Origin of the sequence: Polynucleobacter finlandensis (assembly GCF_018881755.1) — a bacterium.
GTDB classification, from domain to species: Bacteria; Pseudomonadota; Gammaproteobacteria; order Burkholderiales; family Burkholderiaceae; genus Polynucleobacter; species Polynucleobacter finlandensis.
The window spans coordinates 1-57,267 of record NZ_JACVPS010000013.1 but is presented as its reverse complement, the minus strand read 5'-3'; the positions used below and the strand labels follow the sequence as shown (position 1 = coordinate 57,267).

The 57,267-nt window shown below is 44.0% G+C and carries 62 protein-coding genes and 1 tRNA gene (1 of these 63 only partly in view); 20 read left to right on the top strand and 43 right to left on the bottom strand.

The window, feature by feature from the left end; all coding sequences use genetic code 11:
* From ICN49_RS09435 to ICN49_RS09390, 10 genes are all read left to right on the top strand, one after another.
* A protein-coding gene (locus tag ICN49_RS09435) for a protein-glutamate methylesterase/protein-glutamine glutaminase (RefSeq protein WP_216167819.1) crosses the window boundary here: on the top strand, positions 1 to 931 show its 3' portion. 140 nt of this gene lie to the left of the window's left edge; only the last 931 of its 1,071 coding nucleotides appear in the window; its start codon lies off the left edge, out of view; it ends in the stop codon at positions 929 to 931.
* Between the two features lie 176 nt (positions 932 to 1,107).
* On the top strand, positions 1,108 to 1,527 hold the full coding sequence (gene cheY, locus ICN49_RS09430) for a chemotaxis response regulator CheY (protein ID WP_088527289.1): 420 nt from the start codon (positions 1,108 to 1,110) through the stop codon (positions 1,525 to 1,527).
* Positions 1,524 to 2,177 (top strand): protein phosphatase CheZ, encoded by a 654-nt coding sequence (gene cheZ, locus ICN49_RS09425; protein ID WP_369411527.1) that lies wholly within the window; start codon positions 1,524 to 1,526, stop codon positions 2,175 to 2,177. The genes cheY and cheZ overlap by 4 nt, the downstream gene beginning before the upstream one ends.
* A gap of 437 nt (positions 2,178 to 2,614) precedes the next feature.
* A complete protein-coding gene (gene flhB / locus ICN49_RS09420; protein WP_088527287.1) occupies positions 2,615 to 3,775 on the top strand; it encodes a flagellar biosynthesis protein FlhB in 1,161 nt (386 codons plus the stop codon).
* Entirely contained in the window at positions 3,772 to 5,850 is a 2,079-nt protein-coding gene (gene flhA, locus ICN49_RS09415) for a flagellar biosynthesis protein FlhA (RefSeq protein WP_216167818.1), read from the top strand. The genes flhB and flhA overlap by 4 nt, the downstream gene beginning before the upstream one ends.
* On the top strand, positions 5,847 to 7,184 hold the full coding sequence (gene flhF, locus ICN49_RS09410) for a flagellar biosynthesis GTPase FlhF (protein ID WP_216167817.1): 1,338 nt from the start codon (positions 5,847 to 5,849) through the stop codon (positions 7,182 to 7,184). Before flhA ends, flhF begins: the two co-directional genes overlap by 4 nt.
* Positions 7,177 to 7,995 (top strand): MinD/ParA family ATP-binding protein, encoded by an 819-nt coding sequence (locus ICN49_RS09405; protein WP_216167816.1) that lies wholly within the window; start codon positions 7,177 to 7,179, stop codon positions 7,993 to 7,995. Before flhF ends, ICN49_RS09405 begins: the two co-directional genes overlap by 8 nt.
* 8 nt (positions 7,996 to 8,003) lie before the next feature.
* Positions 8,004 to 8,738, top strand: a complete 735-nt coding sequence (locus ICN49_RS09400) for an RNA polymerase sigma factor FliA (protein ID WP_088527283.1) — start codon at positions 8,004 to 8,006, stop codon at positions 8,736 to 8,738.
* Complete coding sequence (locus ICN49_RS09395) at positions 8,720 to 9,460, top strand: flagellar motor protein (RefSeq protein ID WP_088527282.1); 741 nt, start codon at positions 8,720 to 8,722, stop codon at positions 9,458 to 9,460. The genes ICN49_RS09400 and ICN49_RS09395 overlap by 19 nt, the downstream gene beginning before the upstream one ends.
* Before the next feature lie 7 nt (positions 9,461 to 9,467).
* Positions 9,468 to 10,268, top strand: coding sequence for a flagellar motor protein MotB (locus ICN49_RS09390; RefSeq protein WP_088527281.1), 801 nt, complete (start codon positions 9,468 to 9,470; stop codon positions 10,266 to 10,268).
* 94 nt (positions 10,269 to 10,362) lie between these two features.
* Here the strand turns inward: ICN49_RS09390 and ICN49_RS09385 are convergent, their stop codons facing one another.
* The 20 genes from ICN49_RS09385 to flgB all read right to left on the bottom strand — a co-directional run bounded on the left by ICN49_RS09385 (position 10,363) and on the right by flgB (position 29,707).
* A complete protein-coding gene (locus tag ICN49_RS09385) occupies positions 10,363 to 11,151 on the bottom strand; it encodes a ParA family protein (RefSeq protein WP_088527280.1) in 789 nt (262 codons plus the stop codon).
* 9 nt (positions 11,152 to 11,160) lie between these two features.
* Entirely contained in the window at positions 11,161 to 11,943 is a 783-nt protein-coding gene (locus ICN49_RS09380; protein ID WP_216167815.1) for a hypothetical protein, read from the bottom strand.
* A gap of 4 nt (positions 11,944 to 11,947) precedes the next feature.
* A complete protein-coding gene (locus tag ICN49_RS09375) occupies positions 11,948 to 12,325 on the bottom strand; it encodes a response regulator (protein WP_088527278.1) in 378 nt (125 codons plus the stop codon).
* Positions 12,326 to 12,337: 12 nt separating this feature from the next.
* Positions 12,338 to 12,577: a hypothetical protein gene (locus tag ICN49_RS09370; protein ID WP_088527277.1), complete on the bottom strand. Its 240-nt coding sequence runs from the start codon at positions 12,575 to 12,577 to the stop codon at positions 12,338 to 12,340.
* A complete protein-coding gene (locus ICN49_RS09365) occupies positions 12,577 to 15,321 on the bottom strand; it encodes a chemotaxis protein CheA (RefSeq protein ID WP_216167814.1) in 2,745 nt (914 codons plus the stop codon). Before ICN49_RS09365 ends, ICN49_RS09370 begins: the two co-directional genes overlap by 1 nt.
* On the bottom strand, positions 15,321 to 15,689 hold the full coding sequence (locus tag ICN49_RS09360) for a response regulator (protein WP_088527275.1): 369 nt from the start codon (positions 15,687 to 15,689) through the stop codon (positions 15,321 to 15,323). Before ICN49_RS09360 ends, ICN49_RS09365 begins: the two co-directional genes overlap by 1 nt.
* Positions 15,686 to 16,558 (bottom strand): CheR family methyltransferase, encoded by an 873-nt coding sequence (locus tag ICN49_RS09355; protein WP_088527316.1) that lies wholly within the window; start codon positions 16,556 to 16,558, stop codon positions 15,686 to 15,688. The genes ICN49_RS09360 and ICN49_RS09355 overlap by 4 nt, the downstream gene beginning before the upstream one ends.
* Positions 16,559 to 16,566: 8 nt before the next feature.
* Positions 16,567 to 17,190 carry a HEAT repeat domain-containing protein gene (locus ICN49_RS09350; RefSeq protein ID WP_088527274.1) on the bottom strand — a complete coding sequence of 208 codons (624 nt, stop codon included), beginning with the start codon at positions 17,188 to 17,190 and terminating at the stop codon, positions 16,567 to 16,569.
* A gap of 12 nt (positions 17,191 to 17,202) precedes the next feature.
* On the bottom strand, positions 17,203 to 18,273 hold the full coding sequence (gene cheB, locus ICN49_RS09345) for a chemotaxis-specific protein-glutamate methyltransferase CheB (RefSeq protein ID WP_088527273.1): 1,071 nt from the start codon (positions 18,271 to 18,273) through the stop codon (positions 17,203 to 17,205).
* A gap of 5 nt (positions 18,274 to 18,278) precedes the next feature.
* Positions 18,279 to 19,862, bottom strand: coding sequence for a chemotaxis protein CheW (locus tag ICN49_RS09340; RefSeq protein WP_088527272.1), 1,584 nt, complete (start codon positions 19,860 to 19,862; stop codon positions 18,279 to 18,281).
* 21 nt (positions 19,863 to 19,883) lie between these two features.
* Positions 19,884 to 21,800 carry a methyl-accepting chemotaxis protein gene (locus tag ICN49_RS09335; protein ID WP_088527271.1) on the bottom strand — a complete coding sequence of 639 codons (1,917 nt, stop codon included), beginning with the start codon at positions 21,798 to 21,800 and terminating at the stop codon, positions 19,884 to 19,886.
* 503 nt (positions 21,801 to 22,303) lie between these two features.
* Positions 22,304 to 23,545 carry a flagellar assembly peptidoglycan hydrolase FlgJ gene (flgJ, locus tag ICN49_RS09330; RefSeq protein WP_216167813.1) on the bottom strand — a complete coding sequence of 414 codons (1,242 nt, stop codon included), beginning with the start codon at positions 23,543 to 23,545 and terminating at the stop codon, positions 22,304 to 22,306.
* A gap of 13 nt (positions 23,546 to 23,558) precedes the next feature.
* Positions 23,559 to 24,632 (bottom strand): flagellar basal body P-ring protein FlgI, encoded by a 1,074-nt coding sequence (locus tag ICN49_RS09325; protein WP_255535490.1) that lies wholly within the window; start codon positions 24,630 to 24,632, stop codon positions 23,559 to 23,561.
* An 87-nt stretch (positions 24,633 to 24,719) separates the two neighbouring features.
* Positions 24,720 to 25,415 (bottom strand): flagellar basal body L-ring protein FlgH, encoded by a 696-nt coding sequence (locus ICN49_RS09320; protein ID WP_216167811.1) that lies wholly within the window; start codon positions 25,413 to 25,415, stop codon positions 24,720 to 24,722.
* A 31-nt stretch (positions 25,416 to 25,446) separates the two neighbouring features.
* Positions 25,447 to 26,235, bottom strand: coding sequence for a flagellar basal-body rod protein FlgG (gene flgG, locus ICN49_RS09315; protein ID WP_216167810.1), 789 nt, complete (start codon positions 26,233 to 26,235; stop codon positions 25,447 to 25,449).
* A 75-nt stretch (positions 26,236 to 26,310) separates the two neighbouring features.
* A complete protein-coding gene (locus tag ICN49_RS09310; protein WP_216167808.1) occupies positions 26,311 to 27,051 on the bottom strand; it encodes a flagellar basal body rod protein FlgF in 741 nt (246 codons plus the stop codon).
* A gap of 53 nt (positions 27,052 to 27,104) precedes the next feature.
* Positions 27,105 to 28,076 carry a flagellar hook-basal body complex protein gene (locus ICN49_RS09305; protein WP_216167806.1) on the bottom strand — a complete coding sequence of 324 codons (972 nt, stop codon included), beginning with the start codon at positions 28,074 to 28,076 and terminating at the stop codon, positions 27,105 to 27,107.
* 29 nt (positions 28,077 to 28,105) lie between these two features.
* Complete coding sequence (locus ICN49_RS09300; protein ID WP_216167804.1) at positions 28,106 to 28,816, bottom strand: flagellar hook assembly protein FlgD; 711 nt, start codon at positions 28,814 to 28,816, stop codon at positions 28,106 to 28,108.
* Between the two features lie 31 nt (positions 28,817 to 28,847).
* Positions 28,848 to 29,258: a flagellar basal body rod protein FlgC gene (gene flgC, locus ICN49_RS09295; protein ID WP_216167802.1), complete on the bottom strand. Its 411-nt coding sequence runs from the start codon at positions 29,256 to 29,258 to the stop codon at positions 28,848 to 28,850.
* 17 nt (positions 29,259 to 29,275) lie between these two features.
* Positions 29,276 to 29,707, bottom strand: coding sequence for a flagellar basal body rod protein FlgB (gene flgB / locus ICN49_RS09290; RefSeq protein ID WP_216167800.1), 432 nt, complete (start codon positions 29,705 to 29,707; stop codon positions 29,276 to 29,278).
* Positions 29,708 to 29,886: 179 nt separating this feature from the next.
* Between flgB and flgA the strand changes: the two genes are divergently transcribed.
* The 6 genes from flgA (at position 29,887) to ICN49_RS09260 (ending at position 34,404) form a co-directional block, all read left to right on the top strand.
* Positions 29,887 to 30,633: a flagellar basal body P-ring formation chaperone FlgA gene (flgA, locus tag ICN49_RS09285; RefSeq protein WP_216167798.1), complete on the top strand. Its 747-nt coding sequence runs from the start codon at positions 29,887 to 29,889 to the stop codon at positions 30,631 to 30,633.
* A gap of 149 nt (positions 30,634 to 30,782) precedes the next feature.
* Positions 30,783 to 31,088 (top strand): flagellar biosynthesis anti-sigma factor FlgM, encoded by a 306-nt coding sequence (gene flgM, locus ICN49_RS09280; protein WP_216167796.1) that lies wholly within the window; start codon positions 30,783 to 30,785, stop codon positions 31,086 to 31,088.
* A gap of 25 nt (positions 31,089 to 31,113) precedes the next feature.
* The gene (locus ICN49_RS09275; protein ID WP_216167794.1) at positions 31,114 to 31,887 is read left to right on the top strand and encodes a flagellin; all 774 of its coding nucleotides are present in this window, start codon (positions 31,114 to 31,116) and stop codon (positions 31,885 to 31,887) included.
* A gap of 311 nt (positions 31,888 to 32,198) precedes the next feature.
* On the top strand, positions 32,199 to 32,978 hold the full coding sequence (locus tag ICN49_RS09270; protein WP_216167793.1) for a flagellin: 780 nt from the start codon (positions 32,199 to 32,201) through the stop codon (positions 32,976 to 32,978).
* 142 nt (positions 32,979 to 33,120) lie between these two features.
* On the top strand, positions 33,121 to 33,894 hold the full coding sequence (locus ICN49_RS09265; protein ID WP_216167791.1) for a flagellin: 774 nt from the start codon (positions 33,121 to 33,123) through the stop codon (positions 33,892 to 33,894).
* A gap of 138 nt (positions 33,895 to 34,032) precedes the next feature.
* Positions 34,033 to 34,404, top strand: coding sequence for a hypothetical protein (locus ICN49_RS09260; protein ID WP_216167789.1), 372 nt, complete (start codon positions 34,033 to 34,035; stop codon positions 34,402 to 34,404).
* 171 nt (positions 34,405 to 34,575) lie between these two features.
* On the opposite strand, the gene fliR is transcribed toward ICN49_RS09260, so the two are convergent.
* The 14 genes from fliR to fliF form a co-directional block, all read right to left on the bottom strand.
* Positions 34,576 to 35,352, bottom strand: a complete 777-nt coding sequence (fliR, locus tag ICN49_RS09255) for a flagellar biosynthetic protein FliR (protein ID WP_088527255.1) — start codon at positions 35,350 to 35,352, stop codon at positions 34,576 to 34,578.
* Positions 35,353 to 35,376: 24 nt separating this feature from the next.
* A complete protein-coding gene (fliQ, locus tag ICN49_RS09250; protein ID WP_088527254.1) occupies positions 35,377 to 35,646 on the bottom strand; it encodes a flagellar biosynthesis protein FliQ in 270 nt (89 codons plus the stop codon).
* A 12-nt stretch (positions 35,647 to 35,658) separates the two neighbouring features.
* Positions 35,659 to 36,423 carry a flagellar type III secretion system pore protein FliP gene (gene fliP / locus ICN49_RS09245; protein WP_216167788.1) on the bottom strand — a complete coding sequence of 255 codons (765 nt, stop codon included), beginning with the start codon at positions 36,421 to 36,423 and terminating at the stop codon, positions 35,659 to 35,661.
* 41 nt (positions 36,424 to 36,464) lie between these two features.
* Positions 36,465 to 36,971 carry a flagellar biosynthetic protein FliO gene (gene fliO / locus ICN49_RS09240; protein ID WP_216167786.1) on the bottom strand — a complete coding sequence of 169 codons (507 nt, stop codon included), beginning with the start codon at positions 36,969 to 36,971 and terminating at the stop codon, positions 36,465 to 36,467.
* 8 nt (positions 36,972 to 36,979) lie between these two features.
* Positions 36,980 to 37,414 carry a flagellar motor switch protein FliN gene (gene fliN, locus ICN49_RS09235; RefSeq protein WP_088527251.1) on the bottom strand — a complete coding sequence of 145 codons (435 nt, stop codon included), beginning with the start codon at positions 37,412 to 37,414 and terminating at the stop codon, positions 36,980 to 36,982.
* Positions 37,404 to 38,411, bottom strand: a complete 1,008-nt coding sequence (gene fliM, locus ICN49_RS09230) for a flagellar motor switch protein FliM (RefSeq protein ID WP_216167784.1) — start codon at positions 38,409 to 38,411, stop codon at positions 37,404 to 37,406. Before fliM ends, fliN begins: the two co-directional genes overlap by 11 nt.
* A gap of 17 nt (positions 38,412 to 38,428) precedes the next feature.
* Complete coding sequence (fliL, locus tag ICN49_RS09225; RefSeq protein ID WP_088527249.1) at positions 38,429 to 38,938, bottom strand: flagellar basal body-associated protein FliL; 510 nt, start codon at positions 38,936 to 38,938, stop codon at positions 38,429 to 38,431.
* 141 nt (positions 38,939 to 39,079) lie between these two features.
* Positions 39,080 to 39,415 (bottom strand): BLUF domain-containing protein, encoded by a 336-nt coding sequence (locus ICN49_RS09220; RefSeq protein WP_216167782.1) that lies wholly within the window; start codon positions 39,413 to 39,415, stop codon positions 39,080 to 39,082.
* 14 nt (positions 39,416 to 39,429) lie between these two features.
* Entirely contained in the window at positions 39,430 to 40,530 is a 1,101-nt protein-coding gene (locus ICN49_RS09215; protein ID WP_216167780.1) for a flagellar hook-length control protein FliK, read from the bottom strand.
* 143 nt (positions 40,531 to 40,673) lie between these two features.
* A complete protein-coding gene (gene fliJ / locus ICN49_RS09210; RefSeq protein ID WP_088527246.1) occupies positions 40,674 to 41,120 on the bottom strand; it encodes a flagellar export protein FliJ in 447 nt (148 codons plus the stop codon).
* Complete coding sequence (gene fliI / locus ICN49_RS09205) at positions 41,117 to 42,541, bottom strand: flagellar protein export ATPase FliI (protein ID WP_216167831.1); 1,425 nt, start codon at positions 42,539 to 42,541, stop codon at positions 41,117 to 41,119. Before fliI ends, fliJ begins: the two co-directional genes overlap by 4 nt.
* Before the next feature lie 44 nt (positions 42,542 to 42,585).
* On the bottom strand, positions 42,586 to 43,260 hold the full coding sequence (locus ICN49_RS09200) for a FliH/SctL family protein (RefSeq protein WP_216167778.1): 675 nt from the start codon (positions 43,258 to 43,260) through the stop codon (positions 42,586 to 42,588).
* Positions 43,244 to 44,242 (bottom strand): flagellar motor switch protein FliG, encoded by a 999-nt coding sequence (gene fliG, locus ICN49_RS09195; RefSeq protein ID WP_088527244.1) that lies wholly within the window; start codon positions 44,240 to 44,242, stop codon positions 43,244 to 43,246. Before fliG ends, ICN49_RS09200 begins: the two co-directional genes overlap by 17 nt.
* On the bottom strand, positions 44,235 to 45,848 hold the full coding sequence (gene fliF, locus ICN49_RS09190; RefSeq protein ID WP_216167770.1) for a flagellar basal-body MS-ring/collar protein FliF: 1,614 nt from the start codon (positions 45,846 to 45,848) through the stop codon (positions 44,235 to 44,237). Before fliF ends, fliG begins: the two co-directional genes overlap by 8 nt.
* Positions 45,849 to 46,079: 231 nt before the next feature.
* On the opposite strand from fliF, the gene fliE reads away from it, so the two are divergent.
* The 3 genes from fliE to ICN49_RS09180 all read left to right on the top strand — a co-directional run bounded on the left by fliE (position 46,080) and on the right by ICN49_RS09180 (position 47,649).
* Entirely contained in the window at positions 46,080 to 46,460 is a 381-nt protein-coding gene (gene fliE, locus ICN49_RS09185) for a flagellar hook-basal body complex protein FliE (protein WP_088527242.1), read from the top strand.
* Positions 46,461 to 46,566: 106 nt separating this feature from the next.
* On the top strand, positions 46,567 to 46,836 hold the full coding sequence (locus tag ICN49_RS11670) for a hypothetical protein (RefSeq protein ID WP_255535487.1): 270 nt from the start codon (positions 46,567 to 46,569) through the stop codon (positions 46,834 to 46,836).
* Positions 46,837 to 46,845: 9 nt separating this feature from the next.
* Positions 46,846 to 47,649 (top strand): RNA-guided endonuclease InsQ/TnpB family protein, encoded by an 804-nt coding sequence (locus tag ICN49_RS09180; protein WP_369411528.1) that lies wholly within the window; start codon positions 46,846 to 46,848, stop codon positions 47,647 to 47,649.
* A 36-nt stretch (positions 47,650 to 47,685) separates the two neighbouring features.
* Here the strand turns inward: ICN49_RS09180 and ICN49_RS09175 are convergent, their stop codons facing one another.
* The 6 genes from ICN49_RS09175 to ICN49_RS09150 all read right to left on the bottom strand — a co-directional run bounded on the left by ICN49_RS09175 (position 47,686) and on the right by ICN49_RS09150 (position 52,458).
* Positions 47,686 to 47,979 carry an EscU/YscU/HrcU family type III secretion system export apparatus switch protein gene (locus ICN49_RS09175; protein ID WP_088527240.1) on the bottom strand — a complete coding sequence of 98 codons (294 nt, stop codon included), beginning with the start codon at positions 47,977 to 47,979 and terminating at the stop codon, positions 47,686 to 47,688.
* Positions 47,972 to 48,916: a flagellar hook-length control protein FliK gene (fliK, locus tag ICN49_RS09170; protein WP_216167768.1), complete on the bottom strand. Its 945-nt coding sequence runs from the start codon at positions 48,914 to 48,916 to the stop codon at positions 47,972 to 47,974. Before fliK ends, ICN49_RS09175 begins: the two co-directional genes overlap by 8 nt.
* Positions 48,917 to 48,938: 22 nt before the next feature.
* Positions 48,939 to 49,262, bottom strand: a complete 324-nt coding sequence (locus tag ICN49_RS09165) for a flagellar protein FliT (RefSeq protein WP_161492274.1) — start codon at positions 49,260 to 49,262, stop codon at positions 48,939 to 48,941.
* Between the two features lie 176 nt (positions 49,263 to 49,438).
* Entirely contained in the window at positions 49,439 to 50,086 is a 648-nt protein-coding gene (locus tag ICN49_RS09160; RefSeq protein WP_216167766.1) for a response regulator, read from the bottom strand.
* A gap of 469 nt (positions 50,087 to 50,555) precedes the next feature.
* Positions 50,556 to 51,848, bottom strand: a complete 1,293-nt coding sequence (locus tag ICN49_RS09155) for an EAL and HDOD domain-containing protein (protein ID WP_216167764.1) — start codon at positions 51,846 to 51,848, stop codon at positions 50,556 to 50,558.
* A gap of 250 nt (positions 51,849 to 52,098) precedes the next feature.
* Entirely contained in the window at positions 52,099 to 52,458 is a 360-nt protein-coding gene (locus ICN49_RS09150; protein WP_216167762.1) for a hypothetical protein, read from the bottom strand.
* Between the two features lie 362 nt (positions 52,459 to 52,820).
* On the opposite strand from ICN49_RS09150, the gene ICN49_RS09145 reads away from it, so the two are divergent.
* Positions 52,821 to 55,202 (top strand): PAS domain-containing protein, encoded by a 2,382-nt coding sequence (locus ICN49_RS09145; RefSeq protein ID WP_216167760.1) that lies wholly within the window; start codon positions 52,821 to 52,823, stop codon positions 55,200 to 55,202.
* 158 nt (positions 55,203 to 55,360) lie between these two features.
* Here the strand turns inward: ICN49_RS09145 and ICN49_RS09140 are convergent, their stop codons facing one another.
* The 3 genes from ICN49_RS09140 to ICN49_RS09130 all read right to left on the bottom strand — a co-directional run bounded on the left by ICN49_RS09140 (position 55,361) and on the right by ICN49_RS09130 (position 57,070).
* Positions 55,361 to 56,119, bottom strand: a complete 759-nt coding sequence (locus ICN49_RS09140; RefSeq protein WP_216167758.1) for a sensor histidine kinase — start codon at positions 56,117 to 56,119, stop codon at positions 55,361 to 55,363.
* Between the two features lie 367 nt (positions 56,120 to 56,486).
* Positions 56,487 to 56,786, bottom strand: coding sequence for a hypothetical protein (locus ICN49_RS09135; protein WP_088527233.1), 300 nt, complete (start codon positions 56,784 to 56,786; stop codon positions 56,487 to 56,489).
* Between the two features lie 207 nt (positions 56,787 to 56,993).
* Positions 56,994 to 57,070 (bottom strand) — tRNA-Gln (locus ICN49_RS09130).
* Between the last annotated feature and the right edge of the window lie 197 nt (positions 57,071 to 57,267).

The following is a 57,267-nucleotide window of genomic DNA, read 5'->3' as shown; positions in this document are numbered from 1 at the left end:
TAATCCCGATGTACTCACACTGGATATTGTAATGCCAAAGATGGATGGCTTGGATTTTCTTGAGCGATTGATGCGACTTCGCCCTATGCCAGTAGTGATGGTTTCCACCCTAACGGAGCGTGGCTCTGAAATAACTATGCGCGCTCTAGAGCTTGGCGCCGTTGACTTTGTTACCAAACCAAAACTAGCGATTGTTGATGGGATCCGAGAGTACTCGGATCTCATTGCAGATAAAATTCGCGCCGCCTCAAAAGCGAAGATAAAAGCTACTGCAGCACCATCTATAGAGCTGGGGAAATCAAATACTCCAAATACCGCTTTAAAGAATCAAAATTTAAGCAATGAGAAGCTCATTATTATTGGCGCCTCAACAGGAGGCACCGTTGCCATTAAGTCCTTCCTTACTGAAATGCCATCAGATTGCCCTGGTATATTAATCACCCAGCATATGCCAGCAGGCTTTACCAAATCCTTTGCAAATAGATTGGATTCAATATGCGAAATCCACGTTAAAGAGGCGGAGGATGGTGATGTCATCAAGCCTGGTCATGCCTATATCGCCCCAGGCGGAATGCATATGAGCGTTACGAGAGTTGGTGATAATTTTTGTACGAAAATCGATAACAATAGCCCCGTAAATCGTCATAAACCTTCGGTTGATGTGCTATTTAGCTCTGCTGCTGCAGTGGTTGGAAAAAATGCCATCGGCATCATTCTTACGGGTATGGGCAAGGATGGCGCAGTAGGAATGATGCATATGAAAGAAGCAGGCGCATTTAATCTTGCGCAGAATGAAGAAACTTGTGTTGTGTATGGCATGCCAAAAGAAGCTATTGCCGCTGGTGGTGTACATCAAATTGCTGGTATTGGCGATATACCCAACTTAGTCATAAGCCACTTAAATCGGTCTGGACGAGCATCAACAAATTAGATATTTAGACCTACAACCGACGCTAATTCATATCCTAAATTAAGCCAATTTTACTGCTTAGATTTCAGTTTTAAAACGATATACCTTGGTTAATAATTTCCAATTTGCGTAACTGCCACTAACTCGAATAAGGGCAATTACACCCCACTTATTTAATTCCTTCGAAAGACTTTTCCATGGAGCAGGCAACGGTCGCAGATCCAAACACCAGATTCCTGATAGTGGATGATTTCTCCACCATGCGCAGAATCATTCGCAATATACTTAAAGAGCTGGGATTTACTAATGTAGATGAAGCTGAAGATGGAGTTATTGCTTTAAATAAACTCAAAAACAGCACTTTTGAGTTTATTCTTTGTGACTGGAATATGCCCAATATGGATGGCCTCACCTTGCTTAAGAAAGTGAGAGCTGATTCAGATTTATCCACCGTTCCATTTCTCATGGTTACAGCAGAAGCCAAAAAAGAAAATATCATCTCAGCAGCACAGGCTGGTGCCAACGGTTACATTGTCAAGCCCTTCACCGCAGCAACCCTGGATGAAAAGCTTGTGAAAATCTTTGAAAAAATGAGTAAAGTAAAGGCTTCAGTGTGAGTGATTCCATTGAAGTTAGCCCTGATGCATCAGCCGTAGCTACAGATCATGAAATAATTCTTAATCGTGTCGGTCATGTTACGCGGATGCTCCATGACAATCTTAGTGATTTAGGGTTCGATAAAATACTCGAGCAAGTGGCCACTAAAATACCTGATGCCCGAGATAGACTTAATTACGTTGCGCGTATGACTGAGCAAGCCGCAGTTAGGGTTCTTAATGCCACTGACCTTGCTAACCCCTTGCAAGATAGGTTAGCAAGACAAGCTCGGGAACTGAAGCAATGTTGGGAGGAAACCCTTTTAGTACCATCAGTTCAGAGCGAGTACAGCGCAGCAGCTGAAAAAACAGTTTTTTTTCTTCAAAAAACAGAAGAGAGTACAACCCGAACCAAAGAGCTCCTCATGGAGATCATGATGGCTCAGGACTTCCAAGATTTAACAGGTCAAGTTATTAAGCGGGTAACTGTATTGGCACAAGAAATTGAGCAGCAACTTGTTCAAGTCCTCATTGATTTTTCTCCAAGCTCCGCTAAAGACGATACTGAACAAAGCCTCATGAACGGACCGCAGATTAACCCTGAACAGACCAAAGATATAGTGTCCTCCCAAGAACAAGTGGATGATTTATTAGATAGCCTTGGTTTTTAGTTGCACTCAGCTTAGACCCCCCCACACACACAACTGATCCGCAAGAATCGTATAACAATTCAAAATATCAACGCGTTTAATGATCCTCATAAGGATGCCATCTACAGTTATCACTTCAGTTGGGGCATTGTATTGCCTGCAATTCACAAAATAAATGCACAACTTCAAAATGGATACGGAGCTAGCACAGTCTGAGTAGTGGCAACAGCAGCTATCGCCAAATTGATAGAAGATCAAACATATGAAATCAGTATGGCGGTCGCAGCATTTACCCCCTCTATATTATTTCCATGTCAGCTACTCCGACCTATTAACGGCAAAAATTTCTCGAACTTTAATAAAAAGAGGGCTTTACCCTCTTATTCCATCAATTCAGATAGCGGCCCATCACCGACAATTTCCTTTATTAGTCATTGACGTAAGTCTAAGGAAGCGTAGTGTCGGAAGAAAGCGATTTAGAAAAGACTGAAGATGCCTCGCCCTCGCGTATTGAAAAAGCACGCGAGGAAGGTGATATTCCCCGCTCCAGGGAGCTTGCTACTTGTGCAGTCCTTTTTGCCGCAGGTCTGAGTATGTTGTCGCTCGGCGGGCAATTTAATAAAACCCTCAAGGGTGTACTGGGTAGCGGACTAACATTTGATCGTGAAATGGCGTTTAGCAATACCTTGCCCCTTACACGCATGACTGAGCTTGTGAGCGATGTTTTATTTTCTTTCGCTCCTTTAGGGCTGATCCTGATGGCAGTTGCTATTGGATCACCCATTCTGGTTGGCGGCTGGAATTTCAGTGGCAAGCTCCTGATGCCCAATTTTAATCGCCTTAACCCAATTAAGGGCATCACCAACTTAGTATCGACAAACGCCTTGGTTGAGCTCATTAAGGCAATTGTTAAAGCAAGTTTGGTTGGTATTGTTGCTTATCTGGTTATCTCTAGCTACTTTCCCTCCTTAATTCATCTTTCCCTTATTCCACTGGATGCAGGCATCGCCCAAACCGAGGATTTTTTAATTCGCGCCTTCTTGATTACTGTGGGCGCCCTAGTATTTGTTGCTGCACTAGATGTGCCCTATCAGCTTTACCACTATGCAAACAAAATGAAAATGAGCAAAGAGGAGATAAAGCAGGAATCTAAGGAAAGTAACGGTAATCCCGAAATTAAAGCTCGCTTACGCCAACAGCAACGAGAGATGGCGAGACGCCGCATGATGTCGCAAATCCCCAATGCAGATGTCATCATCACCAACCCAACTCACTACGCCGTTGCCATTCAATATGCTGAAGGTAGCATGCGAGCACCCAAAGTAATTGCCAAGGGGTCGGATGCGGTTGCACTTCGCATTCGGGAGATCGCCAAAGACAATAAGGTGCTCATATTGGAGTCGCCTAAATTGGCTCGCGCTATTTATACACATACCGAGCTTGATCAGGAGATCCCAGAGGCCTTATATCTCGCAGTCGCTGAAATTTTAGCCTTTGTATTTCAAGTACGAAATTACAACGGTCGCGATGGTACTTACCCAAATCAACCTACCAATATGGACATTCCCGATGAATTAGATCCCCATCACAATGTCAATGCCTTGGGTATAGCTGCATGAGTAATATTGCATTTAGTGCATGGACAGAAAAACTGAATACCAAGTTACTAGCTGGCCCATTAATCATCGTACTTTTGTTGTCGATGATGATTTTGCCTTTACCAGCAATCGCACTAGATATTCTATTTACATTCAATATTGCACTATCCATCATGGTGCTATTAATTGGTCTGCAAACCTCAAAACCACTCGATTTCTTAGCCTTTCCAACCGTTCTATTGGTAACCACATTGTTGCGCCTTTCGCTCAACGTGGCATCCACACGTGTGGTTCTGACAGAAGGCCACAATGGTCCCGATGCTGCCGGCAAGGTCATTGAGGCATTTGGCCATGTTTTGATTGGTGGCAACTACACCGTAGGTATCGTAGTTTTTATCATTCTGACCATTGTCAATTTTACGGTAATCACCAAGGGTGCTGGCCGCATTGCTGAAGTAGGAGCTCGATTTACCTTAGATGCAATGCCCGGTAAACAGATGGCCATTGATGCTGATTTAAATGCTGGCCTCATCGGTGAAGATGATGCACGTAAACGCCGTACCGAAGTTGGGCAGGAAGCAGAATTCTATGGCGCCATGGATGGAGCCAGTAAATACGTCCGAGGTGATGCGATTGCCGGCATTCTCGTAATCATCATCAATATTCTGGGCGGTCTGATTGTGGGTGTTGTTCAACATAATCTGAGTTTTACGGAAGCCGTAAAGAACTACACCTTGCTGGCCATCGGCGATGGTTTGGTTGCCCAAATTCCCTCACTGATTATTTCCGTTGCTGCTGGTGTGGTTGTTTCACGCGTTGGCAATAGTCAAGATCTAGGGACGCAGCTCACCAAGCAATTATTTTCAAACCCGAAGGTATTGAAGGCTACGGCCGTCATCCTTGGCGGGATGGGCCTTATACCCGGGATGCCGCATTTAGCCTTTATTTTATTGGCCGCCCTTCTCTACGGAATCTCATATTTAACTGAAAAACAAGAACGGAAGATGGCTATAGCCAGTGATATAACAATGACAGAGCCCGCCCCTGAAGGCAAAGAAGCCACCTGGAGTGATGTAGTCCCAGTAGATATTTTGGGTCTAGAGGTGGGCTTTAGATTGGTGCCCTTAGTTGATATTAATCAAGGCGGGGATTTATTTAAGCGCATTAAAGCCTTGCGCAAAAAATTTGCACAAGATGTCGGTTTTCTTACGTCAGCAGTACACATTTGCGATAACTTAGAATTAAAACCAAACGCCTACAGCATCAAGCTAAAGGGGGTCGAGCTAGCCTCCGGTGAATCATTTAACGGTCAGTTCCTAGCTATTAATCCCGGCTTTGTGCAAGGGCAACTCCCTGGCCCAGTCACAACTGATCCCGCATTTGGCTTGCCAGCCACCTGGATTGATAACAAGATGCGTGAACAAGCACAAAGTATGGGGTATACCGTGGTGGATGCCAGTACGGTGATTGCCACTCACCTCAATCACGTTATTGGCATGAATGCCTCTGAACTACTAGGACGGCAAGAAGTGCAGCAGTTGATGGATATGCTTGCCAAAGAGTCTCCCAAGCTTGCAGAAGACTTCATACCCAAAATGCTCCCCCTTGGAACTTTACAAAAAGTATTGCAAAACTTGCTGGTGGAAGGTGTACCCATTCGGGATATGCGTACCATCGTGGAAGCCTTATCAGAAAATGCACATCAAATCCAAGATGCTACCGAGCTGACTAGCAAGGTACGCATCCGCCTTGGCAGAGCTATTGTGCAGCAGCTATTTCCAAATACTAATGAAATGTCTGTTATCTCATTAGATAACGGATTAGAGCGCCTACTCATGCAAGCAATGCAAAACAATAATGAGGGAAGCTCTATTGAGCCTGGCCTTGCCCAAACATTAGCTCGACAAGCAGAGCAAGCCTCACGACTACAAGAGCAGATGGGGTTTACTCCAGTGCTATTAGTGGCAGCGCCATTGCGAACTACTTTGGCTAAATTTCTAAGACGCGTCATCCCAAACTTGCGCGTACTTTCTCATGAAGAATTACCAGATTCAAAAACAATCCGCGTTACTAATCTCATTGGAGGTGCAGCATGAATATCAAACGATTCCTGGCCAAAAGTTCACGTGAAGCAATGAACATGGTTCGAAACGAACTAGGCGAAGATGCCACCATCATCTCAAACCGCTTGGTAGCTGGCGGAAATGAAATATTAGCAATGCACAGCGAGGAAATGAATCATTTAATCAATAGTGCAAAAGTAACCCCTAATGCAAAAGCAGAGCATCAATTTGAAGTGGGTATTGTTCATACGCAGGCCAGTCCAATCAATTTCAGCAGAAAAAAAGTAGATACTCAAAAGCTCCAGGAACTAGCTACTATTTTTAATATTAAGCCGAGCTTGCGTAAAACTATTCAGGCAGACGTACCCCCTTCAAGGCCTCTGACCCAAAAAAATGAGCCATCTAAAACACCAGAAATCGCGGCTGTAGTCGATGAAATGCGTCAAATGCTCGACTTATTCTCAAGTCAGCTGACCGAAATATCTTGGGGCACTACACAACACCGTAACCCGGTAAAAAAAGAATTGTTGCGCACAATGATGTCAGCAGGATTTAGCGCTGGTTTAGCAAAACGAATTACAGATAAATGCCCAAGCGATTACTCTCAAAGTGAAGCTCTTCCCTGGGCAAAAAATTTGATCTCAAGAAATATACAAGTAATTAATGATGAAGCTGAAATTCTGGATTCTGGCGGCATATTTGCCTTGCTTGGCCCAACTGGAGTTGGCAAAACGACGACCGTAGCAAAAATGGCAGCTCGTTATGTTATGAAACATGGTCCTGAAAATTTAGCCCTTATCACCACTGATGCATATCGCATTGGTGGTCACGAGCAACTACGTATTTACGGCAAGATATTAGGAGTGATGGTTCATGCAGTCAAAGATGAGGCAGATCTCAAGTTGGCACTACGGGAATTCAAAGGAAAGCATACGGTATTAATCGATACAGTCGGACTTAGCCAAAAAGATGCCATGGTAAGTGAGCAACTCACCATGCTCTTTAATGCAGATAGTCGCATAAAAAAATTACTCTGTCTAAATGCCGGTAATGCGATTGAAACATTGAATGACGTTACTAAAGCCTACCTTGGTAGAGGTTTTGATGGATGCATTATTACCAAAATAGACGAGGCAGTAACCTTGGGTGGCGTACTCAATGTCGTGATGCAGCACAAGCTAAAGGTGCATTACCTTACAAATGGTCAACGAGTTCCTGAGGATATTGAACTAATGAATAAAGAGGATATTCTTTTTCAGGCTTTCAATACCAATAGAGGTCGCATTGACCTATCGAGTCTCAGTGATGACGATTTGCCGTACATAGTTGCCAATAGCGAACGAGAATATCGAGTTAGCCATGCTTGATTTTTCACGTGATCAAGCTGATAGCTTGCGCAAAGTGATGAATGGCCCAAAGCAGCGCGTCATCTCCTTAATTACCGCAACCGGAGAAAAAGATGAGTCCGGCGTCTTTTCAAATATAGCCACAGTATTAGCACAACAAGGTGTCAATGTCCTACTCACCTTCGCTAAAGCAAACTCAAATCAAGAAATATTGGCTTATAAGCTAGGGGCGCAATCCTCGATCGTAGAGCACCTCCTATATGGAACAGAGCCACATAATTTAGCCGCTCAAAAAGTTGGTCAGTTTGCGAGCTTGCGTCTTTTCCCAAGGCATAGTGAAGGAAATACACGAGATGTGGCCTTCATTTCAAATCTTAATGATTATTTCTCAAAATTAGCCGCACTCTACGACCTTGTTTTAATTGATGCGGAAGTGACCACTAAAAGCGCACCTCTACTGGGAATTATGAATTTAGGTGAAATTGTGGTTCATCTTAATGACCAGCCTGAATCTATAAAGCGTGCGTACGGCATTATTAAGCAACTGAGGTCAGGGCTTGGTTCACGCCCATTTGGAGTACTCATTAGCGCTGAGAATGAATCCATTTCACGCAGAGTCTTTAAAAATATTGAGCGAGTTGCACTGTCTTATGTGCAAACCCCTCTAGAATTTATTGGAAATATTGTCCCAAGCCATCAAGTACATACTGAAAATTGGCCATCAAGAATCAATATTGAAAGCCGCGTTAACCAATCATCGGGCGCTGCCATCCAGCAGCTACTCGCTAGCATGGGCCCTAGCAACTATCCATACAGCCTTACCGCTAAATAAGGTCATCTATGTATACGGCTACGGGCAAGATCAACGATGCTGAAGGTATAGTCATTCAATATGCCGATCTAGTCAAAAAAATGGCCTATCAAGTCAAGGCCAAACTTCCTGCTAGCGTAGAGATTGACGACCTGATCCAGGCCGGCATGATAGGTCTGCTTGATGCCGCTAGCCGATATCAGGAAAATAAAGGCGCTCAATTTAAAACCTATGCATCGCAACGTATTCATGGGTCGATGATGGATGAATTACGAAGTGCGGATTGGTTGCCAAGAGGCATTAGAAAGCAAATGCGTGATGTAGAAAAGGCTATACATGGGCTACAACAACGCTTGGGCAGAGCGCCCACTGAGTCAGAAGTCGCAATGCAATTAAAAATCAGCATTAGCGACTACCACCAACTTCTTACCGAATGTGGTGGCCATCAACTTATTTACTTTGAGGATTTTCAAAAAACGGATGACGAAGATCATTTTTTAGATCGCCATGTCAAAAATGACTCGAGCGATGTGATCAATGTATTGCTCGCAAGGGGCTTTAAGGGTGCCCTTAAAGATGCCGTGGATAAGCTACCTGAACGTGAAAAATTACTGATGGGACTGTATTACGAGCAAGAACTAAATTTGAAAGAAATTGGCGCCGTCATGAATGTGACTGAATCGCGCGTATCCCAACTGCATAGCCAAGCAGTGGCCCGGATACGCTCAATACTTAAAGAGCAATTATGGACTGGGCCAGCATAGGCGGTTTAACCCTCGCACTACTAGGTATTTTTATTGGCCAATCAATTGATGGCGGAAAACTTTCGTCCCTTCTACAGCCCTCAGCATTTGTGATTGTTGTTTTCGGAACGTTCGGGGCGGTTTTATTGCAAAGCAAGTCCGCCAATTTCCTTAGCGCCCTAAATCAAATTCGCTGGATTTTTATCAACCCAGTCGATAATCGCTTGGAGATTGCACATCGCATTTCTATGTGGAGCTCAGTAGCCCGAAAAGAAGGCACGCTCCACTTAGAGCGCTTTTTAGATGATGAGCCAGATCCTCTAACCCAAAAATGTCTACGCCTAGTGATTGATGGAATAGCCCCTCAAACCATCCGTGATATTTGTGAGAACGAATTACATCAATACGAAGTGAATCAGCGTAGCGCAATTAAAGTATGGGATTCTGCAGGAAGCTATGCCCCTACCATTGGCATCTTGGCGGCGGTCATTGGGCTCATTCACGTCATGGAAAATCTAGCTGATCCAGCGATGCTTGGTAGCGGTATTGCAGTTGCTTTTGTAGCAACTATCTACGGTGTAGGTTTAGCTAATCTTGTTTTTATACCAATTGCCAATAAGTTAAAAGGGATTACCCAAACTGAGGTTTCAAGATATGAAATGATTATCGATTCCCTCTCATCGATAGCTAATGGCGAACACACTATCATTATTGATGAGCGTCTTTCTGGATACTTAATCTAAGTCGGCAATGAAGCGAAGAGTTCGGCAACCAGAAGAGATAGAGCACCATGATCGGTGGCTTGTATCGTATTCCGACTTTATTACCTTATTGTTTGCCTTTTTTGTGGTGATGTACTCGAGCTCTTCGGTCAATCAAAGCAAATATAGTCAATTATCTAGCTCCATGAATAGCGCCTTCAATCCTACTAAAAGTAAATCACTTGACAATAAAGAACCTGGGGGTTCGACCGAGAATTCAGAGTTTAAAGATAAGCAAATCAGTAAAATTCCCGCAATAATCGATCCCATCCTCTCCTCTAAATCAAAAAACAATCTCGCATTGATCAAGATGGAAAAAGACCTAACTAAGGCTCTAAAGCCTCTCATTCTTGCCGGGAAAATTGGAGTATCACAAACCCCGAGAGGGATCCGTATCGACATTAAAGACAGCTACCTCTTTAATCCTGGGTCCACCAAAATCGCCAATACAGAAGGCTTGGACACCTTAGAGCAAATCGCACCCATACTCCTAAATAGTGGCCAATCTATTGCAATTGAAGGGCATACAGACAATGCTCCAATTAAAAACAAATCATTTCCATCCAACTGGGAGCTTTCTGCAATTCGTGCCACAACCGTTCTCAATGTCTTTTCTCAAAAAGGTATTAGCGAAGACCGCCTAAGCGCAAGCGGCTTTGGGGCATCTCGGCCAATCGCCTCAAACGATACCGCTGAGAGCAAGGCGAGCAATCGCAGAGTTTCCATCATGATTTTGCGAGATAAAGCTGAGCAGCCAGGGTCGGATTTGCTGCAAACAAAGGGGGAGTAGATCTAAGAGCCCACCCCCTCTTCAAGTTTAGGGACCTCTTTTTGGCGCTCTATCCCTCAACCAACCCCAAAAAAAATGGGAGCAGATTTTTTCCCTAAAGGATTTGGTTAATGGAGATGGCTTGTCTAGCTTCGATTAAGTCTAATATGCCTTGAGCCAAATCAGCAAAATCTTTTGCGCCACGACTTTTAGGCGAATGATAGCGGATCGGCTTTCCTACAGCAAATGCCTCAGCAAGAGCAATGTCATTGCGAATACCCCGTAAGACCCTCGAGGCTCCGAATTGCCTACTGACATCCCCCTTAGTGGCATGATGTTGACGAACTTTCTGAGAGCTCATAATCGGTAAAAAACCGGCAATCTTTAATGTTCGATTTTCTCGAGAAATTACCTTAAATAGTACTCGCATCAGCTGTCGCAATCCTTCGTATGACAGTGGGTGAGGGACAAACGGAACCAGAATGAAATTAGCTGCTGTCAATGCGTTTAATAAGAGAACGTCATGCGACGGCGGTGTATCCATAATCACCACATCATAACTAGAGGCTAGCTCCAGTTCGGCGAAGCTATTAACCAATAAGCGAGGGTCTCGCAGTCCACTACCATGCTCAAATAAGGTATCTGCTGGGGCGATACTTAAATTAGCAAAATTAGTAATATGAATGGTTTTTGATAGAGGTGTTCCAGGCTTAGAAAAAAGATCATGAATGGTCGGTGAATCTGAGGTCAATTTCAAACCTAAACCTACCGCGCAATGTCCTTGAGAGTCCAAGTCAATCAGAAGCACCCTCTTACCAATAGCCGCAAGCTCTGCGGCTAAATTGACCGATACAGTTGTCTTTCCTGTACCGCCTTTGCGATTCGATATGACGAGCTTAAACACAAACCACTCTTAAAATAATTCGATCGCCGGGCGTCCTGCCACATCTAATGCAGAGTCATCACCCGTAGCATTAAAGTGCACAATACGCTGCGCTTCCATGGTGTAGCTCTCACGTAAGGCCTTCATCGACTCACTCTGTAAATTCGGAGTAGTCAAAGGTTCAGGATTATTTGAGTCCAGAATATGAGCCACCTCATCAGAGTACTGCGCGCATAGAGCGAGACCCTTTGTCACTACTTCAATTTGCTGTCTACTAATATCCTGAAATTGGGTATGTGAAAGAATATCAATAATGGCATGTCGCATTTCAATAAAAGATTCTTGTGACAGGATCGCCGATGGGATCTGCAATTTCTGGCCATCTAACTCCTTCAAAATTTGCGCAACCCACTCCTCCATCAAGAAAAGTTTAGAAATAATGGCTAAAGAAGCTTTTTCAGTGGATTCATTAATAAATGCCAAGTGAGCCTCTAACAACTTATTTAACTCAGGAATAGAGCCTAAAAAAACTTGTAAGCGCCTGTAGTTCTCATCGTTTAACTGACGACTTTTAACCCATATCTGCTGAGTCTTAATAGCCTCTTCGATATGCCGATTAATTGAGCGGGTAAATAGGATGTGATAAACAGCCAAACCAACCAAGACAATCGCTCCAGTTGCATAGGGCAAAATCGAATTCTCAGGCAAGTTTTGCGCCAACTTAAAAGCAAGTACAGACAAAACAATCCCTACACCGAGGGAAATGGTGTAGCTGGGAAGTGCGCCGAAATGGAGTTTTTTTTGAATTTCCATAAAATTAAGCCCCAGGAAGCACTTCCTTAATAATTCCCACGAGAGTTGGAGCGGAAGTTGGCTTCACCAACCAGCCAGTGGCACCTAATTTTTTACCCTCTTCACGTTTAGCAGATTGACTCTCTGTAGTAAAAATGAGTATCGGCATAAAACGAAAGGCTGGTAAAGACCGTAGGTTTTTAATTAGTTCTAAGCCATCCATATTGGGCATATTGACATCCGTAATGATCAAGTCTGGTTTGAATGCGCCTGCCTTTAGTTTGCTCAAGGCATCAACACCATCGCAGGCAGTATCAACTTCAAACCCATTCATCATGAGGGATGTTTTAAGAGTGCTCAGCATAGTCGCTGAGTCATCTACTAGGAATATTTTTTTTGACATGGAAATCAGTCCTTACTTATTAATTAAAGAGTTTTCTAGCCACACACGTAGAGATGCATCCTGTGGCCAGGCAGAAATAAAGGGTTTACAAGCAACGAGCACTTGTAGATTTGCTGAATGCAGATGGGTACAGGAATTCAAATCAATCTTGCCGCTAGGGTTATCTGAAATCCACTGCAATAGACTCTCGGCCTCCTCAACCCCAACCACTTCCTTAAAGAAGGCCTTTTTTTTCTTGAATTCAATTGACATTACACAATCTCCTTCACATTCAACACCATCAAAACGGATCCATTGCCCATCAAGGCGGAACCAGAGTAAGCCGATAAGCCACCCAACACACCATCCAGCGGCTTTTGAATCACGTCTATCGTTTCATTAAAGTTATCCACCACAAGACCTACTGACTCAGACCCTATTCGAACAACCAGTACCGCCAACTCATCATGTTCATTAGATAATTGATTAGCGGGAATATCTAAAAGTGCATTAAGATTTTTCAAGGGAATGAGTCGCCCCCTTAATAGAGTTGTCAGATTATTTTTAATGGCGCGAATGGCATGACGTGGTACGCGCACAGTTTCCACCACATGATCCATTGGTACACCAAATATCTGTTGGTCAGACTCCACAATCATCACCTTGGTAACGGCCATAGAGAGGGGTAATGAGATGCGGATACGAGTACCCTTACCCACTTCACTGTCCAAAACAATAGTGCCATTCACTCCTTCTACAGCAGATCTCACTACATCCATCCCAACGCCACGACCAGAAAGATCTGAAATGGTTTCAGCAGTTGAAAAGCCTGCTGTGAATACTAAGTTGACGGCTTGAGCATCGGTAATGCGTTCGAAAGTTGCCTCGTCAATGATCCCCTTTTCATAAGCCTTGCGCTTAATTGCAACCGGGTCAATTCCTTTGCCATCATCCTGGATCTCAATAATGACTTGATCGGCCTCTTGTGCAGCGCGGATAGTTAAGGTGCCCGTAGTGGGTTTTTTGGCAGCCTTACGAATATCAGGTGTCTCTAGGCCATGGTCCAAACTATTGCGAAGAATATGAATTAATGGGTCTGCTAAAGATTCGATAATATTTTTATCTGCCTCGGTATCTTCACCCTCTAAAACCAGGTTAACCTCTTTTCCTAGCTTGCGCGATATATCACGTACTAGCCGTGGGAATCTCTGAAATACAAACGATACGGGCATCATACGAACCTGCATGATGGCATCTTGCATCTCTTCAGCAATACGGTTGATTACCGCATATTGTGTTTTGATTTCACGCGATAACTCACGTACACCAAATTGATCTTCAGCACGTTGCGCTAAATATGGCAATGCATTCTTAGAGACAACCATCTCGCCAATGAGATTCATCAAACGATCAATCTTGACTTGATCAACCTTAAGACTCTTCGGAGCAGCTATAGTTTCATCTGTACGCTTACCAAATTTCTGCGTATCCTGACTCTTTGTGGCCACAGGAATAGTGCCTTCTATAGCAGTACCGGAGTCCTCCATCATTGCCGCATACAAAGCATCATCCGCCGTGGATAACGCTGAGTCCGGGGTTTGCCCAGAGCTCTCTTTGCCAATGAGACCTAGGCGGGAGTCGAGCCAATACAATAAAGGGGTCGGATTCATTGTGGCGATAGATTGCGCTAGTGCATCCTCAATCTCCCCTTTTGCATCTGCGTTTCCACTAGCCACAAAACAATTAACTAAGGTGCCGGCAACAGATGTCCATCGCCCAGCAACCCAATTTGGGCGATCTTCTAAGAGTAAAATTTGCCGTTGATCAACCAGGATGTCCTCTAAGGCCTCAACTTCTTCCTCTGAAAGGTCATCAAAAATAATGTTGGCTGGTGTTGGGTTGGTCACCAATTCAATCACATTGGATGCTGATGAAGCATCATTATTTATTGCAAGATCGGTAGACTCCATCTTTATATCGCACCAATTTGGCGTATCCAAAGTGCGTAAAGAGAAAATCAATGCGCAAATGGCAGAACAATTCTTTGGTTCAGATTGAAGTAGAACAATTAACCAACGTAAAGCAGAAGAAAACCATAAATCTGGGCTACTGAGCTCAATCATAGTTTGAGCAGCTTGGTTTAAACCCTCAAAATCATCTGCGTCTAAGAGCTGCAATGCCTCGATTACGAAGTCCTCGTATACTGGACCGCCGTTTGGGTCCCCCTGGGGGATAACCAAAAAGAGTGGGTCGATTGCGCAGATCTGAATTTGATCAGGGACATAGCGATAATGGGCTAGCAATTCTTCTTTTGATGCATTGCTAAGTACATAAAAATCAAGCGCGCATTCATAGGCATTGAAATCTGCCATCGCAGGCCAATCCGCACGTGAACTACCTCTTCCCCACAATAATCCCGGCACTCTTCTAGAGGTGTAAAAAGGATCTTCACCCTGGAAGAAGCATTCAGAAATCGGAGTGTAGCGAATCCAATAAAGCGATCCTCCATCTACGTAGGCTGACATACGTGCAGATTCCGGAATACTGCTCAACAATTGTGCGGATGGTAGTTCCACTACTTCTGAAGCGCCTATTGCAGCATCTTTTGGGGCGGAATCATGATCTGATGGGTGAAATGTAATCAAGGCGCGCAAAGATTCCACCAACTTGACAGAATCCGTCGCTCTTGATGGTGCGATTACGCCGCCACTCTCAATCTCGTCACACAGCAAACCGACAAAATCCATTGCATCTAGCAATCGATCCGCTAGCTCTTGTGAATACAGGGTCTTACCATTTCGCACAACATCCATTAAATCTTCACCGGCATGTAATACGCGAATCATTTCCGGAAAATCAAATAAACCGCTATTTCCCTTCAGTGTGTGCACCAGTCGGAATAATTCATTTACTAAATCAGCATCATCTGGAGTGCGCTCCAACTCTATGAGCTTCTCTCCAATTCCCTGGAGAAATTCACGTGCCTCAGCTAGAAATTGCTCTAGAAGCGGATTCATTAGCGTGACTCCCCTAATAATAAGTGGGCATGCGTTAGGAGTTGCACCGGCTTCACTGGCTTCACTAAATACACATTAGCACCAGCTTTATAAGCATTTAACCGATCATTCGCCTCAGATTCAGTTGAAACCATAATCGCCGGGGCTTGAGGAATTGCTTCACTACGCAGCTCGCGCAAGAAACCAAATCCATCCAATTTCGGCATATTAATATCTACCAAGTACAAATCAAATGGTGTTTGTAATGCTTTTTCGAGTGCCTCTAATCCATTCACCGCTTCTTCAACTACAAAGCCGGCGGATTCGAGAATATTTCGGTGGTACATACGTACAGTGGCAGCATCGTCCACAATTAGGATGCGCTTCATCTTGCCTCCAGGGGTCTTTGGTAAATTACGGCTTCAGGGAATTTACGCGGTTTAAATAGCGGGGAGATGCGACTCATGGATTCAGAATGTCCTAAACATATAAAGCCGCCAGGTGTTAGCGCATCATAGAAACATTCAGCCGCTGTTTTGCGTGAAACGTCATCAAAGTAAATAAGTAAATTACGACAGAAAATAACATCGAAGTTCCGGTAAGGACGTGTATCGGCAGGTTCAGTAAGGTTTACACGGGTGAACTCAACCGCCTCCCTCAAGTCATCATTAATCTGATACCCCTCACCAACGCGGCGGAAGTATTTATTGAGCCATGCCTTGGGTAATTTTTGAATTGAGCGCTCGGAATAGCGCCCAATCTTCGCCTTATGCAAAATACCCGTATCAATATCTGAGGAGATGATTTCAATATCCCACTCGTGAATATCAGCCCATCGCTCTAGTAGACACATTGCAATTGAATATGGCTCCTCTCCGGAGGATGAAGGAATACTCCAAATTCGAATGAGCCTGTTTCTAGTGGCAGCTTTACGCTTCATAATTTCCGGCAAGATAGAATCAACTAAGCACTTAAATTGATCTTCCTCACGCATGAAATAGGTTTCATTCACAGTCATTGCATTGGTTAAAAATTGCAGCTCTTCGCCAGAGGCTTGAAAGCGCAGCATAATGAAATAACTACGGAAATTTTCACTACCAGTAGCATTGACACGGTCAATCAAGCGTTTATCAACAAAATAACGTTTGCTTGACTCAAAACTAATTCCTGTTTTGCGATAGAAGAATTCCCGAAACTTATTAAAGTCCTCTTCGCTAATAGTAATTTCGCCCGTCTTACGTAAGGCGGTCCTAGACATCGTATTTTTTAGCATTCTGTTATGCGTTTGAAAGCCAAATCGGCAGCAAATTGGATATAAGGTTCATCAGCAAAACGAGCCTTTATTTTTGGAATTGCTACCATCGCAGCCTCAGTACCCACTTCACTGAGTAAATCCAAAGCTGTAGCGCAGACATTGACATGGGGATCCTCTTCAACTACGCCGATTAACCACGATTCAACATCGGAATGACGTAAGGACTCCAAAATATTGACTGAGAAAATTCTGACATCAGGATCCTCATCATTGAGAAGATCGACCATAATTGGGGCAACCAAGTCAGGAAGCTGCTTCATCGCTTCCAGAGCTTCGTTCCTCAAGGATGGGTCCTCGCTGCGTAAACATTCAACCAGTCCAGCAATCGAGTTGGGGCTCTTTAAGTGAATTAAGGCTGTCAAAATGACTTCTCGGACAGAAAGTTCAGACTCTATTTTTAGGCGCGATACCAATGCTTCGCTGGCATCTTCGCAATGCAACATATCGCGTGCTGCCCAGCGACGTGTTTCCGGATTTTCATCTGACAGTTGTGCAAGCAAACTTTCACAGCTAGGTTTTTCTTCAGCAGTTAACTCAACAGCTTGGGGCAAGGCTTTACTTTTAATTAATGCCACAATAATTTCCTTTTAAAACCCAGCCCAACGATTGAGCTGCGATGCTACTTTGTCCGATGTACAAATGACGCTCGCGCCTTTGCGTTCGATTAATTCGGCTGGCATACCAAATACCACTGCCGACTCTTCTGATTCAGCAATCGTCTTGCCACCTCGACTCTTAATTTCAGAAAATGCATCCGCTCCGTCATAGCCCATACCCGTCAACATCACTCCAATGATGGCCTCAGGATTAACGTGCTCAAGTGCTGAACGCCCCAATAACTCAACCGAAGGGTGCCACAAGAAATCCGTATTTTCTGGCTTAGGTATTGCCATCAATCGACCAACCCTATTGGCTACCAGCATGTCCGCACCGCCCTTACCGATATAAATATGGCCAGGCTCAATGACAGTGGGCTGCGATAACTCTGATACCCTCAATGGGCAAACGTTATTTAAGCGATCTGCAAAAGACTTAGTAAATGCAGCTGGCATATGTTGTGCTACTAAAATGGGCCACGGAAAATCCGCTGGTAACTGCGGCAAAATTTCTTCTAAGGTTCGTGGTCCGCCTGTCGATACGCCAATTAATACCAAGCCATCACCATGCTGACTTTTAGGTCGCATCTTCTTGGCATTGCTAATAGTTCTAGCCCGATCATCGCGCATGCGCTCAGATAAAGTCTTTACAGAAGTCTTACCCTTGAGGCGAGCACGCGAAGCGGCCCGAATTTTCGAGATCAGATCGTCTTTAATGACATCAATCGACAATGAAATCGTACCGCCAGGTTTAGCGACATAATCAATCGCACCTAAATGTAAGGCTTCAAAAGTAGCTAATGCGCCCTTTTCAGTAAGGGATGACACCATCACCACCCCAACAGGACGTTGGGCCATAATCAGGGATAAGGCCGTTAAGCCATCCATATCGGGCATATTTATATCTAAACTGATCACGTGAGGCTCAAACTCGCGATTGAGTTCGACAGCCTCACGCCCATTTCTGGCATGGCGGATATCAAAATCCCCTTCAGCCTCAAATAAGGTTGTTAATTGACGGCGCATCAGCGCCGAATCATCAACGATCAATAATCGAATCACCTTTATTACTCCACACTCGCTTGAGTCTTGGTCACCGCTGCCAACTTCAGTAAATCATCACCGGCAATCAAATGCTCAGTGTCAATTAACTGAATCATGCGTTTTTGCTTCTCAAGATTAGCCATACGAGACAAGAGCTTGCCATGTTCTACTGACAATTTTGGAGACTGCTCAATCGCTGCTTTAGGTATTCTAAGAACTTCTGCGACATGATCAACAATGAACCCTGTACGCATTCCGTTAATTAAGAACACCATAATGCGCTGACCATCAGAACGCTCCACTACTTCCAAACCTAAACGAGTTCTTAAATCAATCACGGGCAATACACTACCGCGCAAATTAATAACGCCCTCAACAAAGTCTGCTGCATGTGGCACACGAACTAAATCCTCTGGAACGCGAACGATTTCTTGCACGCTAGTGATAGCTGCGCCAAACTCTTCTTTATCGAGTAAGAAAATGACTACTTGTTCGTCATCGTCAATGCCCTCTTCGTGCGTAAGGACTTCTTGAGTATTATCTTGATCCATATTATTCACGGCATTCAATGCCTCTTTAATTGCAGAGTGGTCGAAAAGATTGCGCGCAGTAATAATGGATACCAAACGCTTACCGTCATCCAATCGGCAGATTTCTGAAATATCTGAGAGATTGCCCTCGCGCGCTAACATGGCAGGCATCGCATCTACGTGAGCCTTGGCCACACGCAAGACTTCACTAACGCCATCAACTGCAATACCAACAGAAACACCGCCTAAGGTCAAAATGACAATACGGCTAGTTTCATCAAGCTGCTTATCAGGCAATGCAAACATTTTGCGCAAAGAGACTAGTGGCAAAAGACGATTACGTAGAGTCATTACACCAATTACATGGGCTTGTGAACGTGGCACATGAATAATATTGTCAGGAACCTGAACGATTTCCTGCACATCATTAATGTCAATTGCATACTCTTGATCAGCCACATCAAAGCTGACTAATTGCAATTCATCATTAGACTCTGCAATCTCAGCTTCAGCATTCATCCCGCTTGCATGCGCATCGCCTAGATTAGCTGTTTTAGCAATCAAGGCAATTTGGGAAAATTCATGCTCGATCAATTTCTCAAAGTTGAGAATCATAATCATGGCATGACCGCCTACGTCTTTGATCATGCCGGAAAGCAATTCGGTATTAATCGCACTGCTAATACCACCAACGCCCTCGATCTTGCTCACGTCCACTCCAACCACGCTAGCCACGCGATCCACCACGAAACCCAGTGGCTGACCTAAATCAACCACAACAGCACGGGTAGAGTCATCATGCGCTAAATCTTCAAAACCAAACATCCGGCGCAAAGAAATGATTGGGAGTACCTTGCCACGTAAGTTGGCAAGCCCGTTTAAAGTGCTAGGCGCCAATGGCACGCGTACAACATCCGGTACACGAATAATTTCTTGCACAGGCGCCATATCTACTGCAAATACTTCATTACCAGCTATGAAAGTAACAAATTGACGGGTATCGGTGCGGCTAACTTCAGCCGCCCCCTCCAGCACCATCGACTCATCAATCCCATTCATTTGGGTATCGTTTGTCATGTTATGGATTTCCTTAAGCTATTAAGCGCTTTGTAATTCATCAGCCAAAGAAGCAATTTCCTCGATCGCGGAGGCTAATTCTTCGGCACCATCAGATTGTTGCTTAGCAGCGCTCGCTGCTTGAGCAGCTGCTGTAGAGGCTTCAGTAGCCGCATTCGCAATTTGCTCAATACCTTTTTTGACCTGGCCAATAGTAGTGGCTATTTCATTAGAGGCAGCTAAGATTTCCTGAGTACCTTTATCTACAATACCCATGTCAGATTCAATAATGACTAAGTTGGTAGTGCTTGCTTTTGCTCTTTCAATCTCAGTATTTGCAGTTACTGCAATCTCCTCTAAATCACGTCCCACGACTGTAATTTGATCCTGAACTGCCTTAACCAAATCTTTAATGCGATCAGCATTTTCAGAGGAATCATGTGCCAGATTACGAATGTCAGTAGCAACTACTACAAAACCCTTACCGAACTCACCGGCACGAGCCGCTTCAATAGCACCGTTAACAGCTAACATATTGGTTTGAATGGATACAGTTGAAATTGCTTCAACGATCTTATCAATACGACGGGATACCAGCTCTAAATCTTTGACCTTCTTAACACTTTCAATAGTTGCCTCTACAGAGGTAGTAATTCCAACGATCAAAGCATCAACACTTGTCTTATTAACTCCCAAGAGAGATTGAATGGTTGTAATTTTTGAGCCAATGTCTGTTGCACGAGCCTGTGAAACCTCTAAACCAGTTTCAATTTGGGTAATGGCAGCGGCAGATTGATCAGCGGCTGCAGACTGTGTTCCAGCAGCTCTACTAATTTGCTCTATGGCAGTCATTACTTGCGCAGCAGCACGATTAATTTCTTGTACTGCAGAAGATAATTGTTCGGCAGAAGAAGCTACCTCTTCAGCGCTCTTAGCCACATCGGTAGAGTTTTTAAGATCTTCACTCAATTCAGCTAAAGACTGAGCTGCTTGTTCTGCTTGGGCTAATGCTGAGCCTTGCTCATCAACGGTTTTAGCACCCTCTTCGGCAGCAGCAGATTGCTCTTCTGCAGCAGCAGCTATATCCTGTGAGCCCTTCAATGCCTGTTCAGCGGCAGCGTTAGATTGGGTTGCGCCCGTTGCAATTTCCTGAATACCGACAACGCAAGCGATTGTATCTAAACGAATTTGTTCATTCTGAACTGTGATTACTTGAGCTTTAACTGCCTCAGATTCCATAGTTTCTGCAGAAGTATTAATACCCGTTGCAATATTCTTCACATCATCTTGAATTTGACCGACTAACTCTTGAATCTGTTTGGCGCTCTTTTCTGAAGTTTCTGCCAAAGTTCTGACTTCATCAGCAACAACAGCAAATCCCTTGCCATGCTGCCCAGCCCGAGCTGCTTCGATTGCAGCGTTCAATGCCAATAGATTAGTTTGATCAGCAATACGGGCAACAGCTTTAACGATATCTCCGATGTTAGCCGCTTGCTTTTCCAGCTCGATAACCATTGTTACTGAAGCTGCTTGACGTTGAGCGGCAATACCTACATTAGTAATAAGCTCAGCAATATCATTGCTAGTTGAAACGATCAAACCTTGAGTTGCCTCTAATTTAGACTGGCTAATGTCAGCATTTTGTAGCTGGCGATCAATAGCGCCCGCTACCTGCGTAAACCCAGCTAATGATTCCTGGGCCGCGCCAGACGCTTCTTCTGCGACCGTGGCAATTTGATCTGATATACGCTTTAACTCTTCGGTTGCAGCGGCAGCTTCAGCAATACCCGAAGCCAATTCGGCAGTTGCAGCGGCAATACGCTCAGCAGCCTGTTGTTGCTTGCCCAGGGTTCTTGCTTTTTTACGCGCGGCATCAGCCTCACGATTGGAAGCTGCATTACCCTTAATATCTGCGCCTAAACTTGCAGTTGATGCGGTTGGTTTTTTAACTAGTGCCATGTATTTCTCCTAAAGAGGTTTATTCGTTAAATAAGTTTAAAAATAATGCTGTGTTTATGACTTCTTAATATAAAAATTGAAATGATTAAGCTTCCGTATTTTTCCTCACCACCAAATCCCCTTTGCCTCCAGATTTCATAAGCCTTCACCGAGATTTAGGGATGACTTTACTATTTGAATGACAAATTGAATTAGCGAATAAGAGCGAGGAAACCCAGCTATCTCATAGGTTTGCATTAAAATTTTTTTATAAGTTTCAATGAAGGTCAGTCAATGAACAAAGCTTAAGACAAGGTCCTACATGAACAAGAGACAAGCTCCGTCACATAGCTCAATTGAGACAACATGGTCTGCTCTCGTAAGGTCGCTTACTTGGGACGTTCATAATGATGTGGATTGCAAAGGAATGATCTGCTCTGAAGATTATTTGCAGCACTTAAAATTTGGATTTACAAGTTTTTATAGGGCTGGCTAAAATAGCCTACCAAGCCTAAAGAGTTTTTTTAAGGCTGAATTTGCTTAATTGTGCCGGCCAACTTTAGAGCATATTGGGGATCGGTAGCGTAACCTGCACTCTGGAGCGCCTGAGCATAGTCAGTAGCGCTTTGCAAGTTATTCATGACATTTTGATAGCGCGGGCTATTCTTAATCATGTTGGCAAAATCTTTAAATGACTCAGCATAGGAATCATAGGCGCGAAATTTTTCAATTTTTGGCTGCTTGATTCCATTAATATATTCGCTCGTTTGTACGGTGACCACTTTTCCAGTCCAACTTGCATTTGCCTTAATACCGAATAAGTTATTACTTGGCAGGCCGTCAAGACCATTAATCTCTCTCTTACCCCAGCCAGTCTCAAGGGCTGCTTGCCCCATCATAAAATCTGCTGGCAAGCCTGTTTCTTGGCTAGCTTTTTGGGCATGAGTAGCCATTCTATTAACGAAGCTGCCGCTAGCGATATTTTTCGCCACAACAGAAGCTGCTGTTGTCACCTTATTAACTAACCCCATACCTATTGGTAGGATTTGATTTTTTATGGCATCTGAAATATTGCCTTTCAACTCACCTGATGCTTGATCTAATTTACCTACAGCGTCTTTAATCCAAGGCTGCGCAATTTCATTTAATTGGGCATTCACGGAGAACATCGTTTGATCGGCATCTTCTACATCATCACTGCGATCAAGGGCGGTATTTAATACAGCCTCAAGAGTGGCATCCCGTGCTAACGGGATGTTTGGAGCTTGAGCGGCGGCTTCTTGATACGCTTTGATTTTGGAAGACTTAGCAGTATTACCTGCACCCTGATTCGACTCCACTTTTGCAGCATTCAGAGTGCTAGTAGATTTCACTGCATTCAAAGTATGAAAGTTATTAGCTAAGGGTAGTGGCGAGCTGTCTTTTGCAATATTTGCAGCGCTAGATTTAGCCTTGGTTAACTGCCTTACCAATATATCCGCCAAGCCAATCCCCTTATCAGCCATCTTTTGACTTAGCTGTTGATCTAGCATTGATGTAAACATCTTGCTTTGCTCGCTATCAAACAGCCCCTCTTTGGGCGTTGCATCGCGCATGCTCTTGAGCATCATATTGACAAATACGGCTTCAAATTGTTTGGCAACGCCTTTAATCGCTTCCGGTGAATCCGCTTTGGCAGAGCGCTTTAGAGAGCTTAAACCATTGGCGTCCATGGCCAGCTGATTCGTAAGATCAACAGTGCCTGATGAATTAATGGAGTTAGCCATAAGTCTGAAGTGGTTAAATGATTTCTAGATCAGCACGCAAAGAGCCGGCCGCTTTAATTGCCTGCAAAATAGCCAAAAGATCTTGGGGTGTTGCACCAACGGCATTGAGCGCTCTCACCACATCTGAAAGCGAAGTACCGCCACCGAGCTGAATTACATTACCTGGATCTTGATTGATCGAGATTTGCGATACTTTGGATTCAACAGTTCTACCATTTGCAAATGCATTGGGTTGACTAACAACCGGTGCAGTACTAATAACCACACTTAAATTACCATGCGCCACGGCACATTTATCTAAGGTAACCGATTGATTTAAGACAATTGAACCAGTGCGGGCATTGATAATAACCTTGGCGCTCCCCTTGGCACGATTTACGTTGAGAGACTCTAATGCAGCTAAAAATCCGACGCGATTACCGTCAGTATTGTTGGGGCGAACCGAAATCACACGGGCATCCCTTGCAAAGGCAATATCCTGGCCAAAGGCCTTATTAATTTCCTTAACAGTTGACATGGCTGTAGAAAAATCAGACTCTTTTAATTCTAAGTTAATAAATTCTAGCTGGGCAATATTATTGGGAATAGTCCGCTCAACCGTAGCACCAGCTGAAATTCGACCAACGCTCAATTGATTAATTAAAGTGGAGCTTCCATTGGCAGAAGCCCCTGCTCCTGCGACTACAAGGTTGCCCTGCGCAATCGCATAGGTATTTCCATCAGCACCCTTTAAAGGCGTCATTAATAAAGTGCCGCCTTTAATGCTTTTAGCATTTGCCATGGATGAAACGGTAACATCCAATGTTTGGCCAGATTGTGCAAAGGCTGGTAGCGTAGTGGTCACCATCACAGCCGCAATATTTTTTAATTGCATGGTCGTAAACGATCCAGGCGGCAAGGTAACACCCATTGTTTGCAACATGCTAATCGTCGTTTGCAAAGTAAATGGCGTTTGAGTTGTCTGGTCGCCAGTACCCTCAAGGCCAACCACCAAACCGTAACCGATCAATTGGTTATCACGGACCCCCTGAATGTTCGCCAAATCCTTGATACGCTCAGCATGTGCCGGAGATACCGCAGTCATCATTAGAACGATGCCGCCATACGCAAATATGGTCTGAGATAACGTAAATAAGCGAAGAAAAAGTTTAATTAAGAATTGCATAAGTCCGAATTAAAAAGGTGCAATGCTCAAGAAAAAGCGGTTCACCATGGTGCCAAAGTTAGCCCAGTCTAAAGTAGTGTTGGTGCGGTACTCAATTCTGGCATCCGCTACTGTATTTGAGGACACCGTATTATTGGTAGTGATCATGTCCGGGTTAACGACACCAGAGAAACGCACAAATTCCACGCCTTGATCAAAGGCGACCTGCTTTTCGCCAACCACAACCAAGTGTCCATTGGGCTTCACATCCACTACGGAAGCCGTAATGTATCCGTTAAAGGTATTACTTGTATTGTTTGCCGCTTTTGCTTCATAACCACTGTCATTGCTCGTCTTAAAGGTTGGCTCTACGATATTACTAAACATATTGGCAAATGCACTGTTAGCCGTACCCTTTTTACTAGCCGAACCACCACCATCTTTGGTGGTTGCAGTATTTTCAACAATATTCACTGTCACAATATCACCCACCATACGCGCGCGACGTCCCTCAAACATAGGACGATAGCTAGCGGGGCTATAGATTGATCCAGGGCTTGGCTCTGGCATGGTGTAAATTGATGTTTTGGCAGTGCCCGGGTTTTGTGTAATGGTGCTTGGCGTGACAGAGCAGGCGCCCAATACGGATACGAACCCGAATCCTGCGGCGACTTTTAATACCAAACTGGGAGTACAAAACCAATGAGATAGAAATTGTTTTTTCATGTGCAAATATTTTGATTCAAGCTAGCAGTAATTAACCGCCCAGTTGCGCTAACTTTTGCAGCATTTGGTCTGAAGTTGAAACGGCCTTACTATTGATCTCATAAGCACGTTGAGTTTGAATCATATTGACCATTTCCTCAACGACGTTCACGTTCGATGTCTCTACGTAACCTTGTTGCAAAATACCTGAACCATTTAGGCCGGGTGTCGTTGTATTCGGATTCCCCGAAGAAGCCGTTTCTACATACAAGTTTTCACCCTTAGCGCTTAGGCCAGCTGGGTTTATAAATGTAGACAGCTGAATGGTACCTACTTGCGTTACCGCTACTGAATTAGGTAAAGTAACCGACACCACGCCATCACGACCAACCGTAACGCTCTGTGCATTAGCAGGAATCGTAATAGCGGGTTGCACTGTGTAGCCACTTGCAGTAACTAATTGCCCTGTAGCATTCATCTGAAAGCTACCATCACGGGTATACGCTGCGCTACCATCTGGCATTAATACCTGAAAAAAGCCACTACCGTTAATCGCAATATCAGTGTTATTACTTGTTTGTTGCAAGTTCCCTTGTGAAAAAATACGCTCTGTTGCTACGGGCTTTACACCAGTACCTAATTGCATCCCTGATGGCAATTGCGTTTGCTGAGAGGATTGCGCTCCTGCTTGACGCATATTTTGATAGAGCAAATCTTCAAACACTGCGCGTGAACGTTTAAAACCATTCGTGCTCACGTTTGCCAAGTTATTGGTAATCACGTCCATTTGCGTTTGTTGCGCATCTAAACCTGTTTTTGCAATCCACAAAGAGCGAATCATTTTTTATTTCCTTTTATATAAGCCAACTTTGAAGTTAACCAACAATCATTAATGAGTATCTTTTCACAAAAAGACTTAAGCCAAACTGTAGAGTTGAGCCGCTTTACTGTCGTTACTCTCAGCGTTTTGCATCAGCTTCATTTGAATATCAAACTGACGAGCCAAGGAGATCATATTGACCATCCCCTGCACCACGTTGACGTTCGAGCTTTCCAGGGCGTCATGCACCACTTTGACCGTGGCATCAGCCTGGGCAGGAGCGCCATTGCGAGTATTGAATAAACCATCGTCCCCGCGCACCAAATTAGTTTCCTCTGGATTGACTAATTTCAGGCGATCTAGTGGCGTTGTGAGCTGAGGGACCTCACCATCATTAACGCTTGACATAGAGCCGTCACCAGCAATAGTAATGCTGGCATTTGGCGGGATGCTAATTGGGCCACCATCACCTAATACATTAAGTCCACTGGCTGTTTGCAAAATACCATTGGCGCTCACCTTAAACGATCCGTTGCGGGTATAACCCTCAGCGCCATTAGCACGCTGCACACAGAACCAACCTTTGCCCTCTACAGCCACATCTAAACTGCGACCTGTTTGTTGAATTGCACCTGGCGTGAAATCCGCACCCGATGTTGCATTTACAACCATGGTGCGAGTAGCCAAACCATCACCAATCACTGGCACTGCGCGGAAAGTATCAATCTGCGCCTTAAACCCAGTAGATGTGGCATTAGCCAAATTATGAGAGTTGGTAGCCTGTTGATCGAGAATATGCTGAGCGCCTGTCATTGCTGTAAAAATCATGCGATCCATATTTTTCCCTTTCCGTTTGCGATTATGAAATTAAATAATTAAGGCGAATTAGCCTATAAGTTAACCAAGGTTTGCGCCATTTGATCTTCGGCTTTGATGGTTTGCGCATTGGCTTGATATGCACGCTGCGCAGCTAACAAGCCAACCATGTCAGACGTTTGGTCTTCATTTGACGTCTCCACCGCAGATGACTGTAGTGCACCTAAGCCACCAACACCCGGCGCTCCAATGGTTGGTGCACCTGACTGCGATGTTTGAACCCAAGAATTGGTTCCCAATGCACTTAAACCCGTTTCACTTGGAAAGCTTGCCAATGCCAATTGACCCAAAGTAACCTGAGTTGATGGGGAGTTACTTACAGCGTTTAAGGCCGTAAGCTGAGTCTGCTGTGCTACGGTTAATGTTGTGCTTGGGGCAATTGGCACAATTAACGCAGCCGCTGCAGTGGCTTGTGCGGACAATGTCGTACTCACTGCATAAGTTCCGACGATAGTACCGTCAGGATTAATGCTGTAACCAGATAAGGTGCTGTTAGCATCAGCGGTTAAACCCAAAGCAGAGTTTCCTTGAAACGATCCAAAGCCACTTAAATTTAATGGTGTAACAGTCGCTCCGACGACGCCGCCAACCGCTGCATAGCCAGAGACCTTTTGTCCACCAGCGCTTACTAAGTTGCCAGTATTATTAATCTGGAATTGGCCATCACGTGTATACGAAATCTTACTTGTAGTTGGATCTGTAAGCTGATAAAAACCTCTTCCATTGATAGCAACATCCAATGGGTTGGTTGTGGTAGTAATGGTGCCTTGAGTAAAGAGCTGCTGAATATTAGAGCTGACTGGGCCAGCGCCAGTTTGTAGACTCACACCAGAGCTTGCAGTGTTTAATGTATTAGCCATAATGTCTGTGAAATTCACTCGGGCCGTTTTATATCCAACAGTGCTGCCATTGGCGATATTTTCTCCCAAAACTTGTAAACTCTGGGCTGCTGCATTTAAACCACTTAAACCTTGATCAAAGAACATGTCGGTCTCCTAAGAGTGAATTATTAAAATTAAAGAATCTGCATTACGTTGGCGATACCAACTGTTGAGTTGTTATCCAGATTTAATGTGACGCCATTAGCACCATTAGCCACGCTACTTACCCCTGCATAAGTTAGGCCTGTTGCAGCCACTGCTTTACCGCTAGAGGTAGCGGCAATTTGGAATGAGTAAGCACCATCGGGAGCTGTAATACCGCTAGCATCTTTTCCATTCCAAGCTACTGGAATTGTGCCGCCAGCTTGTGCGCCTAAATTAATGGTATTAACAGTTTGGCCGGCTGAATTAATCACATTGACTTTCACACTATCTGCAGAGGAAGGTAGTTGAACGCCAAAAGAACCTTGACCACTCGTTAACTGGAATGCATTTCCAGAAACCATCACGGTATGGCCAATCATGCTTGATGCTTGGTACGCTTGACTAGCATTTAAGCTGCTCACCATGGATGACATTGAGGTATTTAAACTGCCAATGCCCTGCACCGTCTGAATCTGTGCCAATTGACTTGTCATCTGGGCGCTATCAACTGGATTAGTTGGGTCTTGATACTGCATCTGCGCAACCAACATCGTCATGAAGTTGTCTTGTAGTGACTTAGCTGAAGATGTTGATGTAGAGCTTGATGTGCTGGTGCTTGTATTGGATGATGCCGAGGCACCATTCATTGCCTGCATCAATGCATTGGCATTTGAAGTGCTAGCTCCCTGAATTGTGCTCATATTTTTCTCCTAAGTTCCGCTATATTGATGATTAAGATTGGCCAAGGCTCAATGTTTTTTGTAACATTGACTTGGCAGCATTCATGGTTTCTACGTTGTTTTGGTAAGCCCGTGAGGTGGAAATCATGTTCACCATCTCTTGAGTGACATTGACATTGGGCATCGAGACAAAACCATTGGCATCTGCTAATGGGTTGTGGGGATCGTGCACCATTTTGGGTGGTGAAGTGTCTTCAATAATCTGCTTCACCTTAACCCCATTAACCTCGGGAGAGCCGCTAGCGACGGCGCTAAAAACAACCTGTTTGGCTTTGTAGGGCTGGCCATTAGCACTAGTTGCGCTATCTACGTTGGCCAGGTTACTGGCAACGACGTTTAGGCGTTGAGACTGAGCACTCATGGCTGAGCCTGAAATATTAAAAATATTGAGTAAGGATGACATTAAGATCTCCTGTTAAATTAACCTTGAATCGCTGACATCATGTCTTTAATGTCCGACTTAAGCATTGTTAAGCTGGCTTCATAGCGAATAGCGTTATCGGTAAAGGCATTTCTTTCTACATCTCCGTCAACAGTGTTGCCGTCAACGCTGTCTTGCACCGAAGATCTAAAGAGCACATCGCCAAAATTTCCATTGCCAGCAGAGGGTGTGGCACCATTTGACAAGTGCAGAGCTGAAGTTGTAGCCATGCCTGTAGTTGCTCCTGCGCCACCCACTGAACGTTCCTTGACTGCAAGGGCATTTTTCATGGCTGAAGAAAAATCTATATCCCTCGCCTTATAATTTGGTGTGTCTGAGTTAGCAATATTGGCGGCAAGCAATTCTTGGCGTTGCTCTCTCACCTTGAGGGCCGCCTCATGAAAACCGAAGATTGAATCTAAGCCAGTCATATTATTTTTCCTTTTGCACTAAAGAAAATATTTTTCCTGCCGATAGATATATTGAGTCATGTTTTACTTCCATGTGAAGTAATATAATTTGTTTACTCTTTTCTTAATCCAAGGATTAAACGGGGAATTTACAGGCTAATTTGCCCATTGATGATTTGCGCTATTCGTAAAATCATGGCATGAGCTTTTCAACGTTAAACCATCCACCCCCCTTCAACAGACTAGCCATAGGCTTGCTAGCTATTATGGGTGCTCTTTTTTTGGCCATCCCCGTTACCGCCCAATCCCAGACCGAGGCACCTCAGGATTTAAGAATTCTGAACCTGAAAGCAAAAGAATTTTTGATCGCCCAGAGCGTAGGGTCTCCCGGCAAGGTGGAAGTCAGCGTTACCCCAATTGACCCCAATCTCAGATTGGCATTTTGCCCCTCTCCAGAAGCGTTCTTCCCAGCAGGTAGCCGTGCTTGGGGCAAAACTTCGGTGGGTATTCGCTGTAGCTCCCCCACCTCCTGGACTTTTTATGTGCAGGCCAACGTCAGCATTTTTGCCGACTATGTTGTCGCAGCAACCCCACTTTACCAAGGACAGGTTATTGCAAATAGCGAGTTACAGATGCAAAAGGGGGATTTAACTACCCTGCCCGCGGGCATTTTTACCAATAACTCCCAAATTCTGGGGCGTACTGTCAAAATGTCCCTGACAGCTGGCAGTGTCATTCGCCAAGATATGCTCAAACAAACATTAGTTATTCAGCAAAATCAGACCGTTAGAGTAGTTAGTGCAGGCAATGGTTTTTCAGTTAGCACTGAGGGGCAGGCTATTAATAATGCAACAGATGGGCAGGTGGTTCAAGTCAGAATGATTGGTGGGCAAGTGATTACTGGCACGGCAAATGCAAGTGGGCAAGTGGTAGTGAATGCAAAATAGAGCCAATCTGATAACTAATTCTTTTTAAAATGATAAGTTATTTGTTTAATAAACAATGAGAAAAGGCGTGGATAAGAGTAGATTATTAAAGTTTGAAGAAAATTTACCGTTAAAAGTTATGTAATCAATCACTACGCAAAGCATACCCCATGAAAATCAATGACTCACTGAAAAGCATTCTCAATACCGGCATTGAAAAAACAGAAAGCGCTTCTGCTAGCGCTAGCTCAGCTGCCCAAAAACTAGCTGAACAACCCTCTACATCAGGCACTACTGCAGCTACTAAATCGAGTCAATTAAAAGCCTTAGAGGCTGCCGTGTCAGCAAGTCCAGCATTTGATGCTGGCAAAGTAGAAGACATCAAGAGTGCCATTGCCAGCGGTAGTTTTACCGTGGACGCAGCCAAAGTAGCTGATGGCCTGATTTCTAACGCTGTTGGTTTAATCAAACCGTAAGCGCAAGGCTGAGGAATATCTCACTATGAGCACTATTAATCCCTCGGCCTATTCTGCCTACTCAAGCTATTTAAGAGACACGCAGTCGAAAATTAACCTGATTAAGACACAGCTAAATACTGGCAACAAAATTATTAGCGCGGCTGATCAAAGTACGATCACCAACCTATCCAGCAATGCCAGTGCATACACTGCCGTAACCCAAAGCATTGGTGGAGCTCAAAGCGTTATTACTAGCGCTCAAAAAGGTTTGACCTCGATTGGTGATTTGCTTCGCCAAATGCAGGCTCTTGCCAACCAGGCAACTAACCCTAGCCTCTCCAATTTAGACGCCATCAATTTGAATAACCGGTTTCAGAAACTAGTGACTGATATCGGAAAAATTGCTACTACCGCTAGCGTGAATGGCTCAAATCTATTAAGCGGTACTGCGGGCGTTAACGTTAAAACGGGCATTGATAATACCCCCGCCTCTCGCACCCATATTCAGCCAGTTAATATCTACGGCATGATTACGATGGGGGCATTAGGAGGCATTAAGCTTGAATCCATTGCCGATGCAAATTCAGCGCTGTCATCTATTGCCAGCGCTATCGCCACCGTAAACAACGGCCAAATATCACTCAAGACGAGCGCAAAACAATTGAGTGCAAAAGCAAATGCAATTAATGGCATTACAACAAGCTCACAATCCCAGCTAGCCTCATTGCAAAATCTAGATAAGCCCGCACTGCAATCCCAACTGCAGATGCTGAACAATAATTTAGCTGTGTATACGCTACTAAGCAAGCTAGGCTAGCAAGAAAAGACCTATCTCAGCATCAGCACGGCCGGGGAAAAAGGAAGAAGCTGTAAATAATTTAAATTATCTTCACGCCAACCCTAAAGTCTTCCTTCCACCCGCCGATAAAGAGAATATAGAACTTAACTTCATTAGAAGTTAGAAACAAGTTAGTCGTAAGACTAACAAATGGCACTGTTGATGTGGTCTACGTATCACGCACTGATGTCCTTGTAGTAGGTTGGTATGTTTATACATTGGGTATGACCATGCTTTATTTTTATTGCAGACCAATAGTGGTTTGCTTTACTTAAACTTAAGGAACTATCATGAGCGCAATTACAGCATTAGCATCAACACTTTCAAGCGGCATCAATGACGTCCAGTCAAAAATTGCTGATGTACAAAACCAATTAGCTACCGGCAAAAAGAATTTGAACTCAGCTGAAAGTGGCCAAGTAACCCGTTTGACAACCCAAGTAACAGGTTACACACAGGCTGGCCAAAACATTGGTCAAGCTTCGAATACTTTAGATGTTGCCAACACAGCACTGAACTCAATGGCTAACCTCTTGCAACAAATGAGTCAAATTGCTACTCAAGCAAGCACTGCTGGTTTGCAAGCTTCAGATCAAACTGCATTGCAAGCGACTTTTAGCTCATTAGCGACACAAGTGGAGAGCCTTTCCACTGCAACCGAGCTAAATGGCGCCGATGTATTTGCCGCTATGACAGTACAAACAGGTCCTGTATCCACAAATACAACTACGATTGCTGCCACAGATGTAACAGCTCTTGATGCAACCGGAGAGGACGTATCCACTACTGCGGGCGCTACTGCTGCCATCGCCGCCGTTAAACTTGCTCTTGACGCTATTTCCACAGGTCAATCTGGTGTTAACGCTTCACTTGCAACATTGAACGCTCAAGGTACAAATGCAGCTGCATTGGGTACTAACCTGCAAAACACCATTGATTCTATTCAAAACGTAGATCAAACAGGAATGCAAGCTGAATTACAACAATTGAATAACCAACAGTCCATTGACTACTACTTGGTTAGCCAGATGAATACAGCTGCAGCTGCAGTTTTGACGATTTTCCGTTAATCCTTAAACAGTTAAGTAATGTAGGCTAAAAAAGCCGGGTATATCCCGGCTTTTTTTATGGATTGAAATAGAGTTTCTAACATCAAAATAGGTTTCGCAGTCTGAAATTGACTGCTTAATATTTACCTATAGAGGAACTATCATGAGCGCAATTACAGCATTAGCATCAACACTTTCAAGCAGCATCAATGACGTCCAGTCAAAAATTGCTGATGTACAAAACCAATTAGCTACCGGCAAAAAGAATTTGAACTCAGCTGAAAGTGGTCAAGTAACACGTTTGTCAACTCAGGTTACAGGTTACACACAGGCTGGCAAAAACATTGGTCAATCTAAAAACACTTTGGACGTTGCTAACACAGCCCTGAACTCAATGGCTAACCTCTTGCAACAAATGAGTCAAATTGCCACTCAAGCAAACAATGCTGGTTTGCAATCTACTGATAAAACTGCATTGCAAGCGACATTTAGCTCTCTAGCTAGCCAAGTGAATGCAATATCCATAAATACCATGTTAAATAATATTGATGTATTTGCCGCTATGACAGTACAAACAGGTCCTGTATCCACAAATACAACTACGATTGCTGCCACAGTTGTAACAGCTCTTGATGTAACCGGAGAGGACGTATCCACAGGCGCTACTGCTGCCATCGCCGCCGTTAAACTTGCTCTTGACGCCATTTCAACAGGTCAATCTGGTGTTAACGCTTCACTTGCAACATTGAATGCTCAAGGTGCAAATGCAGCTGCATTGGGTACTAACCTGCAAAACACCATTGATTCTATTCAAAACGTAGATCAAACAGCAATGCAAGCTGAATTACAACAATTGAATAACCAACAGTCCATTGACTACTACTTGGTTAGCCAGATGAATACATCTGCCGCTGCCGTGCAAACTATCTTCCGCTGATTGTCAGTTAATTTTTCCGTCTTAGAGAAAAGCTGGGTATATCCCGGCTTTTTTTATGGATTGAAAATTGTGACCCAGGAATAGCATATATCCATTCAAGTTTTTTCTCATTATTCCCCCGATACCTAAGGAACCACTATGTTTGGAACTCAAAACGCTCTCAAATCCTACGTTAGCATTGACGATAATCTGTCTGGAGCAAGCTTTGAGCAACGCTGGTTTGAATCGGTTGTGATCATTCTAAAGCGAATTCAAGGTGGTGAATTTGATGCAGTTGTGACGCATACAAAATTACTAGAGGTTTGCGAGGGTTTGCAATGGGTTCAAGAGAACCTCAATGAGAAATTAAATTCTCAACATCGAACTATGCTGAAAAATATCTACAGTACCAGTATTCAGATTCTCAATGGGGCCATTCAGACTAAAAATATGGATTTCTTAACCATTGTTATTGCCTCGATTGAAACCATCACTCAGCCGTACTATAAAAAGGCTGATGCAGTCGCTTAATACAAAAAAGGATGCCGCTACACAAGCGACCTCAATCCTGTTCCGTTAATTGCAGGCGGTAATGGATATATAGAATAAGCTGAGCATATCCTGGATTTTATGATGCAGTGGTTGGTGGATCGGCTTGACTTTTAGCCTTGATCTTGCTTTTCGGGATCGCAAATTAATAAATTACCTTAACTTCAGTACTGACTTGCTGGCCGTAATACCCTTTTCAATAAAGTAGCTGTAAGGCAAGGCCATAGAGGGAAGCATCAAGGCAATCACGATAAATCCCACGCAGAGCGTCAGCGGAAAACCAATGCCAAAGATATTGAGCTGGGGTGCCGAGCGAGTTAACACTCCTAGCGCCATATTAGTGATTAACAGCGTGGCAACTACAGGCAGCGCTAACTGCAAGCCAATGCTAAAAATATTTTCACCCCATAAGGCAATGCGCATGCCATCAATACTGCCCGGAATATCGGAGACCGGGAAAGAATAAAAGCTCTCTAACAAGGCTGAAATCATCATGAGGTGACCATCCATACTCAGAAATACCAGCATCGCCAATACATTAAGAAACTGGCTAATGACGGCAGTACTGCCCTGTGACTGATGATCAAAAAAGGTGGCAAATCCAAACCCCATAGTCAATCCACTAATTTGACCAGCCATCTCTATAGCGGTAAAAATGATCTGCACCATCAACCCCATTGCCAACCCTATAATCATTTGTTGGGTAATGGTGAGAACGCCTTGCAGTGAAAGCAAGTCGACAGTTGGCATACCTGGAATCGCGGGAGCAATCGCAACAGCCAACATAAACCCCATAGCCACCTTCATGGGCAAAGAAATAGATTTATTCCCAAAGAATGGCGCAATACTAATAAATGCCAATATTCTGGTTAATGGAATTAATAAACCCGTAACCCATGCTTGGAGTAAATCGGTATTGATATCAATCATGAGTAATGATCTAGCTTGTCCGCCCTATCCCATCAATACAGAAAAATTGCTCAGCATCTGGCGCATGTAATCTACTAAGACAGAGAGCATCCAGGGACCGGCCAATAATAAGGTGAGCATGATTCCCAAGAGCTTAGGGATAAACGACAAAGTAGCTTCGTTAATTTGGGTGGCCGCCTGAAAAATACTGATCACCAATCCCACTACTAATGCAACAAGCAACAGAGGTCCTGCCACCATCAAGGTAGTTTCCATGGCAGAACGGCCGATATTCATAACGGATTCCGGACTCATGCTCTACTGAACCTAAGCAAAGCTCGAGGCTAATGAGCCAAGCAATAGCTGCCAGCCATCAACCAATACAAAGAGCATTAATTTAAATGGCAGGGAAACAATCGAGGGCGACACCATCATCATGCCCATTGCCATCAAGACGCTCGCAACAACCATATCCACAATTAAAAATGGGATGAAGATGCTAAATCCAATCTGAAAGGCAGTTTTCAGCTCACTGGTCATGAAACTTGGGACCAAAACAGCCATAGGCACATCCTCCGGCTTGTCTAGCTTAGTGCTATTGCCTGACATGTTGACAAACAAAGCGAGGTCAGCTTCTCGGGTTTGCTTGAGCATGAATTCCTTCAAAGGTACAGCCCCTTTTTCAAGCGCTTGCTGCATTGTGATTTTGTTTTCACTTAAGGGCTGATAAGCGTCTGCATAAATACGGTCAAATACAGGTCCCATCACAAAAAAAGTGAGGAATAAGGCTAGCCCTAAGAGCACCTGATTTGGAGGTGAGGACTGTGCCCCAATGGCCTGACGTAATAGAGATAGCACAATGATGATTCGAGTAAAGCTGGTCATCATCAACAAAACGGCTGGTAAAAATGAGAGTGAAGTCAGCAGGATTAATGTCTGCAAACTCAAACTGTAGTTTTGACCGCCGCCGGCAGTCGCCTTACTAGAAATCAAGCTTAAAGCAGTACTATCCGCAGCAATAGCAGGAAAAGCGAGTAATGCTAGTGCAGCTGTTATACCCAATACAGTCGAATTGCTATTTTTTAGCTGCATTTATTTCCCCTAAAAGCCAAAGTCTTCATTCAATTTCTCAATTATTTTTTTAATATTTTTTTAAGCAATGAGGTGAGCGCTGGGTTTGCTAGCGCACTAGACTCATCTCCCTCTTTATATTCATATTGGCTTAAGTTTTTCTTGAAGTCGGTAGAGTCATCTGCTTGCGATTGACGCCCTCCTTCCAATTCTGGAAAACGACTTGGAATATCCAAATTCGCTATACCGTTGACACGTCCAGACGCTACGCCAAGCACAATCCAGCGCCCGGCTATCTCAACAACCACAACACGCTCACGAGAACCCACACTTACCCCACCAACAATTCGGGCAACCGATTGGCCGCCTAACTTGGTATGGCCCATCTTTTTCATTACCCAAGCTAACGCAGCAATCGTGGCAAGTACCACCAGTAAACCAAACAGCACCTTAAGGGGGCTGCCATCACTCACAGGAACTTTAGTGGCTTGAGCAAACGATGCGCCTGGCACCATCGCGATAGAGGCCAATAAAAAGCTCGTACCCCTATTTATAGAAAAATAGCTCATTTGATTGATTACTTATTGAGTTTTCGAATGCGTTCTGAAGGCGTAATGATGTCTGTTAGGCGTATACCAAACTTTTCATTAACCACTACAACCTCGCCTTGAGCAACGATGCAGCCATTGACTAAAACATCCATAGGCTCTCCAGCCATACCATCCAACTCAACAACTGAACCCTGTGCCAATTGCAGGAGATTTTTGATGGCAATTTTGGTGCGACCTAGCTCAACAGTAAGTTGTACTGGAATATCTAGAATGAACTCAATATCATTCGTCGGTTTACTCGCTTTATTGTTGCCAACAAATTCATTAAATACTTCTGGTGTTTTTTGCGCTTCACCGACAGCGCTACCTTCAGACTCCATTTGCTCATTCATGGCGGCACCCCAATCCTCTTCGCCAATCGTTTCTTTTTTTTCTTCAATTGGATCAGTCTCATTCGCCATTTTTTTCTCCCTTAATGTACTCACTCGAATTCGATTTCAAAAATTTATCCACTCTCAAGGCGTACTGCCCATTGAAGGTTCCATATAGACAAGACAGGACTGGTACGCTATCGACCTTTACCTCTACCTCTTGGGCAATAGACAGGGGAATCATATCGCCCACTTCCATCGCCAAAATATCTTCTAAAGTTACTGTCTTGGAGCTCAGGTTTGCCACTAACTCGACTTCAGCACTTTGGATTTGTTGGGTCATGAGTCTGACCCAACGCTTATCGACACCAAGGGCTTCCCCTTGCAGTGGAGAGGTCAGCAAGTCCCGGATAGGCTCAATCGTGGCGTAAGGCATGCAAACATGGATTTCACCGCTCACACCTCCCAACTCAACGGTAAATGTTGTAGCAACGACTACCTCATTTGGCGTGGCAATATTGGCAAACTGGGTATTCATTTCTGAGCGAATGTATTCAAATTCTATTGGATACACAGGCTCCCAGGATTGAGAGTAGGCATCAAATAAAATCTCGAGAGTGCGCTGAATAATGCGTTGCTCTGTGAGAGTAAAGTCCCTCCCCTCGACACGCGAATGAAAACGCCCATCCCCCCCAAACATATTGTCAACAATTAAAAACACTAAGCTAGGATCAAAAACGAATAAGCTAGTTCCACGTAATGGCTTTAATTGAACCAAATTGAGATTAGCTGGCACCACTAAATTACGCACGAATTCGCTGTACTTACATGTGCGCAAGGGCCCAACCGATACCTCGGCAGTGCGCCTTAAAAAATTAAATAATCCAATTCGAAATAAACGTGCAAAACGTTCATTGATAATCTCCAGCGTGGGCATCCGCCCCCGCACAATGCGCTCTTGTGTTGCTAGGTTATACGAGCGAATTCCTTGATCTGTGTACTGTGAAGAGGTGGATTCATCTTGATCACCATCCAAACCCTTTAAAAGGGCATCCGCTTCATCTTGCGATAAAAATCCTTCGGCCATGATTATCTATTTTGAGCTTACTGAATAATGAATGAAGTAAAGAAAAGTGTAGTGACGGCTTGCGATTTTTCGCTACCGTAAAAGGGTAGATTAATTTGATCGATAATTTCCTTCACCAATCGATCTTTACCCTCTACGGTATTAATTTCAGATGCTTTTTTAGTCGAAAGTACATACAAAATGCGATTTCTCACTTCTGGCATGCGCTCTTTAATTTTTTCAACGTCTTTGTCGGTAGGCATTTGCAAGGTCATTGAAACTTGCAAAAATTGTTGCTGCATATCTACGTCTGAATGTAAATTAACTGTAAAAACCTCCATCGGCAAATACACCTCTGGTTTTGCCTCTTTTTCTTTTGCCACGGCCTGATCAGCCTCCTCAGCATGCTTACCACCCAAAAAGTAATAAGCAGCGCCACCACCAATTGCCAGCACCACAACAGCAATAATGATGAACAAGATTTTCTTGCTTGATTTGGGTGGGACTTCTACCGATTCTGCCGTTGCTACCGCTGGTGCTTGCGCCATAGTAATACCCAATATTGATTTACAGAGTGATTATGGGTTGCAAACGGTGCCGCAAAAACGAAGAAAAGACGGGGGAATTTACCCTTAATACAGGCTTAGATGGCGTGCAAAATAATTAACTATGCAATTCTAGGTTCGGCCTTATAAAACCTGAGTGGGGTAGGCAATGTGATCGTATTGCTCTGTATCGTGATTAAAGTAGGTCATTGCCCAGCTACCATACTCGCGCATACTAATTTCGCCTTCATGAATCACGCTGACGAGAGTATGCCTTGGATCTACTGCAATCTTCGCATAGAGCGTTTTTATAATTTCTTCATTACCCTCAAGCACTTGCATGAACGATCCGTCTTTAAATACGAGCATGCCCGTAATACCAAACTTTACATTTCTAGCACCAGTATGAAGTGCCAACTCCATAAATTCTGGTCTAGCAAAATTCATCACTGCTGAACTAACGTAGATGAGTTGGTACATAAGCTACTAGATCCCTATGCAAATGTATTGACCAGGCTATCTGAGATTCGGATTTGCCTTTGCATCGAAACAGATGCTGATTTATCCCCAATAAACTGAATGCCTAAGTCAGAAGCCGTGCCTAAATCAGCCCTACCACCTGAAGTGGGCTTTTGTTCAGATGCATTTTGACCTTGTGCATTTCCTGAGCTTACATGAATCTGCCCCAAAGTCATTCCGGATTGCGACATAGATTGACGTAGATGCTCAAGGCCGTCCTGGAGGGCTTGGCGTACGTCAGAATTATTAGATATAAAGGCCGTGTTTACCATGTCATTATTCACCTGAATAATCACCTGAAGCGGACCTAAATCAGGGGGGTTTAGGGTTAGAGTGGCAGACTGCTCCGCCCCACCCAGCATCCACACGATTTTCTGACCGACCTCCTTAGGCCAGGCACTAGACCCTAAGGGGGTGTTGATTGCCTCATGAGCTAGCACAGTACTAGCTTGCGCTTGTATATCGCCCATAGTAAATAACTTGGGTTGCAGTTCTGCCAAGGCTGATGCTACTTGTAAAGCCTGCGCTGAGACATTCATGTCTACCGAGATCGCTGCGCTGCCTTGTGCACCCATATCCATATCGGTTTGCAAGCTGCCTTTTACATTCAGGGTGAAGTTATTAGCGGCAGATGAAGTAGGCAGTGGCATCGCCATGTTGTTTACGGGTAACTCCTGAGAGCCAGCAACATCATGCATCACCTCATCAGGGGCAAACTGAATGGATGTATTGAGCATTCCGGCCACCTTCGATGCCGCATGAACTGGGGATAAGGAATTGGCCACTGGGATTTGATCTATATTTAAGCCCTGAGTCAATGATGCCAGTAAAGCTTGAGTGATCGGGTCGTACTTCCCATTGGGATCAAGCGTAGCAGTCTCTTGCGCAGTAGGTGTAATGCCCTCAGATGCATTGAATAACTGGCGTGCCGCTGGATCCAGATTGGCCTCATCAACTATCGCTAAAGTGTTTTTGGATTCCTCATCGTCCAACTTCTCCTCATTGGGCCTCGCTCTTATTGCATTAACGTGAGTAGCCAGCTTCTGATCCGCCGTAGCTTCATTTGTGTCGCTCATTTTTTTTAAAAGTAGACGGCCAAACGTTGAAACATGTGATCTATCCAGATTTCGAGGGGTCTGATTGGGGCCGATTAAATCCCTATCCTCCTTGATCGGCTTAATTGAAACTGTTGCCATATTTAACATGATTGCTCACCCGCTTAAGTAGGGAAAAAACGTTTTTGATTGCTGGAAAATTCATCCATCATCTTTTGCTCTCTTTTGAGCTCCTGATGGTGCATCTTTAGTTTCTCACGCTCAATCAGAACTTCATACGAGCGTTTTTTGCTTTGACTGGCCTGCCATAATGCAAGATGGTTTTTAGCCAGATTGCTATAGCCCTCTACTATCTGTTCTTGACCGATAATAGCCCGATCAAGATTTTTTAGAAAAGCCCGGTAATTTAACAGGTCCATCACCTCCATGCCGGATGTCAGAATCAATTGATTACGCGTGACGTACTCATCTCGGTAGGTGCCAAGCTGTTCCCGCTGGGCTTTTGCTTCTGTAATGAGCTGATTGGTTTTAGCTAAGCGTTCGCCAGCTTCAGTTAACTCGCGTTCTGCTAGCTCCAATAAGGTTGTCATGCTAGTTAAGTTGCGGCTCATGTGGTAACCCCCTCGTTCATGATGACAGCAAGCTCCTCTAAGCTCTCTTGAACGCTAGACTTCTCATGAAAATCTTGCTGTAAGAACATATCAATAGCAGCATTTTTACGGATTGCCTCATCTAACACCAAGTCAGTGCCAGAAATATATGCACCTACATTGATTAAATCTCTGCTTCGACTAAAGCGAGAATTGAGTTGCTTTAATTTACGCGCTAATTGCTGATGTTTTACATCAACAATGCTATGCATAACACGGCTAATGGACTGCTCAATATCAATCGCAGGATAATGGCCAGCCTCAGCTAATGATCTATTAAGCACAATATGGCCATCTAAAATAGCGCGAGCAGCATCCGCAATCGGATCTTGTTGATCATCCCCTTCCGTTAACACGGTATAAAAGGCGGTAATAGAACCGCCGCCCTCCTCACTATTACCGGCACGCTCTACCAGGACCGGGAGTTTTGCAAATACTGAAGGTGGATATCCTTTTGTAGCAGGGGGTTCACCCACTGCTAAACCAATCTCACGTTGCGCCATGGCAAAACGTGTGAGCGAATCCATGATGAGCAAAACATGTTTACCCTGATCTCGGAAATATTCAGCGATGGCAGAGGTATAGTTGGCGCCCTGTAAGCGCATCAGCGGAGAAGCATCAGCTGGAGCGGCTATCACTACTGATCGCGCCAAACCTTCTTTACCAAGAATATTTTCAATAAATTCTTTTACCTCACGACCACGCTCGCCGATAAGCCCGACCACAATAACATCGGCATCGGTATAGCGCGCCATCATGCCCAGTAATACACTTTTACCAACACCTGATCCGGCAAATAATCCCATGCGCTGACCTCGACCCACGGTCAACATACTATTAATAGCGCGTACACCCACATCTAATATTTTCTCAATCGGTGCACGATTGAGGGGATTAAGTGGACTTGAGTTTAAAGGGGCATACTCACTGGTGCCTATAGGACCAAGTCCATCCAAAGGGGCTCCAGCGGCATCAAGGACTCGACCTAGTAAAGCAATGCCCACTGGTAATTGACTGATACCACCTGCCGCAGGTTTAGAACTAGACTTTTTTTCTTGATGCAAATTCATGGCCCCAGAGATTGACTTAACGAATACTTGTGTTTTAGGTCCGATCCCCTCAATACCACTTTGGGGCATTAAAAATAAGCGTCCATCATCAAACCCCACTACCTCTGCCTCAAGTTGACGCCCATCTTGCATCGGAATGGAACACACACTGCCAATGGGTAAAAATAGGCCGGATACCTCAATCACCAAACCTGTCACTTTGGTTACCCGCCCAGCAATCTCAAACGCGTCAACAGAGCCCAAGACGTCTTTGCAATTAGTTAAAAAGTATTTCCAGGAGCTCTCGTGAGATGGCTCGGAATACTCGCTCATCAGCCCATCAGTTCCCTCGATAGGCAATAAGCTATCAATTGCGCTCATGAGATACTTTCAAGCCAATCATTTTGGGTGCCGAGGGCATGACAAATATATTGCCAACGGTTTTTGTTGCTAGCATCAATAGTATTGGCTGATGTTTCAACTCGGCAGCCCCCGCGTTCGATTTTGATGTCATCAAACACAACCCAGCCACTCTGGGCTAAGTCCTCTTGCATATGCGTGCGGATAATAGTCGCATCGTGCGGATGTAAAAACAGCTGCAAAGGCTTTGCGGCAATCGGTGTTTTGCTAAGCACCTCTTGAATAAGCGACAGAATGGCCTCTGGCTTTACTTTTAACTGGGCCCTTAGCATGGCCTTGGCAATATCGAGCGATAAACTAAGAACCTCTTCAGATATTTGCTCTGCCTTAAGGCCCAATGCGCCACTAAAGTGCGACGTCATTTCAAGCAAAGATTTTTTATCATTAGTCACACTTTGCCTGGCTAAATCCATACCGTTAGCATAGCCCTCTTTCATGCCGCGTTCATAGCCGTCGCGATACGATTTCTCCAATATAACCTTAACTTTTTCAGGAGAAAATATGGGGTCTGGCACCGGTTTTTTTTGGCCATCAGAACTGGAAGTGCGCTTAGGATTGAGGTCAGCAAAAATTGATTGTCCGGCAGCGCGCTGCTGCTCTTTGGGCGTTGCACCACTAGACATACTGGTCATCTCCACCTTTTCCACCCAGCATAATCTGATCTTCCTCAGCTAACTTACGTACAATCTGCAAGATTGCCTTTTGCTGAGTCTCAACTTCCGAAAGCTTAACGGGGCCCTTGGTTTCTAAATCTTCTTTCATCATCTCAGCTGCACGTGTAGACATATTCTTGAATATCTTCTCACGGAGTTCTTCTGTTGACCCCTTAAGGGCGACAATTAATATCTCTGAAGACACTTCGCGCAACAGGACCTGAATCCCTTTATCGTCAATATTAATAATGTCGTCAAAGATGAACATCTCATCCAATATTTTTTGAGCCATCTCACTGTCGTACTCTTTTAATCCGTCCATCACCGTCACTTCGTTACCGCCGCCCATAAAATTCATGATCTCGGCAGCGGCACGTATACCCCCAATTTGTTTCTTATTGAGACTTTCATTACCCGAAAGCAATTTCGTGAGTACGTCATTTAATTCTTTGAGTGCTGTCGGCTTTACCCCATCTAAAGTGGCAATCCGCAGCATAGCGTCCTGACGTAGACGATCGGTAAAGAAGCCAAGAATTTCAGAAGCCTGATCGGGCTCAAGATGCACCAAAATTGTTGCAATAATCTGCGGGTGCTCGTTGCGAATTAAATCTGCTACTGTTTGGGCATCTATCCATTTCAAACTCTCAATGCCGCTCGCATCCCTACTTTGTAAAATGCGATTTAATAAGCCCGAAGCAATATCATCGCCCAAGGCTTTAGTTAATACCGACCGAATAAACTCATCAGAGTCTTGTCCAAATGTCGAAGTCTCGCTGGTAGCCGACCTAAATTCACCTAAGGCCTCTTGAACCTGTGCATGCTCTACACTTTTCAGTGTAGCCATGGCAGCGCCGAGTTTTTGTACCTCTCGCTGGCCAAGATGCTTCATTACCTCAGAAGCCTCGTCTTCACCCAACGCTAGCATCAAAATCGCGGCCCGCATAATCCCCTCTTCAGCCATTACCACTCACCCATGATGTCACTACGTTAGCAACCATTTTGGGATTGTCTTTTGCCAGTAACTTGGCATTTTGCAAGTCTTGCTGATACCCTTGTCCCGATAATTGTGCTGAGCCCGCCTGGTAGTTGCTTGGGTCATCATTTGCACTTCCTAGACTCTGGGTCAAAGTCCGCGCCTTGGGTTCATGAGTCAAAAGCTTGGTGATCATTGGACTGAGTGCTTTTTTATACAGCAAGAACATTGCTGCAATACCCAAGAGCAACTTAGCAGCATCTTTAGCCATTTCAATATAGGCGGGATTTTTCCAGATCGGTAAGTCAGGAACCTCTTCCGTTTTCACGGGGGAGAAACGGGAGTTCACTACGCTAAGCGAATCTCCACGCTCTTCGCTGTAGCCCATTGCCTGTTTAGCCAACTCGTTAATTTGTTTTTTTTCATCCTCGTTCAGCGGACGCGATGTCACCTTCCCATCCTTGTCTACCTCGTCCTTATGATTCACTACCACCGCTACTGATAGGCGCTTAATTCCGCCCATCGATTTTTGGGAGAAGCGCACGGTCTTATCCACTTCAAAATTAGTAGTAGTGTGCTTTTGAGAGTTTACGGCTGCTTCTGCGCTAGCAGTAGCCTTTGGGTCCGTACTAAGTGGAGCGGTCGCATTTGCTGGAGGTTGATTGCTTAAAGCGCCAGGGACGCCAGATGCAGCCCCAGAACCGGCAGAACCCGCACCAGAAACAATTGACTCATTTTTTTGTAGGCTGCGAATGACAGCAGTTTCAGGATTTTGGTTGGGTTTAAATATTTCATCAGCTTGCTCACTGCGTGAAAAGTCAATTTCTGCATTCGCCTCAGCATGGACATTTTTCTCACCCACAATCGGCGCAATGATTGCCTCGACTCGCGCAACAATCCCCTTTTGCATCTCTTCAATGTATTTAAGACGACTAGGATCAAGCATTTCCGCATCGCCTTTTTTACTTGGGTCCGATAGTAAGTTGCCATTCTGATCAACGACATTTACATTGGAAATATCCAGATTGGGAACGCTGCTCGATACCAAGTGCACCACGGCACTGACTTGACGCGGATCCATAGAGCGCCCAGGTTGTAATTTGATTAATACTGATGCTGTAGCCTTTTGCATGTCCCTTACAAATACAGTTGATTTGGGAATGGCCAGATGAACGCGCGCATTCTCAACTACTGAGATGGCTTGTATACTTTTTTCAATCTCCCCTTCTAGCGCACGCTGAAAATTTACCTGCTCAACAAACTGAGATACGCCAAACTTTTGATTTTCTAAGAGCTCAAAGCCAACATTGCCGCCCTTAGGAAGGCCCATTGATGCTAATTTGAGGCGCGCTTGGTGAACTTGGTCAGAGGGAACCATAATGGCGCCACCCCCATCAGCAACTTTATAAGGTACATTCATCTGCTCCAATACGGCGACAATAGCGCCCCCGTCTTTATCGCTAAAGTTTGAAAAGACTACGCGGTACTTTGGCTCTTGGGACCACATCCAAAATGCTGCCATGACAGCTATTACTGCGGCACTACCGATACCCAGAAGAATTTTGCTATTGATGCCTTTTATTAGATTTAACATGTCGGCACCATATACAAAGAATCTGATTTAAAACAATATGAGCGGTTTATCCACATAAATAAATTTGACCGACCCTTAAGTAATTAGATTATTTGACGTAATTATCAGTAGGGCCAACTTGTTTCAATTGCAGGAATAAGCCCTTTTTTTCCTTCTTATTACCTCATCCCAATCCATTTGCTGCTGTTACATTACCTTTTATAGAGATTTCAAAGGCAGAGGAAGAACATCATGAATATTGGGGCTATTGATTCTGGTCGTATCCAGTCCATGCTTACTCAACTAAAAGCTGCTGCGGCCGATCGCCCTGCAATACCAAGTCAAGCCATCAGCAAAATTGGCGATCATGACTTAATCACTAAAACCCAAAAGAGTAAGTCCGCCCCTACTGTGGACTTTGCTGCGGCACTGAGGTCTTCGCTAGACTCAGTTAACTCCTCTCAATCCAAAGCCGAGGAAATGGGCAAAAGTTTTGCTTTAGGTGACGATAGCGTGGGCCTCTCTGATGTCATGATTGCCGGACAAAAGGCTAGCATCTCATTTCAAGCTACCGTGCAAGTAAGAAACAAGTTGGTTTCGGCCTATCACGACATTATGAATATGCAGGTTTAACAAAAATTTCAAAAAGAAATCCCCCACGTTCTGGCGGGGGATGAATTATCGATTTGCTTGTCAACAATTAAATTGCCTACTGCATACTACTGTATATAATTACAGTATGTCAGGGAGTACTCCGATCGTTACTAGAACGCTGCGCCTTCGCATCAAAGATAAGCATGCCAAAGTATTGAATACCCTTGCGCGTGAGACGAACTTTGTTTGGAACTTTTGCAATGAACTCTCTTTGCGTCATACGCAAAGAACAGGAAAGTTCATGAGTGGCTATGATTTGCAAAAATATACTGCTGGCGCCTGCAAAGAAGGATTAATACTCAATTCAGCGACAGTGCAAATGATCGGTCATGAGCTGGCCACGCGGCGTAAATAGTTCAAGAAAATAAAGCTCTCTTGGCGCAAAAGCAATGGATCACGAAGATCGCTTGGCTGGATACCCTTTCGTCATGACTGCATTAGTTATCGCGGAGGACAAATTCGCTATGCTGGCTACAAGTTCAATATTTGGGACAGTTACGGCCTGGCGGATTACGAACTGGGTTCTGGTACCTTCTCAGAAGACTCCCGTGGTCGCTGGTATTTCAACACCACGGTCAAAGTAGAGAGGAAGTCCAATACCGCCACCAAATCCATCGGGATTGATCTTGGGCTCAAAGAGTGTGCCGTAACCAGTGACGGCCAGCGTCTTGTTGGGCGTCATTACCGAAAGCTAGAGCAATCACTGGGCATGGCACAAAGAGCCAATAAGAAGTCCTTAGTCAAAGCGCTTCATGCCAAAATTAAGAATCGTCGTAAAGACGAGCTTCACAAGTTCTCGACCATGCTCACGCAGCACTATGGCACTATTTTCGTAGGAAATATATCTAGCAGCACACTCATCAAAACCAAGATGGCTAAATCCGCGCTCGATGCGGGTTGGTCATCACTCAAAACCATGTTGGAATATAAAAGCGATTGCGCTGGCGTGATGTATGAGGAAGTCAATGAGAGTTATACAACCCAAACCTGTTCTTCGTGTGGTGAAAAGCCGCCGTCGAGGCCGAAAGGTATCGCAGGACTTGGAATAAGAGAATGGACTTGTTCAGATTGTGGTTCGGTCAATGACCGTGACCTCAATGCGGCCAGGAATATTCTTGCGCGAGGACATTCGCGTCTAGCTGTAGGAATCCCTTCCCTTTCGCAGTAATCTTGCGCTTAGCGCTTAGATTGCTGGCGAAGACCTTTACGGTCTTAGGGAGGGGAGGATGTCAAGTTTTTCCTGCTCCAAACGATACAGCCACGCCAAGACTTCGGCAATCGCCGTATAGAGCTCAGGTGGAATGTGATCATCTAGGTCAACTTGCATTAATAATCCAACCAACTCCTTGGACTGGTGCACATACACTTGATGTTCATTTGCCCTGGCAATAATTTGCTCAGCGACAACTCCGCGTCCACTCGCAACCACTTTAGGGGCAAACTCCCCCTGCACATAGGCCAATGCTACCGCCTGCTGAACAAATTTAGGTTCACTCATAAGGTCTCACCGAAAGCGATTCTAGATTTTGACCGCTATTTTTGAGTGAATCATTTAAGACTCTAAGTTCGCCTTTTAATAAGGCCTCTACATCTGGATCGGCCGCCTCAATCTGAATTCGCAAAATAGAATTACGCACATTAAACCTGGCTACCACTTTATGAAGACTTGGAAAATCTAACTCTACAGTGCTTGTGATGCCCACATCTTCTGCCAATCCTTGAGAGTGGGTAGAAATCCATTGCGAATCCTCCCTACTGGCTTCATCTGCTGCAATAGTCCAGTCCATGACCTGACCAGGCCAAATCAAGCCGCTCCACCGTAAAGCCTGATGCTCCAATACATCTAACTGCTTAGCCACTCCCTGAGAGACATCAAATTGAGTCTGGTTTTGTGGCTCTTGAAATATCAAATCGACAGAGCGCTTGCCCTCAGCAAAATCTGCTAAGTGGGATTCATAAAACAAGCCACTTAAGGAGATGGCATTTTTCAACTCCTGCGCTGTATCTAGGGGGTTGTTGGGTGCGTTCACTAGATATGAATGCATCACTTCAACCCCAGTAGCATGGTTTAACGTTAAATGTAGGTCAGATTCGTGTTGATATTGATTGATTAAAGCACTTGCAGTACTTATGTCCACCTGCTGATCTACCCGGGATCCTACTGAGGCTTGTTTTAACAATAAAAAGCTCGGCCTAGGGTCAGCACTAAGATACTTAAAAGTAAGCATCTGTCCAGGCGTCATGTCCTTACCCAATTTCATGGAGAAAATATCACCACCTAAGCGAACAGCCACCATATGTTCATCTAATTGGGCAATGACTTCGCCAAGGTAAAGAGTACCAGCAATAAAACGTGTCCCATGATTGCTAGCTTGGGTGAGAGCAACCCTATCCACTGGAGTAATGAGATCTAGTTTTGATGGCCCACTGATCATGTATGCCTTAGATCAAAAAGACCTAGCCTTCCTTATCTGCAGATTTAGAGCTTCCGGCAATTCTGGCACCCATAATCTGATTAAGTCTTGCCATCCAGGGCTCCATCAACTCCCGAATCTCTTTATCGTTTGATAAAATTTTTTTTAGCATCGCCACTTTTTTTTCGAGTACCTGGGGGCTTAGGGGTGCACGCTCGTCATACACTGGTATTTGATGGATATAGCCCTGACATAACACCTCCAATCTACCCAAACCATCCCAATCCTGACGACGTGCAGCTTCCAACATTTGGCGACTAATCTCCACCATTGATTCATAAAGAGAGATCATTTCTTGGTTGTGCACGTTTTATGAATTATCTATTGGTGTGAATGCAATGAATGTCAGAAGAGAGGTATCTTAGTCAATCTCATGCCCAGCCAAAGGAGATATAAAACCAAGAAAAACCATGTAACTCTGAGAATTGCCTTACGCGCAGGGGCACAGTTAATGCACTTAGCCAGCCCTCAAGGTGGCGATATTTAGCCGACTAAACTATTTTTTATAGCGTAATGGGTTAATTCCGCATTGGTTTTCATATTCATCTTTTTTAAAGCGCGCGTACGATACATGCTAACCGTCTTTACGGATAAAGCCATTTCATCGGCAATCTCGGTAACCGTCATACCCGAGGCGACCTTCACTAGAAACTGATACTCACGATCAGATAAAAGGGTGTGTGGCTCCTCGTGATCCACCTCACCAATGCGATCGGCTAACAACTCCGCCACTACAGGACTAATGAATTTAATATTTGACGCAACCTGTCGAATGGCAGTTAACAGCTCCTTTGTTGAAGCCGCTTTATTAACGTATCCAGAGGCGCCCGCTTTTAAGGCCCGAATAGCATACTGATCTTCAGGGTGCATAGAGAGGATTAAGATGGGTAACTTCTTATTGTCACGACGAATCGCCTTAATCACATCAATGCCACTGCGATCAGGGAGGCTAATGTCCAAAAGAAGGCAGTCCAGAGTAGGATCTTCAGCCAGCCTAATGGCCTCCGCCCCCGTCTGTACTTGAGCAATAACTTCAATCCCAGGGTTTGTCATCAGGATTTGGCAAAGGCCATCCCTCAAAATAGCGTGATCATCAGCTACTGCAATGCGTATTGGTTTCATTAATGCCATTAATACGCTTTCTTATCCTCCTTCCACAGGCTAAAAATAGCCGAAAGTGAGATAAAGTCGCGATTAATCAACGCTTCACACAAACTGACGAAGGGTGAGCCTCTATCATACTAGAAAGTAGAAGGAGAATTTCCTCTAAGTCACCTCATGCTCCACTTTGCAGGGTGCGCATTAAAGCAATGCTATAAGTCTTTAATTCCCCTTGGGGTAGGTACAGACCCATTCTTTGCATTGCCACTGCCGTAAATTTTCACCAAAAATGATTTTAACTATTAGTGATTTAAAACACTCTTTTGCCTTACTCATGACCACTCCCCGTCAATTTACTTTCATAAAAGGATGCATCTCGCCATTACGTTTCATCTAAAACTATGTTCTTAATGATTTTTTCGGCAAATTTATATAAAACTTTAATTTTTTGTTGATTTTTTTCGTATAAATATAAAAAATCGTCCCTTTTGAGTGGAGCCTAGGGAAGTTGCCTACTAAATTCATTTGCCCTTGAAATGGCCTGCAATTGAATCTCGGTAATATCCTGTACAGACAAGCCCAAACCGTGTCTGACGGAATCTACCTTAATAAAATCAGCGGCTTCAATAGCCTCAGTCAATAGCAAGGCCTGCCCCAACGCACCCTCTTTGCGCAATAGAGCACTTTTTAGGTGATCGGCTAAACCAATTTGATCGAGCAACTCTTCAAGGGGGTCCTGTATCACTGTATGGGCTAATGACAGCATGCCCACCATATGCGCTTGGTCACTTAATCCGGAATGTAAAAAATGGGCATGCTGAGTCAGCAACTCCATAAAACTGGCACGATTAATCACGCGTTGGATTAACTCACTATTTGCCCTACACCCCGGTTCGGCATAAACCAATAACAGCATCCAACGCAGCAATTGCTTTTGACCAAGGATCACTAAGGCCTGACGTACAGTCGTAATATGCAAGCGCCCACCACCGATTCCGACTGAATTAACCAGCCTCAATAAACCCAAAATAAGCTCAGGATTATCTTTAAAAATTGGCTCTAAATCATTGACGCTGGCATCACCAAATAAGATGCCAATAATATGCATGAGACTGTGTTTTTGTGAGTTCAGTTTTTTACTACGTAATACGGTGGGTCTTGAAAAGAAATATCCCTGAAAGAGCGTGTAGCCATGGTCTTTACAGGCCTCGAACTCTTCCTCGGTTTCTACTTTTTCGGCTAGGAAGATGGCTGACGTTGTTCTGCGGATATGGCTGAGCACCGAAAAAACATCTTTACAAGGAGTAGCCCTCAGATCCACCTTGATAAAGTCCACCAAAGGCAAGATGGCATCATATTCAGATCGATAGGAGAAATCATCTAAGGCTAGACGAAAGCCTCTACTCTTTAAGTCATTACAACGATCTACTAAAGCTTGATTAATTTGTACATGCTCAAGGAGCTCCAAAACAATGCGCTCCGGTGGAAGCAACTCCATCGTGTCACTCATGAGTAAGTCGGCGGTGACATTAATAAAGCCATCACATTGACCTAAGACGGAATCCAAACCAAAGTGGCTCATTGCGCTGACAATCACATGCGTACTGGATGCGAGATCATCTGTAATATCCGCGCTAGTAAGGCTATTTTTTGAGCGAAAAAGAATTTCATATGCCACAGTCTCACGCTTGGCATTAAGAATGGGCTGACGCCCGAGGAAAATCTCTTGATCCACTATATCAAGCACCCGATCCTTTGGCCCACCATTCCATTGAGTACAAATTGAGGGCATCACCCCTCACCATTAAAGTTGGAGTGCCATTTCCCTGAGTAATTGCTAAAGCTAAGAAAAAATGGGGGCTGTAGATAAGTACTGCATTATTCATTTAGCAAGATGATCCAGAAATACATTGCGATGAATGCAATGTAAGATAAAAGAGCTCTATTCATTTCCCCGAATAGAACTCATTTTTTAGCTTAATTCTTTAAGCAGTCAAATACCACTACGCAATCTGATTTTTGTGTGTTAGTTTGAGCCCCCCTTAAGCCTTGGTACTCACTAAGGCACCTATCCCTGGAAAATGGCCGCGCTCAAGCTCTTGAACTTGCTCACCCCTTAACTCGAAGGGCTGTAGATCTGGGTTCTTGCGTAAGCCCTGCAACTCATCAAGGACATTTTTAGCGCCATCTAGATTGCCGGACTTAACTGCCTGCTCAATTTTGCTAAATAAGCTAGCTGGGCTTAGGCCTCCCGCCCCTTTAAGCCCGAAAATTGCCTCTTGCGCAGCACCTAGATTGCCCGTTTTCAAAGCCGCTGATAATGCGTTGGAATACTCTTGACGTTGCTGAATATTCTCAGCAATCGTGAGGGGTACATAGGGGGTTGTCGAATTAATTTCCATAGTGATTATCCATAATCTAAAACATCAAAGTCATTGAACCTGAAGTCAAATTATTCAAACGAGATCCGCCTGAATAAAATTGCTCATTACAAAAACTCCTTACACAACCCTTAACGGCCAATTTATAGAAATCTGTAGCGACATCTAACCTCTAATTTTTGATTTGTAGGACAAAAGATTTTTAATTTGTAAGACAAAGGATGACAAGGATAGTTAAAACGCATGAATAGAAGCTAAAAATTGTCTAATATGAAAAATGACCTCAATCAAATTGAAATTAAAATAGCTTAAGAATCAATAACGAATATTGTTACTGAGTACAATGAACTTATCATCCTGCTAAGTTTACGGAGCCTTCAATCATGAATGCCATACTCGAAAACGCCTCAAATAATTCTGAGGGAGGCATTACTTCTACCGAATTAGCCAATACTGAATTGATTGCAGAAGGATCAGCGAATGGTTTTTTTGCGATTGACGAGAAGGGGAATTTTACTCAGGCAAATCAGATTTATTGTGATCTGCTCGGATTTACCGAGGCTGAATTAGTATGCCTGAATATTTTAGATGTGCAAGCATCAACTTCCCCTGAAAAACGGGACACCTATTTGCAGCAAATTATGTCCCTAGGTAGCGCTCGCTTTGAAGATCAACATTGCCATCAAAATACATCTGTATTCCCCATCAATATCAGTGCATTTTATAGTCACAAAGATAGCCAAATATTTTGCTTTGTTCAAAATCATTCTGAACAGGCTAAAATACAGGAAGCTCTGAATTTAGCAAGCAAGGTGCTTGCTCGTGCAAATGACTTCGTCATTGTTTGCGAAGCGGAACCGATTAGTCGGCCAGGCCCCAGAATTGTTTATGTAAATGAAGCCTTTAGTAGGGTTACTGGATATAGCGCTCAAGAGGTGATTGGACTTACGCCCCGCTTATTGCAAGGATCAAAATCAGACCCCACAACCATGCATCGTGTGCGCACTGCCCTAAAAACATGGCAGCCCATTCGAGAAGAGATACTTTATTACAAAAAAAATGGAGAAGAATTTTGGTGTGAAATTGATATCACACCAGTTGCAAATGAGTTGGGCTGGGTTACTCACTGGATCTCGATTCAGCGCGATATTACTCAACGTAAATTAGCTGAAGCAGATACTACGAAAAAACAGACTGAATTAAATATGCTCAACTTTGCCATGTCAAGAGCCAATGACTGCATCATGATCGCAAAAGACCCTTCCACCTCTGAACATAAAAAACTAGAGGTCATCTACGTTAATCAGGCGTTTGAAGAAGAAACGGGATATCAATCAGAAGAGGTGGTCGGAAAATCTCTCAGGATTTTGAGAGGCCCTGAATCTAACCCCGCTACATTTGACCGAATTAACTTAGCCATTAAATTAAAAAAGGCCATAAGAGAAGAGGTTCTCAATTATCGTAAAAATGGTGAAGTATTTTGGACTGAATTAGATATATCCCCCATCATGAATGGTGCTGGAGAAACAACGCACTGGCTATCCATTCAAAGAAATATTGAGAAGCGTAAAGCCACTGAATTAGTGCTCGAAACAGCCAAACTAAAATCTGAGGCGCTCTCCCAACTCAAAAATGACTTCATTGCGAACATGTCACATGAAATTCGCACACCCATGAACGGCATTATTGGGCTATCCACGCTTGCTCTCAACTACCCCATGAGCAGTGAAGTGAGGGATTATCTTACCAATATCGAAGCCGCCTCAAATGGACTGCTCCGGATCTTGAATGATATTCTTGATTTTTCCAAACTCGAATCCAATGCGGTTCAAATTGAAAATAATCCATTAAATCCGCAAGAGTTACTCAGTGATATCTACGGCCTTCTATTCCCTAGTCTCACAGAAAAGAATTTAGATTTTTGTATCAATCTTGACCAAAAAATTCCTAAAAAAATACTTGGTGATGCGCTCAGAATTAAGCAAATATTATTAAATCTAGCGGGTAATGCCCTTAAATTTACCCCGTCTGGCAAGGTTAGCATTAACCTCATTGCAGCCAACTTACTCGAAAATTCTGTACGTATTCGTTTTGAGATAAAAGATTCTGGGTCTGGCTTTAGCCCCAAAGATCTAAATAAATTACAGTTGGCATTTAATCAAGGTGATGGCTCCACTACACGCCGCTATGGAGGCATTGGCCTAGGACTTACTATCAGCAGCCAACTGCTTGCACTCATGGGTAGTCAGCTAGAAATCGCCAATAATCTGCAAGGCGGAGCCTGCGTCAGTTTTGAGTTAGATTTCAAAATTCCAGGCAGAGGCTTTTCGGAGAACGAATCACCGCCCTCCCAAAAGAGTAAGAAAATCACAAAAACTACCAACCCCATGGAAAATACGCTGCTTGGTAAACGTATTCTCGTGGCAGAAGACAACCGAATAAATCTACAGGTAATCAAAGAGTTTCTCAAAAGAGCAGGTGCCGAGGTCGATACCGCTGTCAATGGCTTTGAGGTGCTGGAGCTTATGGCCTCCAATAAATATGATGCCGTCTTAATGGATGCTCAAATGCCAGAGATGGATGGCCTAGAAGCAACCAAGATAATACGAGAAGCGGCGCAATACGATAGCCTCCCTATTATTGCAATCAGTGCTGGCGCAAGCGATGAAGAGCGTGCTGATTGTGCTGAGGTCGGCATGAATGATTTCATGGCGAAGCCTATTAATCCAAACGCATTGATTGAAATTTTGCAGCGCTGGCTTTAATCGCTACAGCTAAGCGCCCATCTAAAAATCTAAGTACATCCAGCAATATCTAAATCCCTCAGTTTGACAGTACCACCCCGTCGATTACAAGTGCCGTATAGGCTTGATGCATGAATACGGCGCGACATAAAAGTTCAGCCACTTTGATGTCGGCTGAATTAATCCAGACAACGCGGGAATGTGAGCATAAAGCAAGCACCCGAACCCTCTGCGTTAGATGCGGTAACTGTAGCTTGATGATTATCTAAAATGCTCTTACATAACCATAAGCCTAGACCGAAATGACCTGATTTGGTGGTGTATAGCATCTCATAAAGATGTCCATTATCAGAAGCAGATAAACCGGCGCCACTATCACAAATACGAAGACGAATGAGTTGACCATCACCTTCTAATTGCACAAAAATATTGCGCGGCCCCTGCGCGCCTCGCAAAGCGTCGACCGCATTGCTCAAAATAGCCGACACTGCCATTCTTAATTGATCGGTGTCGCCAACCATTATTAAATTAGGCGCGATATTGAACTGCAATTGAATTTGATTGGCTTGACACTCGATCATTGCGATAGCGCCGATATCTTCGAGCAGGGCGCCTAGATCAATGCGCTTAATCACATCCTTTTTGAAGGATAAAAAACCTCTTAAGCGCGCAAGTAAATCAATCGCGCCGTCACTTATTGTGAGAATATTTTTGGCAATCTTTTGAGTTAAATCTGAAGCGCCCTCTTGATGCAATCGGTGTATGAGTAGTTCAGCATTCAGTCGAATAGCCACTAAAGGTTGATTTACATCATGCATCAGCAGGCTAGACATCAATCCAACCTGGTTCCCGCGATAGGCGGCTAATAGAACCTTAAATAGCTGGTCATCATTCCGTAGATACGTTTCAAGATTAGGATTTTGCTCAAAAGTAGGCATTGTTTAAATCAATTTAAATTCAATAAAGCATTAAACATAAATGGGAAGCCCCTGAAATAAACAAGCAATATTGATATCAATATCACTAATTCTAACTGCTTAATCTTTGCTCTGAAAGTTGGGATTAGCAATCTTCGATTTTCAATCCAATAAAAGGACAGGTAAATCTATTTAAAATGATCCCAATGCACCTCTTGGAGATAAGGTGATGCTTGGGGCCATGCTGATTGCAGTTGCTACCACCCTATTTCTTGGGTTTTAATCAGTATTTTTTAAAATAGGCGTACTGCTAGTTACCATTCTGCACACTAGCTCCAGCGCCAGCTTCATACTGCTAAAAGGTCGAGCTGCGTAGTGGCATCTCCTACTACTTGGATTTCTTTTTATAAGTTGCAAGCTCTAAAGCGGCCTTAGTTGCAGTTAATTCCGCCTCCATTTCAACCAGAGTCTCTTCAGAAGTCTTCAGTTTTTCTTCAAGCTCTTTGCCGTCTTTCGTTAAAGTGGCTATGGTCACCTCATTGGCGAGAACCTCTTCACGGGCGATAGAAATCTTGCTCTCTAACTCCTTATTTTTCATGATAGTTAAACCAAGTCCAGTACCTAAAGCGGCACATAGACTGAACGCTACCAATATGATAATTTTTTGACTGTCTAATTTAAGATTCATGTTTAATATCTAAGTTATGACACTCCCAGCCACATGGGTCACGCGAAATGCGTGTATACGGGTACCACTTACCTGCAAATCATAAGCGTTTGTTTTAAATTTCTAACGTAGATTTAAGACGAAAATATGCCCTAATTCGAGCAAATGAGTTGCCAATCTACTGCTCGCATAAACAGGTGCTTAGAAATCGAGCCGGGGCATTATTTCTGGCAGGGGAAGAAGGATTCGAACCTTCGCATGCTGGAATCAAAATCCAGTGCCTTAACCAGCTTGGCGATTCCCCTACAGGTCAATCTGAAGAAATCAAATTGTAAGCGGAATTTTTATTGGCTATCTATGGATTAGCGCCTAGTATTAGGTGCTTTTCAAACCAAGAATATTAAGTGTTTGTTTAAATGCTAAAGACAAACAACAAGTACCAAAAAAGTCTTAATAAACCACTATTGAATGTTAAGTAGGCAGGCAGACTCTTTTAATAACT

Excerpts from the sequence above, each read along its gene's own strand:
- ICN49_RS09375 (WP_088527278.1), bottom strand. The coding sequence starts at position 12,325 with ATGTCAAAAAAAATATTCCTAGTAGATGACTCAGCGACTATGCTGAGC.
- ICN49_RS09395 (WP_088527282.1), top strand. The coding sequence starts at position 8,720 with ATGGACTGGGCCAGCATAGGCGGTTTAACCCTCGCACTACTAGGTATT.
- ICN49_RS11670 (WP_255535487.1), top strand. The coding sequence starts at position 46,567 with ATGTCAGGGAGTACTCCGATCGTTACTAGAACGCTGCGCCTTCGCATC.
- ICN49_RS09155 (WP_216167764.1), bottom strand. The coding sequence starts at position 51,848 with ATGCCCTCAATTTGTACTCAATGGAATGGTGGGCCAAAGGATCGGGTG.
- cheY (WP_088527289.1), top strand. The coding sequence starts at position 1,108 with ATGGAGCAGGCAACGGTCGCAGATCCAAACACCAGATTCCTGATAGTG.
- ICN49_RS09265 (WP_216167791.1), top strand. The coding sequence starts at position 33,121 with ATGAGCGCAATTACAGCATTAGCATCAACACTTTCAAGCAGCATCAAT.
- flgG (WP_216167810.1), bottom strand. The coding sequence starts at position 26,235 with ATGATTCGCTCTTTGTGGATTGCAAAAACAGGTTTAGATGCGCAACAA.
- fliO (WP_216167786.1), bottom strand. The coding sequence starts at position 36,971 with ATGAGCTATTTTTCTATAAATAGGGGTACGAGCTTTTTATTGGCCTCT.
- flgC (WP_216167802.1), bottom strand. The coding sequence starts at position 29,258 with ATGTCATCCTTACTCAATATTTTTAATATTTCAGGCTCAGCCATGAGT.
- fliG (WP_088527244.1), bottom strand. The coding sequence starts at position 44,242 with ATGGCTGAAGAGGGGATTATGCGGGCCGCGATTTTGATGCTAGCGTTG.
- ICN49_RS09355 (WP_088527316.1), bottom strand. The coding sequence starts at position 16,558 with ATGTCTAGGACCGCCTTACGTAAGACGGGCGAAATTACTATTAGCGAA.
- fliR (WP_088527255.1), bottom strand. The coding sequence starts at position 35,352 with ATGATTGATATCAATACCGATTTACTCCAAGCATGGGTTACGGGTTTA.
- ICN49_RS09325 (WP_255535490.1), bottom strand. The coding sequence starts at position 24,632 with ATGATGACTGCGGTATCTCCGGCACATGCTGAGCGTATCAAGGATTTG.
- ICN49_RS09335 (WP_088527271.1), bottom strand. The coding sequence starts at position 21,800 with ATGGCACTAGTTAAAAAACCAACCGCATCAACTGCAAGTTTAGGCGCA.
- ICN49_RS09145 (WP_216167760.1), top strand. The coding sequence starts at position 52,821 with ATGAATGCCATACTCGAAAACGCCTCAAATAATTCTGAGGGAGGCATT.
- ICN49_RS09320 (WP_216167811.1), bottom strand. The coding sequence starts at position 25,415 with ATGAAAAAACAATTTCTATCTCATTGGTTTTGTACTCCCAGTTTGGTA.
- ICN49_RS09405 (WP_216167816.1), top strand. The coding sequence starts at position 7,177 with ATGCTTGATTTTTCACGTGATCAAGCTGATAGCTTGCGCAAAGTGATG.
- fliJ (WP_088527246.1), bottom strand. The coding sequence starts at position 41,120 with ATGAGCCGCAACTTAACTAGCATGACAACCTTATTGGAGCTAGCAGAA.
- ICN49_RS09160 (WP_216167766.1), bottom strand. The coding sequence starts at position 50,086 with ATGGCATTAATGAAACCAATACGCATTGCAGTAGCTGATGATCACGCT.
- ICN49_RS09340 (WP_088527272.1), bottom strand. The coding sequence starts at position 19,862 with ATGACAAACGATACCCAAATGAATGGGATTGATGAGTCGATGGTGCTG.
- fliL (WP_088527249.1), bottom strand. The coding sequence starts at position 38,938 with ATGGCGCAAGCACCAGCGGTAGCAACGGCAGAATCGGTAGAAGTCCCA.
- ICN49_RS09270 (WP_216167793.1), top strand. The coding sequence starts at position 32,199 with ATGAGCGCAATTACAGCATTAGCATCAACACTTTCAAGCGGCATCAAT.
- fliI (WP_216167831.1), bottom strand. The coding sequence starts at position 42,541 with ATGAGCGAGTATTCCGAGCCATCTCACGAGAGCTCCTGGAAATACTTT.
- ICN49_RS09200 (WP_216167778.1), bottom strand. The coding sequence starts at position 43,260 with ATGACCAGTATGTCTAGTGGTGCAACGCCCAAAGAGCAGCAGCGCGCT.
- flgB (WP_216167800.1), bottom strand. The coding sequence starts at position 29,707 with ATGACTGGCTTAGATTCAATCTTCGGTTTTCATGAGGCGGCCCTCAAG.
- fliN (WP_088527251.1), bottom strand. The coding sequence starts at position 37,414 with ATGGCGAATGAGACTGATCCAATTGAAGAAAAAAAAGAAACGATTGGC.
- fliE (WP_088527242.1), top strand. The coding sequence starts at position 46,080 with ATGAATATTGGGGCTATTGATTCTGGTCGTATCCAGTCCATGCTTACT.
- ICN49_RS09215 (WP_216167780.1), bottom strand. The coding sequence starts at position 40,530 with ATGAGCGACACAAATGAAGCTACGGCGGATCAGAAGCTGGCTACTCAC.
- ICN49_RS09380 (WP_216167815.1), bottom strand. The coding sequence starts at position 11,943 with ATGGAAATTCAAAAAAAACTCCATTTCGGCGCACTTCCCAGCTACACC.
- flhF (WP_216167817.1), top strand. The coding sequence starts at position 5,847 with ATGAATATCAAACGATTCCTGGCCAAAAGTTCACGTGAAGCAATGAAC.
- fliK (WP_216167768.1), bottom strand. The coding sequence starts at position 48,916 with ATGATCAGTGGGCCATCAAAACTAGATCTCATTACTCCAGTGGATAGG.
- ICN49_RS09400 (WP_088527283.1), top strand. The coding sequence starts at position 8,004 with ATGTATACGGCTACGGGCAAGATCAACGATGCTGAAGGTATAGTCATT.
- flhA (WP_216167818.1), top strand. The coding sequence starts at position 3,772 with ATGAGTAATATTGCATTTAGTGCATGGACAGAAAAACTGAATACCAAG.
- fliF (WP_216167770.1), bottom strand. The coding sequence starts at position 45,848 with ATGTTAAATCTAATAAAAGGCATCAATAGCAAAATTCTTCTGGGTATC.
- ICN49_RS09140 (WP_216167758.1), bottom strand. The coding sequence starts at position 56,119 with ATGCCTACTTTTGAGCAAAATCCTAATCTTGAAACGTATCTACGGAAT.
- ICN49_RS09370 (WP_088527277.1), bottom strand. The coding sequence starts at position 12,577 with ATGTCAATTGAATTCAAGAAAAAAAAGGCCTTCTTTAAGGAAGTGGTT.
- ICN49_RS09390 (WP_088527281.1), top strand. The coding sequence starts at position 9,468 with ATGAAGCGAAGAGTTCGGCAACCAGAAGAGATAGAGCACCATGATCGG.
- ICN49_RS09260 (WP_216167789.1), top strand. The coding sequence starts at position 34,033 with ATGTTTGGAACTCAAAACGCTCTCAAATCCTACGTTAGCATTGACGAT.
- ICN49_RS09310 (WP_216167808.1), bottom strand. The coding sequence starts at position 27,051 with ATGGATCGCATGATTTTTACAGCAATGACAGGCGCTCAGCATATTCTC.
- ICN49_RS09175 (WP_088527240.1), bottom strand. The coding sequence starts at position 47,979 with ATGAGTGAACCTAAATTTGTTCAGCAGGCGGTAGCATTGGCCTATGTG.
- fliM (WP_216167784.1), bottom strand. The coding sequence starts at position 38,411 with ATGGCCGAAGGATTTTTATCGCAAGATGAAGCGGATGCCCTTTTAAAG.
- ICN49_RS09220 (WP_216167782.1), bottom strand. The coding sequence starts at position 39,415 with ATGTACCAACTCATCTACGTTAGTTCAGCAGTGATGAATTTTGCTAGA.
- ICN49_RS09150 (WP_216167762.1), bottom strand. The coding sequence starts at position 52,458 with ATGGAAATTAATTCGACAACCCCCTATGTACCCCTCACGATTGCTGAG.
- fliP (WP_216167788.1), bottom strand. The coding sequence starts at position 36,423 with ATGCAGCTAAAAAATAGCAATTCGACTGTATTGGGTATAACAGCTGCA.
- flgJ (WP_216167813.1), bottom strand. The coding sequence starts at position 23,545 with ATGGCTAACTCCATTAATTCATCAGGCACTGTTGATCTTACGAATCAG.
- ICN49_RS09360 (WP_088527275.1), bottom strand. The coding sequence starts at position 15,689 with ATGAAGCGCATCCTAATTGTGGACGATGCTGCCACTGTACGTATGTAC.
- fliQ (WP_088527254.1), bottom strand. The coding sequence starts at position 35,646 with ATGAGTCCGGAATCCGTTATGAATATCGGCCGTTCTGCCATGGAAACT.
- flgM (WP_216167796.1), top strand. The coding sequence starts at position 30,783 with ATGAAAATCAATGACTCACTGAAAAGCATTCTCAATACCGGCATTGAA.
- ICN49_RS09365 (WP_216167814.1), bottom strand. The coding sequence starts at position 15,321 with ATGAATCCGCTTCTAGAGCAATTTCTAGCTGAGGCACGTGAATTTCTC.
- ICN49_RS09305 (WP_216167806.1), bottom strand. The coding sequence starts at position 28,076 with ATGTTCTTTGATCAAGGTTTAAGTGGTTTAAATGCAGCAGCCCAGAGT.
- ICN49_RS09135 (WP_088527233.1), bottom strand. The coding sequence starts at position 56,786 with ATGAATCTTAAATTAGACAGTCAAAAAATTATCATATTGGTAGCGTTC.
- flgA (WP_216167798.1), top strand. The coding sequence starts at position 29,887 with ATGAGCTTTTCAACGTTAAACCATCCACCCCCCTTCAACAGACTAGCC.
- ICN49_RS09275 (WP_216167794.1), top strand. The coding sequence starts at position 31,114 with ATGAGCACTATTAATCCCTCGGCCTATTCTGCCTACTCAAGCTATTTA.
- ICN49_RS09300 (WP_216167804.1), bottom strand. The coding sequence starts at position 28,816 with ATGAGCACAATTCAGGGAGCTAGCACTTCAAATGCCAATGCATTGATG.